The following is a 55531-nucleotide window of genomic DNA, read 5'->3' as shown; positions in this document are numbered from 1 at the left end:
TCGTGGCCTCCGCCGCCGATGCCCGGTTCCGGGGCGGGTACGTCGGGGTCGGGGTCCGCTCCGTCCGGGCGCGCTTCATCCCGGGAGGGAGGGCTTGACCGGTGTGGAGGACGGTGGAGGGACCACCCTGGCCGACATCCACCGCGTGGTCGAGGTCGGGCTGACCGCGGTGAACGGAAGGTTGGACGTGGTCATCGAGCGCCTGGAACAGCAGGACAAGCGCGCCGACGCCCACGAGACCCAGTTGGCCACCCTGGACTCCCGGCTGGACGCGGTCGAGCGGGCGGCCGTGACCCGTGAGGACATGGACGCGCGCGGCCGACGCACCGTCAGCGTCGTGGCGGTGGTCGTGTCCGGTATCGGGATCGTGGTCGGTGCGCTGGTCACGATCGCCGTCACGCTCGCCGCCTGAGCGGCGCCCATCCCGTTGTGCCCCGCCTGGTGGCGGGGCTTCGTCATGCAAGGAGGGTCTCTTGGTCTCGATCCGTTCGCGCTCCTCATGGGGCGCGCGTTCCCCCCGGTCCCGCTCGACCACGAGCTGGTCGTCGAGGAGGGAGGTGACGCTGCACTACTCCTACGGTCCCGAGTCGCAGACCCCGCGCCAGATTCAGGCACACCACATGGACGGCAACGGGTGGTCGGACGTGGGCTACAACTTCCTCGTCGACTCCGAGGGGGTCGCCTACGAGGGGCGCGGCTGGACCGTCGTGGGAGCCCACGCCGCGCCGCGCAACACCCAGGGGATCGGCGTCTGCTACATCGGCCGCGACGGTATGACCGACGCGGCCAAGCGCACCGTGATCGCCCTGTACGACGAGGCGTGCGAGCGGGCCGGGCGCGCCCTGGCGCGGCGCGGCCACCGCGACATCAACTCGACGAGCTGCCCCGGCTCCGGCAACTACTCCTGGTGGAAGTCCAGCAACTTCCGCGACGTCGCCGGAAACGGCGCGCACGAGCCGCCGAAGCCCGGGACCTCCGCGCCGAGGTACCCGCTCAAGGCCGGCCACTGGTTCGGCCCGGAGAGCGCGGACGCCCGCAACCACTCCGGGTACTGGTCGGCCGACCGTCCCCACATCCGCAGGATTCGGGACCGCCTCCGCGAGCGCGGCTGGTCCGTCGCCACCGGGGACCGCTACGACACCGAGCTCGCCGGGGTCGTCCGCGCCTTCCAGGCGGAGAAGGGCCTGGCCGCCGACGGCCTCGTCGGCTCCGCGACCTGGCCGGTCCTGTGGACCGCGCCCATCACCTGATCCGGGGAGAGACCCATGCACGAAGCACCCGCCCCCTCGCCCACACCCGTGCGCGACGCCCGCACGCGGGCGCTGCGCACACTCCTCCAGGGCGTGGCCGTCACCGTGCTCGTGGGCGCGGCGACCGCCGTCGCCCAACTCGCCACCGACGGCAGCGTCCTGTCCCTGGCCACGGTCGTCACCGCGGCCGGGACCGGCGCGGGCATGGCGCTCGCCGCCTACGTCCAGCGGCGCCTTGAGGGTCTCGGCCAGTAGGCCCCGCCCCCGCGAACGCCCCCGCTCCTCCCACACGGGAGGGGCGGGGGTTTCGTCATGTCCGCTTGCCCTTGGATATCTGGTCGATCCGGGCGGGGCTGAGTCCGAGTTCGGCGGCGAGCGCGCGCTCGTCACCACCCGGCCGCCGTCAGGGGCCGCGGCGAGAAGGAGGGAGCGGTCGGCGTCCCACCCCTCCGAGCAGGAGGGGCGGGACGCTCTCCGGTCAGTTCACGTGGGCGTCGTGCCACCACCCGGCCCCGGCGCCGAGTCCGTCGAGCTCGACCTGGACACCGGCGGCGAGCCGGTCGCGGGTCGACTCGCCGTCGGCCAGGGCGTGCTCGGCTCGGTAGGCGGCGCGCTCTGTGTCGGTCATGCGAATCCGTACCCAGAACCGGTACTCGTGCGTCGTCTCCTGCATAGATATCCCCCCGTAGGGTCACGGTATCGGTGGGTAGTGACATATATGGCGAAAGCAGGCAATCTACTGTGATCTGGTGTCCTTTGTCCGGTTTTCCGGGTCGGGTGCCGAACCTGGTGCCCTCGACGCCTGGAACGGGGTCTGTGCGGGGTCGCCGGGTCTCTGGTTCGATGGTCCCGGTGCTCATCGGTCCCGTCATGGACCGCGACCTCGACCTGGAGGCGGGTCCCGTCCTCCGGCATCGCGCACCCGTGCTCCGCTGTGGCGTTTCGGCCGCCCATCGCCGTGGACGTGAAGCCGTCGCCGATGCGGGCCGTGAGGGCGGCGGAGTCTGGGGACGGGCCTGTGTGCGGGTTGCTCCGGCCTCGTGTGCGGGGAGGGTCGGAGCTGGGGGCCACGGGGGACTGCCGGGTGGGAGGCGGGGATGCGCGGCCGGGGGGAGCGTAGCCGGTGGCCGGTGGGGCTCGTGAGGGTTCGGCCGTTCCCGCACCCAGGTGGTGCAGCCGATCCGAGAAAGCACTACCTGCAATCCGAGAAAGCACTACCTGTTGCACGACGGTCGTGGTGGCATCCCTCTGACCTCGGCACATGCTCGTCGTACGACGGTTTTCGGCCCGACGACAGAGCGTAGTGCCCTCTTCGGCCACCGTGTCGCCGGGACGCTCCCGCTCGACACGGCGTGGTGGGAAGAGGCAGTCCTCGCGCTCCGCCCGGGAGCCGGCCGGGGGCGCTGCCCGGAACCGTGCCCGCGGCCGTGCGCCCGGGGGCGTGCCCCCGGGCGCACGAACCGCTCTCCCGAACCGGGACCCGGTTCAGGAAACAGGCATTAGCGGTTGTAGTTCGCGATGCACTGGTTGAGCAGGTTCAGGTCCAGGTTGATCAGACCGAGGAAGCTCTGCTGGCTGGTGCAGGCCTCGTACGCCTCGATGTCCGAGCCCTTCTCGCCCGCCAGGGCGGCCCCGGTGCCCATGCCGAGGAGTCCGGCGGCGAACAGAGCGGTCATGGTGATCTTGGCAGCGGTGCGCATTGCTTCCCTTTCGAGAGCGAATATTCGAAGAGGTCGGCCGACCCACCAGGACTGATAACCGTTTGATCACGTTCGGAAACGCAGAGTAGTCAACCAGGTTCTCCGAGGTGGGGTCGCGGGGGGTCTCCGCGGTCGCGATCTTGTCAGTGTCATGGCAGATCAAGGCACCTTTTTCGTAAGTGATTACGAGAGGTGTCAGGTAACTGAAAATCTTGACAGGAGAACCGGGTCGAACCGCCGTGCGAATCTCAACCCCTCCGGTGGTCCTCCGGCGGGGACGGGGCGGGCGAGCCGTCGCGCGTCCGTCCGCCGCGCTCGCGGGCGGAGGTGCGGGTGGAGCCGGCGCTGGCGACGATCACGCACCCCACCGCGAACCACTGCCAGGGCGAGAGCAGTTCGCCCAGCAGGACGAGCCCCACCACCGCGGCCGCGGCGGGCTGCAGGCTCATCAGTACGCCGAACACCCGGGGCGGCATCCGGCGCAGCGCGTTCAGTTCCAGGGTGTAGGGGACGATCGAGGAGAGCACGCCCACCACCAGGCCGAACAGCAGCAGCCGCCAGTCCAGCAGGGCGGCGCCCCCCTCCGCGATCCCGGCCGGGGCCATGATCACCACGCCGACCACGCTGGCGAACGCCAGGCCGGAGGCGCCGCTGAAACGCTGTCCCGTCGCCGCGCTGAGCAGGATGTACCCCGCCCACGCCACCGCCGCGAGCACCGCGAACAGGATGCCCAGCGGGTCCATGGAGCCCGACTCCAGGCCAAGCGCCACCACGCCCAGCCCGGCCAGCCCGGCCCACAGGAGGTCGATCCTGCGCCGTGAGCCCAGAATCGCGATGGCCAGCGGTCCGAGGTACTCGATCGTCACCGCGATCCCCAGCGGGATGCGCGCGAACGCCTGGTAGATGAGGAAGTTCATCATCGCCAACGCGACGCCGTAGCCGACCACCACCAGCCAGTCGGTCCGGCTTCGGGCCCGGAGCGCGGGACGGACCAGCAGGACCAGGAGCACCGCCGAGGTGAGCAGCCGCAGCCACACGACGGCGGCCGGGGGAAGCTCCTCGAACAGGTTCTTGGCCACGCCCGCGCCGGTTTGCACGGAGACGATGCTGACCATCACCAGCCAGACCGGCGGTATCGCCTCCGCCGCGGTCCGCAGGGAGAAGGGTTCCTTGGGGGTGGCCGGGGTGCTCATGGGTATTCATCCTACGTTTTCGGTTCTCCGCTCGGCCTCCCCGCCCTCGTCCCGGCGGCCCTCCGGTCCCGCGTTCCCCGCACGCGCGCGCGACCTCCGGGGTTCCGCATGCGCCCCGGCGGCCGGGACCACGGGCGGGACGGCGGGCGGGCGGTGGATCACGGCGGTCAGGACCAGCAGCCAGGCCACCACCACGACCAGGGGCTGGAGCAGGGTCATGACCAGGCCGAACACCGTCCTCTCCGCCTGGTCGGTGAGGATCTGCAACCCGATCCACAGGAACGGCAGCGCCGCCGCCACGAGGTTCGTCACCAGGGCGGCCCACACCAGCCCCCGGCGGGCGGGCGGGCGCCACACCAGCAGTGCGCCGCCCGCCACGAGCAGCATGAGCGGCGGTCCGAGGTACCGGACCACGATGAACCAGGGGACTCCGATGGCTTCCATGGCGGGACCCTATCGAGGCCCGCCCGGGGGCGAACGTGCGCGAAGTACGTCAAGTGGTGTCAAATAGTGCGGGGTCGTGGCCGACACGGCCCTCACCCGTCGCCCGCTGGAGTGTCCTCACATGTCCCGACGCCGAGCCCGCAGCGCCCCCCGTGTCCAGGAACGGCACGTGCCGACCTGGCCGGTCTTCGCCGGAGCGCTGGCGCTCGTCCTCGTCGCCGTCATCGGCGGCTACACGGGCGGCCTCCTCGCCGCCGGCTCCGGAGAACCGGAGGAACCGGCGATGGACGTGGTCTCCGGCATCCTCGTCGAGCCCTCCGGCGCGCCGGAGGAGACCGGGGAGCCCGAGGAGGAAGAGGAGTACGTCCACCCCGCCGGGATGGACCCCGCGCTCTCCTACGTCCTCCAGAACGTGCACGGCGACCGCGTCGCCGACGTCGCGGGCGCCTCCACCGACAACGGCGCCCCCGTCCACCTGTGGGACCGCCACGACGCGGAGAACCAGCAGTGGAGGTTCGTCCCGCTCGACGAACAGGGCTTCTACGAGATCGAGGGCGTCGGCAGCGGCAAGGTCCTGGAGGTCGCGGCCGACCCCGCGCAGCCCGCCGCCACGCTGCTCACCCGGACCGGGGCGCCCAACCAGCACTGGTCGGTGGTCGAGGTCGGCAGCGGCGTCGTCCGGCTGGTCAACCGGGCCACGGGCCGCGCCCTCGAAGGGCAGGGCGGCGCGCCCGACAACGGCACGGCGATCGTCCAGGCGCCCGACGGCTCCCACGCCCACCAGCAGTGGCGCCTGCTCCCCATGGGCTGATCCGCGACGGGCCCCCGAGGCCCGGACGGCCCCGCGGCGACGCCCCGGTCCGGTGTCAGCCGACGAGGAGCGACCGGGCGGTCTTCCAGCACTCGTCGTCGGAGGCGCAGAGCAGGCCCACGGCGTCGTCGCCCGGACGGTACTCGCCGCCGTCCGGGCGCAGGCACACGCCTCCGGCCTCGGTCAGCATCAGGGAGCCGGGGGCGTGGTCCCAGGGCAGGGTCCTGTGGAACAGCAGGAAGTCCTGCCCGCCCTCGAACAGGAGCGGGTAGTCCACGCCGACGCAGTGCGAGCCCGGTCCCATGGACGCGAAGCGTGTGGCGGCCTCCTCCACGCGCCGCTTCGCGGCGGGGGCGAGGAACCGCGTCGCGGCCGAGCCGTGCAGGCGGGCCGGATCGGCCGGTGCGGGCTCCCGGCGCACCCTCACGCCGTCGCGCCAGGTGCCGGACCCGCGCTCCGCGACGTAGACCCGGTCCTCGGTGGGGCGCAGGATCCACGCTGCGACGGTCTCGCCGTGGCGCACCAGGGCGGCCATCACCGCGAAGCGCGTGTCGCCCCGGACGAAGTTGCGGGTTCCGTCGACCGGGTCGACCAGCCACGCCACGGGCTCCCCGTACAGGGCGCGGAGCAGGCCGGGGTCGTCCGAGGCGGCCTCCTCGCCCACGACCGGCGCCGCGACGACGTCGCGCAGGCGGGCGCCGATCAGCTCCTCGGCCTCGCGGTCGGCGACCGTGACGAGCTCGCCCGGGGCCTTCTCGGTGACCTCGCCCTCGGACAGGGACCGGAAGCGGGGGAGGACTGCCGCCTCCGCCGCCTCGCGGAGGATCTCGGTGACCGCGTCGACGTCGAGCATGCGCCCCATCCTAGGAGCGGCGGGCGCGGGCGCGGGGACCGCCCCCTCCCGGGAGGCCCGCGGGCGTCACTCCCAGCGGAAGAGGCGGCTGGCGAGCAGTCCGCAGACGAGGGCCCACACGGCCAGGACCGCGAACGCGCCCCAGCCCGGCAGGGACCCGTCCGCGAGGACGGTCCGCAGGCCCGAGCTGAGGGCGGTGACCGGCAGGAGCGAGGCGGCCTGCTCCAGCGGCGCGGGGAAGCTGCTGGTCGGGAACAGCACCCCGCCCAGTCCGAGCATCAGCACGTACACCAGGTTGGCCCCGGCCAGGGTCGCCTCCGCCCGCAGGGTGCCGGCCATGAGCAGGCCGAGCGAGCTGAACGCGGCGGTCGCCAGCAGCACCAGGGCGACCGCCGACAGCACGCCCGCCGGGTCGGGGTCGGGGGACCAGCCCAGGGCCAGCGCCACCGTGCACAGCAGCGCGATCTGGATGGCCTGCACGCCCAGGACGGCCAGCGTCTTGGCGGCCAGGAGGCCGAACCGGGACAGCGGCGTCGCCCCCAGGCGCTTCAGCACCCCGTAGCGCCGCTCGAAGCCGGTGCCGATGGCCAGGCCGGTGAACGACGTCGACATCACCGCCAGCGCCAGGACGCCCGGCGTGAGGGCGTCCACGCGGGGGCCCGGGCCCACGTCCAGGACCGAGGTGAGGCTGAAGCCCACCAGCAGGAGGACGGGGATGACCATGGTCAGCAGGAACTGCTCGCCGTGGCGGAGCATCACCCGCAGTTCCATGCGGGCCTGCGAGGCGACCATCCGCCACATCGGCGCGGCCCCGGGCGCAGGGGTGAACAGCGAGGCGCCGCCGCCCTGTGAGGGGGCGGTCGGGGCGGCGTCGGCGGCCCGCGTGGTGGTGCTGGAGGTGTGCTCGGTCATTGGTCGCGCAGTTCCCGGCCCGTGAGTTCGAGGAAGACGTCTTCGAGGGTACGCCGTCGCACGCGCAGGTCCTCGGCGAGGACGCCGGCCGACGCGCACCATGCGGTGACCGTGGCCAGGAACTCCGGACCGAGCGCGGCGGCGTCGTCGGTGGTGACCACGTACTCGTGGCGGCCGTCCGCGGTGGCGCCGTCGGCGACCCTGCTGCCCTCGGGCAGGGCGGCCAGGAGCGCGGAGGAGTCCACGGGCGTGCTGGAGAAGCACACCTCGCGGCGCCCCTCGGTGAGCGCGGCCGGCGCGCCCTCGGCGACCACGGCGCCGCGGTCGATGATGACCACGTGGTCGGCCAGCCGTTCGGCCTCCTCCATGTGGTGGGTGCTCAGGATGACCGCCACGCCCGCCTCGCGCAGGGCCGACACCAGGTCCCAGGTGGCCATGCGCGCCTGCGGGTCCAGGCCCGCCGTCGGCTCGTCCAGGAACACCAGTTCGGGCCGTCCGACCACGGCGCAGGCCAGGGAGAGGCGCTGCTGCTGGCCGCCGGACAGGCGGCGGAAGGGGGTGGCGGCCACGGAGTTCAGGCCCAGCCGCTCCATGAGGACGGCGGGGGCGATCGGGCTGGCGTGGAAGGAGGCCATCAGGTTCAGCCACTCCGCCGCGCGGGCGCCGGTGGGGACCCCGCCGGACTGGGGCATCACCCCGACGCGGGGCTTGAGGGCGGTGGCGTCGGCCACGGGGTCCAGGCCCAGGACCCGGACCCGCCCGCCGTCGGCGCGGCGGAAGCCCTCGCAGATCTCGATGGTGCTCGTCTTGCCCGCCCCGTTGGGGCCGAGCAGGGCCGTCACCGCCCCCCGGCGCGCGCTGAACGTGAGGCCGGAGACTGCGGTGGTGGCGCCGTAGCGCTTGACCAGGTCGACGACCTCGACCGCGGCTGTGTCCATGGGGCCTGAGTTTACGTGCGGCCGGGCGGGGCCCTTCACCGCCCCGCTCGGGGAGGAGCCGCCGAAAACTCGGGAGGTCCACATCCTGGTCGTGCGGTATCAACATGCGGGCAATCCGGGCCGTCCCGGCCCCTCGCGCGGTGGCGACCTCGGGTTTCGGGCGCATGAACCCGCTGTTAGGCAAGCCTGACCTTCGTGATGAAGGGCATGGAGCGGCGTTTGCCTCAACGGACTTATTTAGGCCACACTGATGTTGTCAAAACCACGAGCTGCGTACGACGAGGGAGGGGAGCGCCGTGCCCGAGGCGACCAGTGTGCCCCGTGCCCTGGCCGGACCCGACCGCGGGGCCGAGACCGGCACCCGCGCCCGCGTCGCGCGGCTCATCCTGGAGAAGGGCCCGATCACCGCATCCTCCCTGGGGGAGCGGCTCGGACTCACTCCGGCGGCGATCCGCCGCCACCTCGACAACCTGACCGGTGAGGGCATGGTCGAGGCCCGCGACGCCCGGCCCCACGGCGGACAGCGCCGCAGGGGCAGGCCCGCCAAGGTCTTCGCCATCACCGAGGCCGGGCGGGACGCCTTCGTCCACGCCTACGACGACCTCGCCACCAGCGCGCTCCGCTTCCTGGCGGAGACCGCCGGGGACGGGGCCGTCGGCGAGTTCGCCCGCAGTCAGGTCGCCGATCTGGAGAGGCGCTACAGGCCCCTGCTGGACGCTGTCCCCCCGGAACAGCGCGTCCGGCTCCTGGCCGAGGCACTCTCCAACGACGGTTACGCCGCCACCGCGGGCCGGGCGCCCGCACCCGGCGGCGGTGACCAGCTGTGCCAACACCACTGTCCGGTCGCCCACGTGGCCGCGGAGTTCCCGCAGCTCTGCGAAGCCGAGGTCGAGGCCTTCTCACGACTTCTGGGCACCCCGGTGCGCAGGTTGGCCACCATCGCCCACGGCGACGGTGTGTGCACCACGCACGTCACCCCTCGGGGCGACGTGGCGGGCGGGGACAGCCAAACCCCCGCGTCAGAGGCCATCCGCCAGGGGGCGGGCGGCTCAGTTCACCACAAGGACACCTGAGTCCTGGAGGAGTCCGCGCATGACGTCTATCGCGCATCCCGAGCTCGAAGGGATCGGAAACTATGAGTTCGGCTGGTCCGACTCCGACAAGGCGGGGGCTACCGCCCGCCGCGGCCTGAACGAGGAGGTCGTCCGCGACATCTCCTCGAAGAAGGACGAGTCGGAGTGGATGACCAAGCTCCGGCTCAAGTCCCTCAAGCTCTTCGACAAGAAGCCCATGCCCAACTGGGGCGCGGACCTGTCCAAGATCGACTTCGACAACATCAAGTACTTCGTGCGGTCCACGGAGAAGCAGGCCACCTCCTGGGAGGAACTGCCCGAGGACATCAAGAACACCTACGACCGGCTCGGCATCCCCGAGGCGGAGAAGCAGCGCCTGGTCTCCGGTGTCGCCGCGCAGTACGAGTCCGAGGTCGTCTACCACCAGATCCGCGAGGACCTGGAGGAGCAGGGTGTCATCTTCCTCGACACCGACACCGCCCTCAAGGAGCACCCGGAGATCTTCGAGGAGTACTTCGGCTCGGTGATCCCGCCCGGCGACAACAAGTTCGCCGCGCTCAACACCGCGGTGTGGAGCGGCGGGTCGTTCATCTACGTGCCCAAGAACGTGCACGTCGAGATCCCGCTGCAGGCCTACTTCCGGATCAACACCGAGAACATGGGCCAGTTCGAGCGGACGCTGATCATCGTCGACGAGGGCGCCTACGTCCACTACGTCGAGGGCTGCACCGCGCCGATCTACAAGTCGGACTCGCTGCACTCCGCGGTCGTCGAGATCATCGTCAAGAAGAACGCCCGCTGCCGGTACACGACCATCCAGAACTGGTCGAACAACGTCTTCAACCTGGTCACCAAGCGCGCCATCGCCGAAGAGGGCGCGACCATGGAGTGGATCGACGGCAACATCGGCTCCCAGGTGACCATGAAGTACCCGGCCGTGTACCTCATGGGCGAGCACGCCAAGGGCGAGACCCTGTCCATCGCCTTCGCGGGCGAGGGCCAGCACCAGGACACCGGTTCCAAGATGGTGCACTGCGCTCCCAACACCTCGTCCACCATCATCTCGAAGTCGGTGGCACGCGGCGGGGGCCGCGCCTCCTACCGGGGCCTGGTGCAGGTGCAGGAGGGCGCGCACAACGCGAAGTCCTCGGTCAAGTGCGACGCGCTGCTGATCGACACCGTCAGCCGCTCGGACACCTACCCCTACAACGACCTGCGCGAGGACGACGCCGAGCTCGCGCACGAGGCGACCGTCTCCAAGGTCAGCGAGGACCAGCTCTTCTACCTGATGAGCCGGGGCATGAACGAGGACGAGGCCATGGCCATGATCGTGCGCGGGTTCGTCGAGCCCATCGCGCGCGAGCTGCCCATGGAGTACGCGCTGGAACTGAACCGGCTGATCGAGCTTCAGATGGAAGGAGCGGTTGGTTAAGTTGACCGGCCCCAGCATCGAACCCAAGGCCCACAGCCACGGCCTCGGGGACATCCCGTTCTCCAAGTTGGCGACCCACGGGTCGTTCGACGTGAACGACTTCCCCGTCCCCAACGGCCGCGAGGAGGAGTGGCGCTTCACGCCCGTCCGCCGCCTCAAGGGCCTGCACGACGGCACCGCCGTCGCCGGCGGCGCCGACAAGCTCGACATCGACGCCCCCGAGGGCGTCACCGTCGAGACCGTCGGCCGCGGCGACGCCAGGCTCGGCACCGCGGGCTTCCCGGCCGACCGCGTGATCGCCCAGGCCTACACCTCCTTCGAGGAGGCCACGATCGTCACGGTCGCCAAGGGCAAGGCCCTGGAGCAGCCGGTCGTCATCAACCGGGAGGCCCAGGGCGGCACCCGCTTCGACCAGTACGTCATCGACGTCGAACCGCTGGCCGAGGCGATCGTCGTCCTCAACCAGACCGGTACGGGCATCCGTGCGGGCAGCGTGGACATCCACGTCGCCGAGGGCGCGCGCCTGACCCTGATCAGCGTGCAGGACTGGGACCGCGACGCCGTCGACGTGTCCCAGCACAACGCGCAGGTCGCCAAGGACGCCACGTTCAAGTCGATCGTGGTCACCCTCGGCGGCGACCTGGTCCGGCTCTCCCCGAAGGTGGCCTACAAGGGGCGCGGCGCCAACGCCGAGCTCCACGGCCTGTACTTCACCGGCGACGGCCAGCACCACGAGCACCGCTCGCTCATCGACCACAACATGTCCAACACCCGGTCCCGGGTGGAGTACAAGGGTGCGCTGAGCGGCAAGGGCGCGCACGGCGTGTGGATCGGTGACGTGATCATCGGCGAGGGCACGACCGGCACCGACTCGTACGAGCACAACCGCAACCTCCAGCTCACCGACGAGACCCGCGTCGACTCGGTGCCCAACCTGGAGATCTTCACCGGCGAGGTGGAGGGCGCCGGCCACGCCGCCGCCAGCGGCCGCCTCGACGACATCCACCTGTTCTACCTCCGCTCGCGGGGCATCCCGGAGGACGAGGCCCGCCGCCTGGTCATCCGCGGCTACTTCCTCGAGCTGATCAACCGCATCCCGGTCGGTGAGCTGCGCGAGGGGATCATGGACAAGGTCGAGCGCAAGCTGGCCGAGCATGAGTGAGGGCACTCGCTGGGTGAAGGTCGCCGAGCTCGCCGAGATCCCCGAGGAGGGGGTCCTCGGCGTCGAGACCGACGACGAGACACCCATCGCGCTGGTCCGCTCCGAGGGTGAGGTGTTCGCCGTGCGGGACGTGTGCTCGCACGCCGAGGTCCGCCTCTCCGAGGGCGAGGTCGAGGACGGCACCATCGAGTGCTGGCTGCACGGCTCCTGCTTCGACCTGCGTTCGGGGGCGCCGATCAACCCGCCCGCGACCCAGCCGGTTTCCACCTATGACGTGAAGATCGACGGCGACGACGTACTCGTGTCGTTGGACGAGAAGAATTCCTGAGGCTTTGACATGACGAAGTTCGAAATCCGCGGTCTGCGTGCCGACGTTCTCATCGGTGAGAACGAGAGGCAGGAGATCCTCAAGGGCGTCGACCTGACCATCAACTCCGGTGAGACCCACGCCATCATGGGCCCCAACGGATCCGGCAAGTCCACCCTGGCCTACGCGATCGCCGGCCACCCGCGCTACGAGATCACCGAGGGCGAGGTGCTCATCGACGGGGAGAACATCCTCGACATGAGCGTGGACGAGCGCGCCCGCGCCGGCGTGTTCCTGGCCATGCAGTACCCGGTCGAGGTGCCCGGCGTCTCCATGTCCAACTTCCTGCGCAGCTCCGTCACGGCGGTGCGCGGCGAGGCCCCCAAGCTCCGGCAGTTCTCCAAGGAGCTCCAGGGCGCGATGAAGGACCTGTCCATCGACTCGGCCTTCGCCGCCCGCGGCGTCAACGAGGGCTTCTCCGGCGGCGAGAAGAAGCGCCACGAGATCCTCCAGCTGGAGCTGCTCAAGCCCAAGGTCGCGATCCTGGACGAGACCGACTCCGGCCTGGACGTCGACGCGCTCAAGGTCGTCTCCGAGGGAGTCAACCGCGCCAAGGCCAACGGTGAGATGGGCGTCATGCTCATCACGCACTACACCCGCATCCTCAACTACGTGAAGCCGGACTTCGTCCACGTCTTCGCCCAGGGCCGCATCGCCGAGTCCGGCGGGCCCGAGCTGGCCGACGTGCTGGAGGCCGACGGCTACGAGCGCTTCGTGAAGGTGGGCGCGTAACCCATGACGACAGTCCGCGAGTTCGGTCGGGCCGACGCCGGTCCGCTTGACGTCGCGGCGCTCCGGGAGGACTTCCCGATCCTCTCCCGGACCGTCCGCGACGGGCGTCCGCTGGTGTACCTCGACTCCGGGGCCACCTCGCAGAAGCCCCGCCAGGTGCTCGACGCCGAACGTGAGTTCTACGAACGCCACAACGCGGCGGTGCACCGTGGTGCGCACCAGCTCGCGGAGGAGGCGACCGACGCCTACGAGTCGGCCCGGGAGACCATCGCCCGCTTCATCGGCGGCGACGCCGGCGAGGTGGTGTTCACCAAGAACGCCACCGAGGCGATCAACCTGGTGGCGTACGCCATGGGCAACGCCGCCACCGCCGACGAGGGACTGCGCGGCTTCCAGGTGGGTCCCGGTGACGAGATCGTCGTCACCGAGATGGAGCACCACGCCAACCTGGTGCCGTGGCAGGAGCTCTGTCGGCGCACCGGCGCGACGCTGCGGTGGTTCCCGGTGACCGGGGAGGGCCGCCTCGACCTGTCCGGCATCGGCGAACTGGTCAACGAGCGCACCCGCGTGGTCGCGTTCACGCACCAGTCCAACGTGCTGGGCACCGTCAACCCGGTGGCGCCCGTCGTCGCCCGCGCCCGCGAGGTCGGCGCCCTGACGGTCCTGGACGCCTGCCAGTCGGTTCCGCACATGCCGGTGGACGTCACCGAGCTGGGCGTCGACTTCCTGGCGTTCTCCGGGCACAAGATGCTCGGACCCAACGGCATCGGCGTCCTGTGGGGCCGCCGGGAGCTGCTGGAGGCGATGCCGCCGTTCATCACCGGCGGATCGATGATCGGCGTCGTCCACATGGAGTACTCCACGTGGGCGGAGCCGCCGCAGCGGTTCGAGGCCGGCGTGCCGATGGCCCCCCAGGCCGTCGCCCTCGCCGCGGCCTGCGACTACCTGTCGAAGGTGGGCATGGACCGGGTCGCCGCGCACGAGCACGAACTCACCGAGTACGCGCTCGAGCGGGTGGGCGCGCTGGAGGGCGTGCGGATCATCGGTCCCACCGAGGCGGTCGACCGCGGCGGCGCGGTGTCGTTCGTCGTGGACGACATCCACCCGCACGACCTGGGCCAGGTGCTCGACGACCGGGGCGTGGAGGTCCGTGTGGGCCACCACTGCGCCTGGCCGCTGCACCGCACACTGGGGGTCCAGGCGACCACGCGCGCGTCCTTCTACCTCTACAACACGCTGGAGGACGTGGACGCGCTGGTGGGGGCCATCAGGGACGCCCAGGGGTTCTTCGGAACCCGGCCCTAGAACGAGGAACAGCCTGACCATGCAGCTGGACGCGATGTACCAGGAGATCATCCTGGACCACTATCGGAACCCGCACCACAAGGGGCTGCGGGATCCGCACGACGCGGAGGCCCACCACATCAACCCCACCTGTGGGGACGAGGTGACGCTCCGCGTGGCGCTGACCCCGGCCGAGGGCTCGGCCGGGCTCGACGAGAAGGCCGTCGTCAGCGACGTCTCCTACGAGGGGATGGGCTGCTCGATCAGCCAGGCCAGCACCTCGGTGCTGACCGACCTGCTGATCGGACGGACGGTCGCCGAGGGCATGACCACCCTGGACGCCTTCACGGAGCTGATGCAGTCCCGGGGCAAGGGTGAGCCCGACGAGGACGTCCTGGAGGACGCCGTGGCGTTCGCCGGGGTGTCCAAGTACCCCGCGCGCGTCAAGTGCGCCCTGTTGGGCTGGATGGCGTGGAAGGACGCGGTGTCGCAGTCCATGGAGAAGGAAGGCGTCTGATGAGCGAGAACGAGACGACAACGGCCGAGGCTGCCGAGGCCCCCGAGACCGCGCCCCTCTCCCCGGAGGCGGAGGCGCTGGCCGAGGAGATCGGCGAGGCGCTCAAGGACGTGATCGACCCCGAGCTGGGCGTGAACGTCGTCGACCTGGGCCTGCTGTACGGGGTGAGCGCCGACGACCAGGTCATCACCCTGGACATGACGCTGACCAGCGCGGCGTGCCCCCTGACGGACGTGATCGAGGACCAGGCCAACAGCGCCCTCGACGAGTTCGAGCGCGAGGTCAAGATCAACTGGGTCTGGATGCCGCCGTGGGGTCCGGACAAGATCACCGACGACGGGCGGGACCAGCTGCGCATGCTGGGCTTCAACGTCTGAGGCATCACGGATGACCGCGCGGCGGGCCGGGACCACGGGTCCCGGCCCGCCGCGTTCGTGTGTCGGGGACCGGTTCCCGCCGCGGCCGCCCTCCCCCGGGGGAGCCGAGGCGGCGAGGCCGCTCCTCAGGGGCCGCAGCGGTGGGGGAGGCCCGCCATGCCGTGGACCTCCGCCGCGACGTCGTGGGGGGTGTCCGCGGGCCTGCTGAAGGGGAGCCGGGCGTCGACGTCGCCCTCGGGGCCCTCGAAGCGGAGCGTGATCCCGTACCGGTCCACGCCCAGCGGCCGCGGTCGCCCGGGCGGCAGGGGTTCGGGGGAGCGCACGGCGATCGCGTGCAGGATGTCGGGGTGGTCCTCCTCCAGGTGGCGCAGCCACTCGCCCTCCCGGCGCCCGAAGGGGTCGGTGCGCGCGCGGACGAACTCGTCCGTGCGCAGGAGGTGGCAGCCGTCGGTGTCGGAGTGGACCACCAGGTAGGGCTCCAGGGCCACCATCGTCCGTCCGTGGCCGATGTCGAGCAGCCGTTCGTCGGGATCGTCGCGCAGGACGCGGAGGGCGCGCAGACGGGCCGTCGGGTGGTCCAGCCGGGTGAGGGTGCCGCTGATCCACAGGAGGGAGCGTGTGCGGTCGCGCAGGGGCACAGGGGCCGTGTCGGTGAACTCGACCGTGGCGGCTGTGGTGTGGCGGCCGATCCGCTCCAGGAGGAGGTGGCGGTCGGGGACCAGCAGGCTCACGGAACCGTTGGGGTGGATGTGGCAGGCGGGTTCGTCGAGGTGCACGGCGTGGTCCCGGGTCGTCACGGTCACGGGGTTGGGACGGCCCAGGACCGACCGCGCGCGTTCGGCGGGCGGGGGAGCCAGGTGCTGGTACGTGGACAGGGGAACCACCTCGATTCTCACTTAGGTGAGGCTAACCTACATGGTTCGCCCCCTGGTGGGACACCCCCGGGCGCGCCTTTTCGCGGAGAGGCGGGCGCACGACGGAAGCCGCCCCGGGACGGCGGTCCCGGGGCGGCGAGGGTCGAAGGGGCTGCAGGAGCCCCCGGAAGGGGTCAGTGCGCGGCGAACAGCCCCGAGCGCAGCTCCCCGGCGATGTCGTTGTCACCGCGCAGGTTCAGCAGGTCGATGAGCGACTGCGGGTCGGCGAGCGCGTCGTCGTCGTGGTCGGTGATACGGCGCGACAGGATCTTGAGGGCCTCGTCGGTGGAGGCGGGCGCCGTGTACCCGCTCAGGTGCAGCGCCCGGGCCGCGGGCGTGTACCCGCTCAGGTCCGTGGCGGGCAGCTTGCGCGCGTCCAGGCGGTCGCCCGCCACGGTGATGAACATGCGGTCGCCGGGCTGGGCGGCCTGGCGGCGCAGCAGCGGCCGCAGCGAGTCGAACGCGGGCTGGTCCCTCCAGACGAGGACCAGCAGGTCCGCGCCGGGGGCGGTCAGGCACAGCAGACGGCCCGGCTGGAGCCCCAGGTGCGTGGCGTAGCCGTTGGGGACGGCCACGGGGGCGCCGTTGAGGTGGTCGGCGGTGATGTCGATGCGGTGCCACCAGCGCCCGTCCGGGGCGCGGAAGCACCGGGCGGCCATCGCCGGGTCGCTCGCGCCGGGGCGCGCCGCGGGGGCGTGCGAGGCGAGGACCGGCTGGAGGGCGGGGCCCGGGCCCCCGTGCGGGTGCCCGAGGAGTACGGGCCGGTGGGGTTCGAGGCCTGTGGGGACGAACACCGCGCCCGCCTGGTCGTGGACGGTCCTCTGCCGGTGCTCCGGAAGAGCGGCGACGGGCTCGGGCTGCGCCGGGGCCCCGGGCCCCTCGACGCGCCGCCGGATCGGCAGCCCGTTCTCGGTGGTGGCGCCCGAGTCCTCCGGGGCGATGTGCCCCGGGTGGCTGGTGGGAGCCTCCATCGGGACCGAGGCGTCGACGAACACGTGCCCGTCCTTCAGGCTCACCCCGGGGGTGCTCAGCAGCCAGGCCCGGAGCTCCTGCTGGCGGATGCCGATACGGCCGAGCCGCAGGCCGGCCTCGGTCATGTCGGGGGCGTCGCCCAGGAGCTCGCGGGTCTGCCAGCGCAGGCGGTTGGGGTCGTCGGCGATGAGCCAGCCGTTGTGCATGCGGCGGTCGGTGAACAGGGTGATGATGACCCGCCACAGGGGCGTGTTGAGGGTGGGCACGTCCACCGGGTGGTCGGGGTGCGCGTTGATCAGCCGGTCGATGGTGGTCGCGGACCCCAGCTGGTCGGACAGCTCGCGCATGTGCTTGGTGACCGCCGCGCCCTCGGGCGAGTTGAGCCAGCGCAGCAGGCGCTCCTCCACCTTGCGCTGGGCGCCGCGGATCTCGGTGACGTCCACCGCGATCTGCTCGGAGAGCACGCGGATGCTGATGGGGTCGGTGGCGAAGAGGCGCTCGGCGGCGACCGTCCGCTCCAGGTCGGGCCAGGAGCGGAACATCTCCTCGACCAGGTCCACCAGGGGGTGCTGGCCCAGGGCGGGGGCCGGGGGGCGCTCCTCGACGTGGTCGGGCCGCATGGCCTTGGGCGGGCCGAAGCTGGGCCGGCGCAGCGTGCGGCCGGGGCCCACCAGCGAACTGCGGAACTGGGAGCGCAGGTCGCCCGGGGCGCCCTCGCGCCCGGCGTCGGCGGCCTCGGCGCCCGGCGCGGGACCGGGGAGCATCGCGGCGGAGCTCACCATGCCGGTGGGCGCGGCGCCGCCGTGCCCGTTGACGGGCGCCTCCTCCGTGAAGGGGGCTTCGGCCCCCTCGCGCTCCTCGCGCTGGGCCCGCAGGGCGCGCAGGGTCCGGATGGCGCGGGTGGCGGGTGTCTGCGGCGGCGTCGAGCCGTGGCCGGCGGACTCCGAGGCGTCGGCCGCGCCGTCGGCGCCCGTGGCCGCGCTCAGGTACTCCAGGGCGCTGCGCACGTGGTCCGGCACCGTGTCGGGGATCCAGTGCGCGATGGTGCGCACGGCCTCCAGCATCAGGGCCGGCGAGGGGGTCGGGCCGCCGGGCAGCTCGCAGCAGGGCTGGAGCGCACGCCAGGCGACGGTGCTCACGACGTCGAGGACCCCGCATCCGGAGAGCGGCCACTCGCCGATCTCCTGGGGCGCGGTGGAGATGAGGCGGTCCCAGTCGCCCGCGGCGGCGGTGACGGCGCCGCGTACCGGCTCGGACAGGTCCGCGCAGCTCACCTGCTGGGTCCGCAGGCTCGGCAGGAACTCGGAGAGGGGCACGTGCCCCCACTGCTCGACCGCGAGGCGCGCGATGCCGTGGGCCAGCCACGGGGGGCCCGCGATGTCCAGGACGCGCGCGACCGGGAGCGAGTGCCACCAGCCGTCGATCAGCCGGTCATGGTGGAGAAGGGGTGCCACGTCCGGCGACCTCGACCACCGCAGGGCGGGAGCGAGGTCGACGAGGCAGATCGGAGAGACGGCGTTCATCCGCTGGGGACCTCGACCTCCTGGTGTCTGCACGTGAATTGGGGAGGAACCGCACGGGCCTTCGGTTCGATGCACCACAGTACGCGCCCTTCACCCGGACGGGGGCCGGACCGCGAACCGGTCCGGTGCTTCGCGGGTGGGCACGGCGAGCCGGGGGACAGGGGTGCCGTGAGCACTTCCCCGAGATCGTACGTGCCCCGGAGCCGCATGGGTACCCCCAGGTCGGCCCGGTCCGCGGCGACCCCGCCGTGACCGCGCCGTGTGATGACCGTGACAAGGGGGATCGGCGTCCGCGGAACCCGATACCGTGTGAGCTAGCTCATAGGGGGCATGCGGCTCATATCGAACCGAGCAGTCGTTGTTATTCACTGTGCCGTCATATGCGCGCCCTCTCCGCGAAACAGGGGCGCGCGGCCGCCCGGGGAGAGGGGACCACCCGGAGCGGGCCGGCGGGCCCCCGGGTCAGGCGTTCCGACGCCGGTCGTGGGTATGCTGGTCGGGCACTGTCCTCGCCCGAACGACCTTCGGCCGGGTGGCCGCGCTCCGCGGCCGACCAGGGGTCGACGGTGTTCGGACCCGGGTCGGCGGTACACCGCGGCCCGTACCAGGATTCCGTTCCCGCGCACCCTCGGCGCTTCGTAGGCGTGGGACGGTCGAGCCGGATGATTGGTTGACGTGACAGACCTTGAGACGAATCCCCCAGCGGCCGCTCGCGCGAGCAGACCGGACGTCATCCGGTCGTTCGTGGCGATCGGCGACAGCATCACCGAGGGGATGGAAGACGACAGCGGCCCCAACGGCGAGTACCGCGGATTCGCGGACCGTCTCGCGGAGCACCTCGGCACGATCTCCCCGGACTTCCGGTACGCCAACCTGGGTGTGCGTGGCCGGCGCATGCGCCACATCTTCGGCGAGCAGCTCGACCAGACGCTGGACTGGAAGCCCGACCTGGTGACCGTCCTCGCGGGCGGCAACGACGTCCTGCGCCCCGGCGGCGACCTCGACCAGCTGGCCGAGCACTTCGAGTGGGGCATCCGCCGCCTGCGCGACGCCGGGATCCGCGTGGTGATCCTGTCCGGGCACGACACCGGCTGGATCCCCGTGCTGCGCTACTACCGCGGCCGCATCGCGGTCTTCAGCATGCACATGCGCGCCGTCGCCGAGCGCACCGGCACCGAGATCGTCGACCTGTGGGCGCTCAACGCCCTCACCGACTCCCGCGCCTGGAGCGACGACCGCCTGCACCTCAACGGGGCCGGCCACCAGATCGTCGCCGCCCGCATCGCCGACCTCCTCGGCTTCCCCATGGGGCCGCGCGAGTCCTGGACCGACCCGTGGAGCACACCGCCCCAGCAGCTGCCCCGCATCCTGCGCCGCCGGGAGAACCGCCGCTGGGCCCGCCAGTACGGGGTGCCGTGGCTGCGGCGCCGCCTCATGGGCCGCTCCTCCGGGGACGGCCGCCTGCCCAAGCGACCGGAGCTGGAGTACCTGCACGACGAGGCCACCCGCGCCCGGATCGCCCTGGCGATGGAGGAGGCCGGGGTCCTGGAGTCGGACTACGACGCGTACGCCGCGGGCGACGGCGCCGCTCCCACCAGCAGCCCCTCGGGCACCAAGGGCCCGGACCCCGTGGACTGAGCCGCCGCGAGGCCCCGGCGGGCCCCGCACCCGGGTGGTGCGGGGCCCGCCGTTCCTTCCGGCCGGGGTCCCGGCCCGCGGCCGGGAGCGGGCCCGCCCGTTTCCGCCGGTCCGGCGCCCGGGCGCGCTGCGGGTACGGAGCGGCGGGGGCGCACCCCGGGCGCCCGCGTCAGCTCCGTGAGAGGGACTGGATGAGGTCGCTGATGTGTACCACGCCCAGGCACTGCCCGTAGGAGTTGGTCGCGACCAGGTCGTCGTAGACACGGTCGGTGTCCTGGCCCGCCACGCGCAGCGCCGCCAGGGCGGTCATCCACGCGGGGATCGTGCGCGGCGACTCCGCCAGCCGCAGCGCCGGGCGCTTGGCGTGCAGCGCGTGCCCGTACCGGCCCGTCACCGACAGCAGGAACCGGGTGCGGTCGATCACCCCGACGGGCCGCTCCCGGTGGTCGATGAGGATGACGCTGTTCAGCGCCGGGTCGCCCGTGAACGCCTCCAGCACCTGCTCGGTGGTGGTGTCGGAGTCGAAGCCCACCGGGGGGAGCATGAACTCGGTGACCCGCGGCCCCGCGTCCTCCTCCCGCCCCTGGGACGCCGTCGGCTCGGGCACGGGGGTCACGCGCTCCCCGGGCCGCCACGTCCTGTCGGCGAAGAACTCCCCCGTCCCCACCCGTATCCCGCACGCGCGCAACCGCAGCACGTCCTCGGCCGTCCCCACGCCGGAGGCCATCGCGTACACGCCGCTGCCCCGGCCGATCCGGGCGAGGCCCTCGACGACCGTCGCGTGCCTCTGGTCGGTCGCCACCCCCGAGACGATCTCCGGGTCGATCCGCATCAGGAAGGGGGCGGCCTCGACCACGAGGTCGGGCCGCACCATCGACGTGCCGAAGCCGCACCGGAACCCCGCCGCCCTCAGGCGCGACACCCCCGGCGAGACCACCGACCGCGGCAGGTCGGCCAGGTCCGTGCCGAGCAGGAAGGTGATGTCGCGCGGGCGCCGGCCCGCGCGCCGCATACGGCTCTCCACCAGGGCCACGAACCCCTCCCCGGCGGTCAGGATCCTCGCGGGCAGGGGGAGGACGAGCGGCAGCAGGCTCTCGGTCCCGGCCGCCTCCGCGACGAGGTCCAGCACCCAGTCGGCCACGGCCGTCCCCTCGTGGACGCCCATCTCCGCGTTCGGAGGGCCCCCGGGGACGGCGGGGTGCGGTGCGGGCGGTGCGGCGACGACCTCCACCGCGACGACCGCGCCCGAGTCCAGGTCCACGACGGGCCGGTAGCCGGGGGAGCGGGACGGGCGGGGCGCGCCGGGGGGACCGGCGACGCCGGGGGAACGCCGGGGGCCCGCACCTGGTCCCGACGGGTGCGCCTCTGACGTGTGGTGGGGATGCAGGGCAGACACATACTCATGGTGACCCCGATCAGGGCGCACATGAAGACCTGTTCGCGGCTGTTCAGCTCAGCTTCACGACCTGTTCGGCGCGGCGCGCGCACGGTCGCGGAGGCGCGACCGACCGTGGCCGCTAAAAGCCCCTGACCTGGTTCGGGTCCGCGGACCGGAGCGGGGACGACGTGTCCCGGACAGCGCTCGGCCGGCGCCGCGCGTGTGCGCGGCGCCGGCCGGGTCGGGCGCGGGGGTCAGGCGCGGCGGAACACCAGGGCGATGTTGTGGCCGCCGAACCCGAAGGACTCGTTGACGGCCGCGACGTCGCCGCCGGGCATGTCCCGGGGCTTGTCGCGGACGATGTCCACGACCACGTCCGGGTCGAGCTCCTCGATGTTGATGGTCGGCGGGATACGGCCGTCGTGCAGTGCCAGGATGGTCGCGATCGACTCCACCGCGCCCGCGCCGCCCAGCAGGTGGCCGGTCATGGACTTGGTGGAGGTCACCGAGACCCGGTCGGCGGCGGAGTCGCCCAGGGCCGAGCGGATCGCGCGGGTCTCGCCGACGTCTCCGGCGGGCGTGGACGTGGCGTGGGCGTTGACGTGCACGACGTCGTCGGGCACGAGGCCGGCGTCGTCCAGGGCCTGGGTGATGGCGCGGGCCTGGCCGGCGCCCTCGGGGTCGGGCTGGACGATGTCGTAGGCGTCGTTGGTGTAGCCGACGCCGGAGGCGTGCGCGTAGACGCGGGCGCCCCGGCGGGCGGCGTGCTCGGCGGACTCCAGCACCAGGATGCCCGCGCCCTCGCCCATGACGAAGCCGTCACGGTTCTTGTCCCAGGGGCGGGAGGCCGTCTGGGGGTCGTCGTTGCGCGTGGACAGGGCCCGCATGGACGCGAACGAGGCGATGTTCAGCGGGTGGATCGCGGCCTCGGTGCCGCCGGCGATGACGATGTCGGCGCGGCCGGAGCGGATCATGTCCACACCGTTGGCGATGGCCTCGGCACTGGAGGCGCAGGCGCTCACCGGCACGTGGGACCCGGCCCGCGCGGTGTACTCCAGGCTGATCGCGGCGGCGGGGCTGTTGGGCATGAGCATGGGCACGGTGAACGGGGAGACCCGCTTCCAGCCCTTCTCACGGAAGATGTCGTACTGCTCGAGGATGGTGAGGATGCCGCCGATGCCGCTGGAGACGACGACGCCGAGGCGGATCGGGTCGACCTCGGGCGACCCGGCGTCCTCCCAGGCCTCCTTCGCGGCGATCAGCGCGAACTGCTGGGTGCGGTCCAGGCGCCGCATGCGCGGCCTGGGCAGCTTCTCGGAGGGTTCCTGCGCGATCTGCCCGGCGAAGTGCACCGGGAGCTTCTCGTGCCACTCCTCAGGAAGGGTGGAGATTCCGGAGCGGCCGTCGAGGAGCGCGGACCATGTGGTCGCGACGTCACCCCCGAGGGGGGTGGTGGCGCCGAGGCCGGTGACGACGACATCGGTCTTTGACATGATCCGTTCGCCCTTCTCGTGGGACTTTCCCGGCCGCGGGGCCGGGAGGCGTTGGCGGATGTACCTGGGGAGACCACGGGTGGTGGCCTGTGGGGGCGCCGGGGTCAGGGGTGGGACCCGGCGCCCCGAGCACGCTACTTCTGGATGAAGTTGATGACGTCCTGGACCGTCTTGAGGTCCTTGAGCTGGTCGTCCGGGATCTCCACGCCGAACTTGTCCTGGGCGGCGATGGCGATCTCCACCATGGACAGCGAGTCGATGTCGAGGTCGTCCACGAAGCTCTTCTCCGGGGTGACCTCGGCGGGCTCGGTGCCGACGATCTCCTCGACGATCTCGCCGAGGCCGGTCAGGATCTCCTGCTCGCTGTGAGCCGCCATGTCGTTATCTCCTTGGTTGGTGTATCGGTGTCGGTTCATGGACACCGCGCGTGCCGGGGTTCTGCGAACCCGGATCGCGCGGTGGTGCCGCGGGCTCGGGCGGTGTTCAGGGGATGCGGATCACCTGTGCGGCGTACACCAGCCCCGCGCCGAAGCCCAGGGTGAGGACGATGCTCCCCGACGGCAGCTCCCCGCGCCCGATCATGCGCGAGAGCGCGAGAGGGATGGACGCGGAGGAGGTGTTGCCAGCGGTGACGATATCGCGCGCCACGAGTGCCTGGGGAGCGCCCAGCTTCTTGGCGATGGACTCCACGATCCGCAGATTGGCCTGGTGCGGGACGAACGCGGTCAGCTCCGAGGGCTCCACACCGGCCCTTTCCAGGGCCTCCAGGGCGACCTGGTAGAGCTCGGTGGTCGTCCAGCGGAAGACCGCCTGGCCCTCCTGGTAGAGGTACTTGCCGTCGCGCAGGTGGATCTTGTCGGCGCGCTCGCCGGAGGAGCCCCAGACCACGGGGCCCACGCCCTGCTCCTCGGACGCCGAGACGATCGCCGCGCCCGCGCCGTCGGCGAAGATCACACAGGTGGAGCGGTCCTCCCAGTCGACCCAGTCGCTGAGCTTCTCGGAGCCGATCACCAGGACGTTGCGGGAGCTGCCCCCGCGGACCATGTCCGCGGCGACGCCCAGCGCGTAGCAGAAGCCCGCGCAGGCCGCGTTGAGGTCGAAGGCGCCCGGGGCGGTGATGCCCAGCTTCGCGGCGACGGTGGCCGCGGTGTTGGGGATCTGGTCCTGCACGGTGCAGGTCGCCACGATGACGAGGTCGATGTCCTCGGGGGAGAGCCCGCTGGCGGCGAGGGCCTTGCCGCCGGCCGCCACGGCCATGCTCGCCACGGTGTCCTCGGGACCGGCGATGCGCCGCTCCCTGATGCCCACGCGGCTCTGGATCCACTCGTCGGTCGTGTCGACGCGGGACTCGAGGTCGGCGTTGGTGAGGACCTGGGACGGCTGGTACTCGCCGAGGGCGACGACGGACGCGCCTCCGGGGGAGTTCGGGGAGCTGAACATGGTTAGCCTTCCTGGTCGGTGCCCGAGGGGGAGAGAACCCCCGCGTGCTCCTTGATGAGGGCACCGGCGCGGTCGAGGTCGTCGGGGGTCTTCACCGCGAGGAGCTCCACACCGCGCAGCGCGCGCTTGGCCAGACCGGTCAGCGTGCCCGCGGGGGTGAGCTCGATCAGGGCGGTCACCCCGAGGTCGGCCAGGGTCCGGGTGCAGGAGTCCCAGCGCACCGGCGAGGAGATCTGCGAGACGAGGCGTTCGAGGTACTCCGCGCCGCTGTCCACGACGGCGCCGTCGGCGTTGGACAGGAGGCGGACCGTGGGGTCGGACGGCGACAGGGCGGCGGCCGTCGCGCGGACCCGCTCCACCGCCGGGGCCATGTGCTCGGTGTGGAAGGCGCCCGCGACGGCCAGGGGCCGGAGCCGGGCCCGCGCGGGCGGGTTCCCGGCGAGGGCCGCGAGCTGCTCCGTGGTCCCGGCGGCCACGATCTGGCCGGAGCCGTTGTCGTTGGCCGGGGTCAGGCCCGCGGCGGCCAGGGCCGCGAGGACCTCGTCGCGGTCCCCGCCGAGCACGGCGGTCATCCCCGTCCCGGTGCGGGCGGCGGCGTCGGCCATGCCCCGGCCGCGCTCGGCGACCAGCGCCATGGCGTCCTTGGGGGAGAGCACGCCGGCGATCGCGGCGGCGGTGAACTCACCGACGCTGTGGCCCGCGACGGCGTCCACGAGGGAGGCCTCCGCGGGCAGCGCGGGCGAGGGGGCGGAGAGCGGGGAGAGCATGGCGGAGGCCGCGACGAGGCCGGCGCCGACCAGCAGGGGCTGGGCGACGGCGGTGTCGCGGATCTCCTCCGCGTCCGCTGTGGTGCCGTAGCGGGCCAGGTCGAGTCCGGACACCTCGGACCACGCGGCGAACTGCTCGGCGACGCCGGGGAGTTCGAGCCACGGGGAGAGGAAACCGGGAACCTGGGCGCCTTGGCCGGGAGCAACGATTACGAGCACGACATCAACCTTGCCCTGTAGGAGATCACCAGTCGGATGGGGAGGAACACGAACTTCGGCCGGGGCGTTTGTAGGTACTCCACAAAAGGAGGCCTGACATGGACCCGCCCGGCCGAAACCAGTGTGGGGGATCACCCCCGACGGTACGCGCTGTTCCGCACCGACCACGGAGCGGGTGCGCGGAGGGGACGGAAGCGCCCCGGCGCGGGGCGGCCCTCCGGTCGGGTCCCCCGGGGGTGCGAACCTAGAGGTGTGAACACCGAACCCCACCCGCCCCGGGACGACGAGGGCAGCACCGGTCCGGCGGACGCCGCCGCCGTCGACGGCGACACCGATCCGGTCGCGGAGGAACAGGAGCGCGTGCGCGCCGAGACCGTGCGCCGCCTGGAGCGCTCCATGGGAGCCCTCGGAACGGCCGCCGTCTCCCGCATGGAGCAGCGGCTCGGATGGTTCCGCCGCATGTCCGCCCAGGACCGCTCCTGGATCGGGCTCGTCGCCCAGTCCGGCGTGGCCGCCTTCGTGGACTGGTTCCGCAACCCCGTCCGGGGACGTCCCGCCATCACCGTCGAGGTCTTCGGCACCGCTCCGCGCGAGCTCACCCGCTCGGTCTCCCTCCAGCAGACCGTCGACATGATCCGCGTGGTCATCGACGTGGTCGAGGGACAGGTCGACGAGCTGGCCGCCCCCGGCGGCGCCCAGCAGCTGCGCGAGGCGGTGCTCCGGTACACCAGGGAGGTGGCCTTCAGCTCCGCGAAGGTGTACGCGCGCGCCGCCGAGGCACGCGGGGCGTGGGACGCCCGCCTGGAGGCCCTGATCGTCGACGCGCTCCTGCACGGCGACCACGAGGACGGCCTCCAGACCTGGGGGTCGGCGCTGAGCTGGTCGCACACCCCCGTGATCGCGGTGGCCGGGGAGACCGGCGGGGAGGACCCCGGCAAGATCCTGGACGACCTGCGTGCGGCCGCGCGCCGCTTCGGGCACGACGTGCTGGCGGGCGCCCAGGGGAGGCGCGTCGTGGTGGTGGTCGGCGTGGGCGACCGCTACCCGGAGGAGGACCTCCCGGCGGCCGCGGCCGAACCCCTGGCCGGGCTCTTCGGACCCGGCCCCGTGGTGGTCGGGCCCGCCGTCGCGGACCTGCGCGCGGCGGGGGCGTCGGCGCGCGCGGCGGTCAGCGGACTGCGCGCCGCAGTGGCCTGGCCGGACGCGCCGCGCCCCGTGCTCGCCGACGACCTCCTGCCCGAGCGGGCCCTCCAGGGGGACACCGAGGCCCGCGGCCAGCTGGTGGAGGAGGTCTACGTCCCCCTCCTGGGGGCCGGTTCGCCGCTGCTGGACACCCTGTCGGTCTACCTGGAGCACGCCTCCTCGCTGGAGGCCACCGCGCGGATGCTCTTCGTCCACCCCAACACCGTCCGCTACCGGCTCAGCAGGATCGCCGAGCTCACCGGCCGCACCCCCTCCGACGGCCGAGGGTCGTTCGTCCTGCGGGTGGCGGTCGCCCTGGGGCGGCTGGCGCAGACGCACGAGGGGTGAGGCGCGGCGCGGAGTGGCCGACACCACACCGGGGAGGTTGTCCGGAACCAGCCACGGAGGTGACCGGAAGGCCTGGGGGACGTAATCTGATCGTTGCCTGTCATATCTACCGACTTATGGAAGTTTCACCTGGGTCGGGTATGTCTGTGACTGCCCGTGTGCGCCCGGGGACTACATGAAAAGGGATAGCTTTGTGATGGGCAGGCTGCTGGCGGGACCCATGAGGTTAAGGACACCCTCGGGCGATGGTCCCCGCACCGCTCCGTCGCGACGTTCTTGGGGGGTCAACGCTGTGGTCGAGCGACCGAGGAAAAGGTCCCGGTTCTTCCGTTCGGTGATCGATTTCGTTCTCCAGCCCACGCAGGAGGGCGAGCTGCGCAGGCGGGTGCTGTTCTGGCTCCCCGCGCCACTGCCGGTCCTGGGCGTGGTGTACCTCATGGTCGGCGGTGCGCTCTCCGCCGCGGGGTGGACGATACTGCTGGCCGCGAGCGTCGGCGTGGGCACACTGCTGCTGGCGCTCATCGTCCAGCCCACGCCCCTGCCCGAGGGGCTGGTTCCACAGGTCTCCGCGCGCCGCTCGCTGCACCGCTTCCGCCAGTTCACCGGTCTGCGGATCGCCCTGGCGCTGGTGCCCGTCGCGATCGGCGCCGCCGCGTCCGTCGTGGGCGGGGGCATGTACCCGCTGCTGGCCTCGCTCCTGCTGGCCTGGCCCCAGCTCCTGCTGGCCATGCCGACCTTCTTCACGATCACCAGGGCACGCAGGGCCATGGAGGCGTGGGGCACCACCGCCTACCTGTGGCACGCCCTGTCGCGCCCGGCCAAGGTGACCTGGCCGATCGTCACCCCGCTGGTCAACTCCTGGAAGGCGGCGCGGGTCGAGCGCTCCCGGGAGTCGATGCGCCAGAAGCTGGAGGAGAGGGCCTGGAAGAAGGCCGTGCGCGAGGAGAGCTCCGGGGCGCCCGACGGCGCCGCGCCCGCCGCCTCCGCCGACGAGCGCACCCGGCCGATCCGTCCGCTGGACACCCCGTCCGACGAGCGCACCGACGTCCTCCCGCACCTGGGCTCCCCCCCGCACGGGAGCGAGGAGCCCACGGACGTCCTCCCCCACCTGGAGGCGCAGCGCACCGGGCGGGAGAAGCCGACCGACGTCCTTCCCCACCTCCCGTCCGGGCAGGAGGTGGAGCCGACGCGTCAGCTCCCGCACCTGGGCGGCGCCGGAACGGGTGAGGAGGGCTCCGAGCCGGGGCCGGGCAGCGGCGCCGCGGCCGACGGCGACCCCGACCCCGACGCCCCCGCGGGACCGCGCTCCAGCGTGCACCGGGCCGCCCGGCAGTTCTTCGAACAGGGCGGCGGGGCCCTCGGGATCGCGGTCCGCCGCTCCCGCCGCGCCGCCCCCTCCACCCGCCGCCCGCACTCGAACAAGCCCTGACACCCGCCGGGGGCGCGGGCACGGAGCCCGCGCCCCCGGCGCCGTGCGGGACGACGCCCCGGGCGGCCCCGCCCGGGAAGGGGCGGCCTCAGACCCTCATACGCCGGTGCACGCCGGGCAGCGCGTCGATGCCCCCCTCGGAGGCGTGGTACCAGAGGGCCTCGGCGTGACGGCCCTCGAAGACCACCTCGCCGATGGTGTTGCCCGCGTAGGTCTTGCCGTCCAGCTTCCAGGACAGGTCGATCCCCGGGACCCGGGCCAGCCGCGTCAGCACCCTGCCGACCACGTGGACGGCGCGGCTCGCCGTCAGGCGCACGATCCGGCGGGTCCCGGCGGAGAGCTGGTTGCACAGGGGCGAGGACACGAGCTGGGTGACCCTGGTCCCGCCCTCGGCGACATGCCGGTGGCGGACGGGGGCCGCGTAGGAGAAGTGCACGTCGCCGCTCAGGAACAGCACGGTCGCGGGGGCGGGACCCCGCTCGCCCCGGGCCGCCGCGCCGACGGCGTCGCCCAGGCGGCGCATCGAGTACTGGAAGGCTCCCCAGTGCTCCAGGTCCATCGCCTGCCGCAGCCGCTCGCCGAGGGGGCGCGGCCACTCGCCCCAGGCGCCGGCGCACACCGCCTCGTTCCATGCCTCCAGGTGGTGCACCGCGGAGGGCAGCACGACCGGGACGGTCGAGGCGACCACCACGTGGTCGGGGCCCCCGGCCAGGTTCTCGTCCAGCCACTCGTGCCCCTCCGCGCCGAGGATCGACCGCGACCCCTCGTGGACGGCGTCCTCCCCGAGCGCGCGGGAGCATCGGGTGTCCGCCATCAGCACCCGTACGGAGCCCACGTCGTAGCGGTGGCTCCACCGGTAGGAGGACGGTTCGTCGTGCGCCAGCAGGGCGAACCCGTCGACCGCGTCGGCGGCGTCCCCGCGCGCGTCGCGGACGCGGGCCCAGAGCGGGTCCTTGGACCGGGCTTCCGCGGACAGGTTGCCCAGGTGCTGGTAGACCCAGTAGGCCCCCAGCCCGCTGGTGATCCGCCTGCGCCACCACGGGCGGCCGTCCATGGCGCCGCGCCACGCCTCCGAGGTGTTCCAGTCGTCGCGGATGTCGTGGTCGTCGAAGATCATCAGCGTCGGCACGGTGGACAGCAGCCACCGCACGGGGGGATCGGTCCACGCCTGCCGGTACAGCTCGGCGTACTCGCCGTAGTGGACGACCTCGTCCCCCGGGGCCCCGTCGGGAACGTCCGGCCCGCGCACCGACGCCAGGAAGGAGCGCATCGGCTCCTCCAGCTCGTCGGCGTACACCTGGTCGCCGATGAGGAGGAGGACGAGGTTGCCGTCGACCTCCTCGCGGGCCAGTCGCCGGGCGGTGGCGCGGAGCATGTCCGGGCCGTACCGCACGACCCCCTCGGGGGTGTCGCCCGTCGGCCTGCGGCACGAGCCGTACAGCAGCCGCGTGGGCCCCTCCGGGGCCGTCGTGCGCAGGACGCTGGGCGGAAAGGGGCTGTCCGGCTCGGGCCACACCCGGTCCTCGCCCAGGAAGACCTCGTAGGGCAGGGCCGCGCCCTCCGGGAGCCCGGTGATTTCGCACACGGCGTAGTGGTGCCCGTGCACGGTGAAGGTCTCCGAGGCGGCCGTCACGGCTCCGTCGACCCGGATCCGCACGGTGCAGGGGGTGTCGGTCTCCACCCACACCGTCGCCGTGGTCGGTCCCGCGTGACGCAGCAGTGGGCCCAAACGTAAAGAAGCAGTCACCGTTTGCCCTCCTTTGGACCAGGTTCGCACATGTGGCGGACGAGTATGACGTGCGCCGACCTGCGCAGTTGAGCACGGGTGCCACCGGGATGGTTGCACGAGGGCCGCACCTGCGCGAAGGTGGCGCTATGCGGACACAGATCCTTGAGCTGCACACCGGTGGATCGGAGAGCATCACCGACATCACGCGGGAGTGCGGTGACTTCGTCGCCGAGACCGGAGGCGACGGACTGCTCAACGTGTTCGTCCCGCACGCGACGGCGGGCGTGGCGATCATCGAACTCGGTGCGGGGTCCGACGACGACCTCCTCGCCTCCCTGGACGACCTGCTGCCGGCCGACGACCGGTGGCGGCACAAGCACGGCTCCCGGGGCCACGGGAGATCACACGTGATGCCCGCGTTCATCGCGCCCCAGACCACCGTTCCGGTGCTCTCGGGCCGCCTCGAACTGGGAACATGGCAGTCGATCGCCGTTGTCGACCTGAACGTGGACAACCCGGACCGCCTGGTCCGGCTGTCCTACCTCTCGTCCTCATGATTCCCGCCGCGGGTGACCGGGACCGGGACGGGGTTTGGGAGCGCGTTGACGGAACATGCCACTAGCGTGTGAACTAGGCCATCAGCGATGGTTACGGACCCACGTGACGGGCCGCGAATTGGCCCGGCATCGTTGTGACAACTGCCCAGTGCAGGCAAGATTGAGAAAAACCATCTGTGGAGGAGAACTTTCGTGAGCGCGACCGCGGGCCAGGCACAGAGCGAACGTGGCTTGGCTGACCGACTCGGATTCAAGCCGGGTCAGGTGGTGCAGGAATTCGGCTTCGACGACGACGTCGACGAGGGCCTGCGCGCATCCATCACCGAACTCACCGGTGAGGAGCTGGTCGACGAGGACTTCGACGGAGACGTCGACGCGGCACTGCTGTGGTGGCGGTCCGACGAGGAGGAGGACCTCACCGACGCGCTGATGGACACGGTGACCACCATCGCCGACGGCGGGACCATCCTGGTGCTGACCCCGAAGGCGGGACGTGAGCTCCACGTGTCCCCGAACGACGTCGCGGAGGCCGCTTCGACGTCGGGCCTGTCCCAGACGAGCGCGGTCAGCATCGGCGCCGACTGGTCGGGTACGCGCCTGGTCGTTCCCAAGCGGTGACGTCCACCACCCGTACCGGGTGAGGCATCCGGTGCCGCGCGTCCCAGAGGCGGGCGCGCGGCGCTGAGGGGCGTCCGTCAGCAGACGGCCGCCGTCCCCGGCCCGAGCGCCGCCGAACACGAACTCGACCATGAGCGATCCCATCACCGCGGGCGCGGTCGCGCCCGACTTCACCCTCCAGGACCAGTACGGGCGCGACACGGCCCTGGCCGACCTGCGCGGCCGGCCCGTGCTCGTGGTCTTCTACCCGCTGGCGTTCTCCGGCGTGTGCTCGGGGGAGCTCGCCGACCTGAGCCAACGCCACTCCGAGTTCGAGGAGCTGGGAGCCGAGGTCCTGGCGGTGTCGGTGGACTCGGTGTTCGCCCTGCGCACCTGGTCCGACCGCGAGGGGTTCCCGTTCGCGCTGCTGTCGGACTTCTGGCCGCACGGCGGCGTCGCCGAGGCCTACGGGGTCCTCGACCCCCGGCGCGGGGTCGCCCGGCGGGGCACCTTCCTGGTCGGCGCCGACGGCGTCGTCCGCTGGTCGACGGTCTCCCCGGCCTCCCGGCCGCGCGACACCGGCGAGTACCTGGCGCGGTTGCGGGAGCACGCCGGAGCCTGAGGCGCGGCGGCCACCGCGAACCGGTATGATCTCGTGCGACGCACGGGCGCGTAGCTCAGTTGGTTAGAGCAATTGCCTTACAAGCAATAGGTCAGGGGTTCGAGTCCCTTCGCGCCCACGGACTCAGGACGACCCTGCTCGGGGGCCTTCGGCCGCCTCGCCGGGTCGTCCTTCGTGTCTCCCGGGGAGGAGCCCCCCGAACCCCCCGAGGTACCCCCCTCTGGTCGGGGTCGCGCTGATCGGTGAGGTGGGCGGGACACTCTCTCACAACGCGGGGCTTCGCCCCGGGGGTTGTAGTTGGGTTGCCCAGGGTCCACTCCACTCGGGAACGACCCTGCCTGGTCCCGTGTGAACGGGACGCCCTCACGGCTAAGGCCGTGAGGGCGTCGTGCGACGTCTAACGAGTGTTGGCCTCGCGCACCCGGCGGAGTGCCAGGAGCCGGTCCCGGTGGCGACGCCCGCGGTTGCCGGCCCTGTTGTAGGCCTGCCACGAGGCGGTACAGGCGCGCTTGTGGCACCCGGCGCAGCATCCGTGCCTGAAGAGCATGACGTCGGGGTGCTCCCAGCGGCAACGCGTCCCCGGTTCCTCGCGGGTCGGGGCGGGAGGCAGGTCGCAGTCGCCACGGGTGTGGTCGTGGACCGCTACCGGACCGTGTTCGCGCTGGCGCACCCACAGCGGTTTGGTCTTGTCCGTACGGGACATCTCGTTCCTTTCGGAACCCGCCGCCCGTGCTCCCGGAACCTCCGGGCGGGCGGCTGGGGCGAGAGACCCATCACCGACACCTCCTCGAACCGTCTTCGGCCGTACGCCCGCCATCCTACGGACCCGGCACTTCGCCGCCGTGCCCCGGGTCGCGGTCGCCCGGCCGGGGCCGTTCGCGAGAACCCGTCCGATCCCTCCGGGCGTGAGCCCCCCACCCCCGCCGGTACGCCCGCCGACCGCGGCGGGAGCCTGCGGACGCCCCGCCGGGCCCTCATCGGGGAGCTACAACCGGTTGCACCAATAGAGGTACTCGGTCCCGATTTTCGATGTGAAATTCCCATAAACCCGCAGCACAACAGGCATGTGGAGAACGAGGGATGCTCCCCCTTCTTGCAAACGTTTGCATCAACACCTCTTGACATGGAAAGCGCTTTCTCTACTCTCGAGTGAAGCAGGTCACATGCTTGTGCTCCAGAAGAAGGGTGAGCAGTGAGACGATCAATCACGCGTGGGCTCGTGTCGACGCTGGCCGCCGCGGCCGTGGTGGCGGGCGGTCTGGCCCTGCCGATGGCCTCGGCATCGGCCCAGACCGGCAGCGCCACGGGTTACGCGACGCAGAACGGCGGGACCACCGGAGGCGCGGGCGGCCAGACGGTACGGGCCACGACCGGGACCCAGATCCACGAGGCCCTGTGCAACCGGCCCAGTACCAGCACCCCGATCGTCATCGAGGTGCAGGGAACCATCAACCACGGCAACACCTCGAAGGTGTCGGGGACCGGTTGCGAGACCGCCGACGACGTGATCGAGCTCAAGAAGATCAGCAACGTCACCATCGTCGGCACCGGCAGCGGGGCCGTGTTCGACCAGCTGGGCATCCACATCCGGGAGTCCAGCAACATCATCATCCAGAACGTGACCGTCCGGAACGTCAAGAAGTCCGGCTCGCCCACGTCCAACGGCGGTGACGCCATCGGGATGGAGAGCGGAGTCCGCAACGTCTGGGTCGACCACGTCACCCTGGAGGCGTCGGGCGGGGAGTCGGAGGGCTACGACGGCCTCTTCGACATGAAGAACAACACCCAGTACGTCACCCTCTCCTACAGCATCCTGCGCAACTCCGGCCGCGGCGGCCTGGTCGGGTCCAGCGAGAGCGACCGCTCGAACGGGTACGTCACGTACCACCACAACCGGTTCGAGAACCTCGACTCGCGCGCGCCCCTGCTCCGCGGCGGCGTCGGGCACATGTACAGCAACCACTACGCGGACATCCACGAGTCCGGCATCAACTCCCGGGCCGGGGCCAGGGCGAAGGTGGAGAACAACTACTTCGAGGACTCCAAGGACGTCCTGGGCACCTTCTACACCGATGAGAGGGGGACCTGGGAGGTCGGCGGCAACATCTTCGACAACGTGACCTGGTCCAGCCCGGGCGACTCGAACTACCCCGCCGGGCCCAACCCGCAGTCCACCACGTCGGTGAGCATCCCGTACTCCTACGACCTCGACGACGCCGGCTGCGTGCCGACCGTGCTGAACCAGACCGCGGGCGCGGGCCAGGGCAACCGGGTCTCGGACGGCAACTGCGAGGCGGAGGAGCCGACCGACCCGGACCCGACGGACCCGGACCCGACCGACCCCGACCCGACGGACCCCGACCCCGACCCGACCGACCCGCCCGAGGGGACCAACCTCAGCATCGGGGCCGGAGCCGACGGCTCGGGCAAGGCCAGCGGGACCGGCTACGGGAACGTCGTCGACGGCGACATGGGCACCTACTGGTCGCCGAGCGGCTCGACCGGCCGCGTCTCGGTCAAGTGGGGCTCCGGCACCACGGTGTCCTCGGTCAACATCCGCGAGGCGGCCGGGGCCGAGGGCAACATCGGTTCCTGGCGGCTCGTGAACCACGACACCGGCGCCGTCCTGGCCACCGGGAGCGGAGCGGGCGTCATCACCTTCTCCCCGACGACGCTCAGGAAGATCAACTTCGAGATCACCGGCTCGAACGGCACGCCGCGCGTCGCCGAGTTCGAGACCTACGGCGGCTAGCCGCCGGGCGGCGGAGGACACCCGCCGCCCCGCGGTGACGGTCGGCGGCAGAGGGGCCGACCCGTGACCGGTCCGGCCGAGAGCACCCGAACCGGCCGGACCCCGGCCGACCCGTCCGGACGAACCGGGCGGGTCGGCCGTTCCGCGTGTCGGCGCCGGGCCGGCCCCGCCCGGTGGCGGTTCGCGCGGTCAGCGCGCCGCGTCGAGGCGCGAGCGCTGGTCCGCGGTCAGCTCCAGGTCGACGGCGGCCAGACTCTCCTCCAGCTGGGCGACGGACGACGCGCCGACCAGGGGGATGATCGGCAGTTCGCCGCCCATCTGCCAGGCGAGCACCACCTGGTTCACCGTCGCGCCCGCCTCGCGCGCCACCGCGCGCAGGACCTCCAGGCGGGCCCGGGTGCCGGGGTGGTCGTAGTCGCGCGGCAGCGGCTTGTCGTCCCGGGTGTAGGCGCCGCCGAGCAGGGGCGAGTACGCGACCAGGACCAGGCCGGGCTCAGCGCGCAGGTAGCCGAGCAGGTCGGGGCCCGCCGCGGCGATGCTGCCGTCCTGGGACAGGGCGTCGGGGATGTCCGTGCGAGGGCGCAGGTGGCTGTGCTGGTACTGGAGCACCTCGTAGCCGGGCAGCCCGGAGGCCGCCGCCAGGGCGCGGGCGCGCTCGACCCGCCACGCCGCGTGGTTGCTGACCCCCAGCAGACCCACCGAGCCCTCGGACACGAGCTCGGCGAACGCCCCGACGGTCTCGGCCACGGGCACGGTGCGGTCCTCGATGTGCGCGTAGAGCAGGTCGAGGGTGTCCATGCCGAGCCGCTCCCTGCTGCGCTCGGCCGACTCCCGGATGATCTTGGCGGACAGCCCCTCGGGGTTGTCGGTGAAGCTCGTCCCCGGGGAGAGCGGGCGCGCCCCGAGCTTGGTGGCGACGACGACCTCCGAGCCGATGCCCCGGCTCCTCCGCCAGCGGCCGAGCAGTTCCTCGCTCTGCCCGCCCTGGCCGCCGTCCGTCCAGAAGGCGTAGTTGCCGGAGGTGTCGACGAACGTGCCGCCGGCCTCGACGTAGCGGTCCAGGACGGCGAACGACGTCCTCTCGTCGGTCACCGAGCCCATGAGCATCGCGCCCAGGGCGAGCACGCTCACCTCGCGCCGGGTCCGCGGGTCACTGCCGATGGTGCGGTACCGCATGGTGGTCCCCTCGGGTCCGGGCCCGCCTGTCGACCGGGCCTCTGTAGGGAAGTCTGGGTCCTGGAGTGCGCTCCAGGTCAAGTCCCGGCGAGGCCCTCCCGTGGCCGGGACCGGCCTCCGTGCGGCAGCCGGGACGCCCGCGCAGGTCGGGGGCGCCCGGTGTGGCGGACCGGAGCCGACCGGACCACGGGTCGACCGACGTTGCTTAACGAGTGTTAAGAAAGGGTCGGAAGCCCCCTGCCCGGCAAGGGGGCGCGCCTGTAGAAAGGCGTGTGAGCAGACGACGGAAAGAGTCCCCCTCCCCGGCACGAGCCGCCTCCGCGGCGGCCTCCCGCACATGGTCCCCCCTCCTCTCCCTGGCCCTCGGCGCGTTCGCCATCGGCTGCACCGAGTTCGTGGTCGTGGGCCTGCTGCCCCAGATCTCCGTGGACCTCGGGGTGCCCGAGGGCGCGGTCGGCCAGCTCGTCACGCTCAACGCGGTCGCCGTCGCGCTGGGCGCCCCCCTCCTCGGCGCCGCCATGGCCCGGTACGCCGGCCGACCGGTGCTCGTGGCCTCCCTCCTGGTGTTCGGCGCCGCGCACGCGGTGGCGGCGGCCGCACCCACCTTCGCGGTCCTGCTGGCCACCCGCCTCGTGACCGGGGCCTGCTTCGGCCTCTACCTCGCGGTGGGGTTCGGCGCCGCCGCGCGCCTGGCCGCGCCCGGCGCCCGTGCGCGGGCCCTGGCCGTCTTCCAGGGCGGGATCACCACGGCCACGGCGCTGGGGAGTCCGCTCGGCATGCTGCTGGAGCGCGGCTCCGACGGTACCGAGGGCTGGCGGCTCCCGTTCCTGGCCATCGCGGTCCTCTCCGGGCTCGCCGCACTGGCCGTGCTCCTCGCCGTGCCCGGGCTTGCTCCCCTGCGAGACCAGTCGCTCCGGGAGCGGTTCGCCGTCCTGGCGAGGAAGCCGGTGGCGCTGGGCATCACCGCGGTCGCCGTGTTCTGGGCGGGGACGTTCTGCGCCTTCACCTACCTGCTGCCCCTGCTGCGCGAGGAGGCCGGGCTGGAGGGCCTGTCGGTGGTCGGCGTGCTGCTGCTCGCCGGGGTGCTCGGCGTCGCGGGCAACGCGGTCGGCGGGCGCGGCGCCGACCGGGCCCCGGGCGCCACCCTGGTGGCGGCCGTCGCCGCAGCCCTGGCCGGGCTCGTCCTGCTCTTCGCCACCGCCTCGTTCGCGGTCGCCGCGGTCGCCGTGGTCGGGCTCTGGCAGCTCGCCGCGTGGAGCTTCGTGCCCGCGGTCCAGGCGAGGATCTACGAACTGGGCGGTGACGCGGGCGACGCGGCGGTGTCGTTCTCCGTCGCCGCCTTCAACGCGGGCATCGTCCTCGGGGCCGGACTGGGCGGGATCGCCCTGGAGACCGCGGGGCTGGCCGGGGTCGGACTGTCCGCGTCGGTCCTCACGGGGCTCGCGCTGGTCCTCACCGTCCTCCTCGTCCGGTTCCGCCCGGGGGAGGGACCGCACGCGTAGGGAACCCGGCGGACCCGCGCCGGCCCCGGGGTGCCGGCCCCGGGGCCGGCGCAGGTCCCGGCCGGCTCAGCCCAGGACGACGGGGAGGCGGGACCTGCCGCTGGCCACGATGGAGGGGGACTCGGGCACGTCCTCCCCCTCGGCCGGGCGGATCCGCGGGAAGCGGGTGAACAGGGCCTCCAGGGCCGTGGTCCCCTCCAGCCGGGCCAGCCCCGCGCCCAGGCAGAAGTGCGGTCCGTGCGAGAAGGCCAGGTGGCCGCGCTGCTCGCGGCGGAGGTCGAAGACGTGCGCGTCGTCGCCGTGCTGTCCCGGGTCCCGGCCCGCGGCGCCGAAGCCCATCAGCAGGGCCTCGCCCTTGGGCACGCGCACCCCGGCCAGGGTGACGTCCTCGGCCGTGTACCTCAGGGGCAGGTACTGGATGCTGGCGTCCCAGCGCAGGGTCTCCTCGACCGCGTCGGCCCAGGAGGCCTCGCCGGAGCGCACCAGCGCCAGCTGCTCCGGGTGGGTGAGGAGGGCGTGCACGGAGTTGGTGATGAGGTTCATCGTGGTCTCGTAGCCCGCACCGATCATGAGGATCAGCGTCCACACCAGTTCGCTCTGCGAGAGCTTCTCGTCCCCCTCGGCGCGGGCCTCCAGCAGCGCGCTGGTGAGGTCGTCGCCGGGGGCCCCGGCCTTCTCCTCGGCCAGTTCGGTGAGGAAGGCCAGCATGTCCGCGTTGGTCCGGGCGGCCTGCTCCGGGGTGACGGTCGCGTCGAAGACCCAGTGCATCAGCCCGTGCAGGGTGTCGCGGTGCTCGGGGGCGACCCCGAACAGCTCCGAGATCACCGTCATGGGCAGGGGCAGCGCCAGCGCGGCCCTCAGGTCCACCGGGCCGGGGCCGGAGGCCTCGGCGGCGTCGAGGAGGTCGGCGGTGATCTCGGCGACGCGCGGCCGCAGGACCTCCACGCGGCGGGGGGTGAACGCCTGCGAGACCAGCGTGCGCAGGCGGCGGTGGCGGTCGCCGTCCGCGGTGAGCATGTTGTCCGGGGCGACCCAGGAGATCAGCGGCCAGTCCATGGGGATCTCGCCGCGGGCCCAGGGGCCCCAGTGGCGCGCCTCCTTGCGCACGCCGGGGTGGGCCAGCGCCTCCATGACGACGTCGTGTCCGGTCAGCGCCCGAACAACCACGCCACCAGGGATCTCAACCTCGACGACGGGGCCTCGCCCGCGGAGTCCGGCTGTCTGGCGGTGGAGGTCGTAGGGGTGGAGGACGGGGATGTCTGCTGCCATGGGGGAGTGGTGCCCTTCGGGGTGTCGGGGGTGAAGGCGACGGGGAGGCGGGCCAGGGCCCGCGCGAACGGGGAGGGGCGCCACTGGGCCTCGTCCTCCGTCGTCCGCAGATCGGGGAACCGCCTGGTCAGGGTCTCCACCCCGACCTGGGCGATGGCGTAGGCGAACCCCTGGGCGGGGCAGCGGTGCGGGCCCACGCCGAAGGCGAGGTGGGCGCGGTTGCCCTGCTCGATGTCGGGTCCGCTCCCGGACAGTCCGGCGTGCGCGGCGGAGTATCCGAGCAGGACCGGTTCGCCCGCCCGGACCACCGTGTCCGCGCCGACCCGCACGTCGGTCACCGGGTAGAGGACGGGGTAGTTGTTGATGGGGGGCTCGCGCCAGAGCACCTGGTCGATCGCCTCGCCGATCCCCACCCGGGCGCCGCGGACGGCCTGGCCGACCTCGGCGTCGACCAGGATGGTGCGCGTGGTCCCGGTGATGAGGTTGGCGGTCGGCTCCGCCCCGGCCCCGATGGTGACGACGAGCTGGTGGAGGAGCTCGTCGTCGGTGAGGCCGGCCCGGTGCTCGAGCAGCCAGGAGGTGATGTCCTCGCCGGGCTCGGCGTGCTTGGCCGAGATGGCGTCGGACAGCGCGCGCTCGTACTCGCCGTTGGCCCTGGCCGCGTCCACGCCGTCCCACAGGTCGCTGAGGGAGGTCAGGACCCGCCGGCCGATGTCGGGCGAGAAGCCGAAGAGGTCGGACATGACCAGCAGCGGCAGCAGGCGGGCGTACTCGGAGACGAGTTCGGCGCTGCCCCGCGCGCAGAAGGCGTCGATGAGGGTGTCGGCGTGCAGGCGGGTGATGTCGCCGACCCGGCTCTCGGGGACGCGCCCCAGGGAGTCGGTGATCGAGCGCTTGAGGCGGGCGTGCTCGTCCCCGTCGGCGAAGAGCAGGTTGGGCCGGTGGGCCATCATCGCCGCGACCGGTGCGTCGTCGGGGACGCGCCCCTCCCGCCAGTCGAGCCAGAGCCGCGAGTCGCGGACGAAGGTACGGGTGTCCCTGCACCAGGCGGTGATCATCGCGTAGTCCGCGACGACCCAGGCGCGGACGCCGGGGGAGATCTCGACGGGGAAGACCGGTCCGTGTTCCTCGGTCATGCGTCGGTTGACCTTGTGCGGGTCCGCGTGGAAGTCAGGGGAGTGGAGTTCGGCGTAGGGGCAGCGGGAAGCCACAGGTGTCCTGTCCTCTGGGGTGGGGAGGCCGCAGAGTCTAGTAGGACACAGCGAACTCCGGCCACATTGGATCACACGCGAAATCCCCGTACCGCAGGGGGTTCCGGTTCCGGACGGTACCGGTCCCCGCGTCCGGGTCCTCCGGCGGAGCGTCGGCGCGTCCCCCCGCGCGGGAGCGGCCCGGACGGGAGGGGCTTTCCCCAGGGTGGAGGGAGCGCCCCGCCCGGGTGCGCCCGGGTGCGACCGGTCGGACCGCCCCGGCCGCGGGCCCGTCGCCGCGCGGGGGCGGGCCCGCCCGGAGTCGTGTCCGCTTCCTCCGTGGCCCCGGCCGCCATGGTGATCTTCCCCACCGGCCGGGGGTGCGGCGAGCGCCGTCCGGGACGCGCGGTGCGGCCGCGGCGGGCGGGCCCCGGAGCCCCCGGCCCCCGCCCGCCGCCGGGCGGCCGACCGGGGGCTCCGGACCGTCGGCGCAGGAGCGTCGGATCGCGCGGAAGTCATGGGATGACAGGGCCTATGGATCCCCGCAGTGTCGGGTGAGGGGCGGGTCGGCGGCGTCCGGAAGGGGGCGGCCGGAGCCGTGCGGGGCCCGCGCCCCGCGCCGTCCGCGGCGGCGCCCGAGCGGTCCCGGCCCGGGTCCCGGCGGGCGGGCCCCGGAGCCCCCGGCGAGGGCCTCACCTGCGACTGTGACCCGGGACTCCTGCTAAGACTGGGTCCGTACCCACCACCGCGTGGGTCGGAACTGTTGAGAGGTGGTTCATGCATCTACTTCCATCGGACACCGAGAAGCTGTTGCTCGCCGTCGCCGGGATGATCGCCCGCGACCGGCGCGAGCGGGGCGTCAAGCTCAACCATCCCGAGTCGGTCGCCCTGCTGTCCTGCTGGGTGATCGAGCGGGCCCGCGAGGGGGCCCGCGTCGCCGACCTCATGAACGACGGGCGCAACGTGCTGCGCCGGGACGAGGTCATGGACGGTGTGGCGGAGATGATCCCCAACGTCCAGGTCGAGGCCACCTTCCCCGACGGCCGCAAGCTCGTCACGATCACGGAGCCGATCCAGTGATCCCCGGCGAGATCCGCACCCGTCCCACCCCCCTGGTCCTCAACGAGGGCCGCGAACGCCTCTCCCTCGTGGTGGTCAACACGGGGGACCGCCCCATCCAGGTGGGCTCCCACCTCCACTTCCCCGACGCCAACCCGGCCCTGCGGTTCGACCGCGAGGCGGCCCGCGGCTTCCGGCTGGACATCCCCGCCGGCACCTCCGTGCGACTGGAACCGGGGGTGAGCCGCACCGTGGAGCTCGTGGCCCTCGGCGGCCGCCGCCACGTGCCCGGCCTCCAGATCCGCGACCTGGTCCGGGAACCCGGCGCCGAGGAGCGCGTTCCGCGACCGGTGGTCCCCTTCGGCACCCCGGGCGTGGACGTGCCCGAACCCGCGCGCGCCTCCGGCGCCGCCATGCGGGTCGGCGACGCGGACGCCCGCGACGGCGACCCCGCCGAGGTGGTCCCCACCCACACACCCCGCCCCGACACCGCGGGACCGGACACCGACGCCGAGCAGGACGTGGCCCCTGCCGACACCGAGGAGCGCGACCAGTGAGCCGCATCGACCGCCGCGAGTACGCCCAGCTGTACGGTCCCACCGTCGGCGACCAGATCCGCCTGGCCGACACCGACCTGTGGATCGAGGTCGAGGAGGACCGCACGGCGGGAGGCGACGAGGCCGTCTTCGGCGGCGGCAAGACCATCCGCGAGTCGATGGGCCAGGGGCTGACCACGCGCGCCCAGGGGGCGCTGGACGTGGTCGTCACCAACGTCGTGGTCATGGACCACTGGGGCATCGTGCGCGGCGACGTGGGCATCCGCGACGGGCGCATCGTGGCCGTCGGCAAGGCGGGCAACCCGGACGTGATGGACGGGGTGCACCCGGATCTGCTGATCGGTCCGGGCACCGACGTGATCGCGGGAGAGGGCAAGATCCTCACCGCGGGCGCCGTGGACACCCACGTGCACTTCCTCAGCGAGATCGAGATGCACGAGGCGCTCGCCACCGGCACCACCACCGTGATCGGCGGCGGGACCGGGCCCACCGAGGGGTCGAAGGCCACCACGGTGACCGCCGGCGCGCACTCGCTGCGGACGATGCACCGGGCCCTGGACCGGTTCCCGCTCAACGTCATGCTGTTCGGCAAGGGCAGCACCGTCTCCGCCGAGGCCCTCGCAGAGGACGCCCTGGCCGGGGCGGGCGGGTACAAGGTGCACGAGGACTGGGGTGCCACCCCGGCTGCGATCGACGCCGCGCTGCGGGCGGCCGACGAGTTCGGCCTCCAGGTGGCGCTGCACGCCGACTCGCTCAACGAGACCGGGTACGTCCAGCACACGCTGGAGGCCATCGCCGGGCGCGGCATCCACGTGTTCCACGCCGAGGGCGCGGGCGGCGGCCACGCACCCGACATCATCGTCACCGCCGGTGAGGCGAACGTGCTGCCGGCCTCCACCAACCCGACCCTGCCGTTCACGGTGAACACGGTCGACGAGCACCTGGACATGCTGCTCGTCGTGCACCACCTGAACCCCCGGGTCCCGGAGGACCTGGCCTTCGCCGAGTCCCGCATCCGGGCCTCCACGATGGCCGCCGAGGACATCCTCCAGGACATGGGCGCCCTCTCGATCACCTCCACCGACGCCCAGGCGATGGGGCGGATCGGGGAGCTGGTCTGCCGCACCTGGCAGGTGGCGCACGTGATGAAGAACCAGTTCGGGCCGCTGTCCTCGGACCTGCCGGCCGACAACGCCCGCGCCCGCAGGTACGTGGCCAAGTACACGATCTGCCCGGCGGTGGCGCACGGGATCGACCACGTGGTCGGATCCGTGGAGCCCGGCAAGATGGCCGACCTCGTGCTCTGGGACCCGGCGTTCTTCGGGATCCGCCCGTCCGCGGTGATCAAGTCCGGTGCGATCGTCGCCGCGCCGCTGGGCGACCCCAACGGGGCCGTGCCCGCGCCGCAGCCGGTGCTGCTGCGCCCCGCGCTGGCGGCCCGGGCGTCCTCGGCCGCCGACCTGGCGGTGACCTTCGTGTCCCCGCTGGCGATCGAGGACGGCCTGGCCGACAGGCTGGGGCTGCGCCGGGAGCTGGTGGCGGTCCGCCCCACCCGCGGCGTCACCAAGGCGGACATGCCCAACAACACCGCACTGCCCGACATCGACGTGGACCCCGAGACGTTCGCGATCAGCATCGACGGCGAGTTCGTGCGCCCCCGGCCCGTGGACGAGGTACCGCTCGCGCAGCGGTACACGATGTTCTAGGCGGCCGGGTGACTTCGGGACTGGGCTCCCTGCTGCTGGCCGACGCCCGCCTCCCCGTGGGCGGGCACACCTACTCGGCCGGACTGGAGCCCGCACTGATCGCCGGAATGCCCGCGGAGCTGATCCCGGCGTACATGACCGCGCGGCTGCGCACGGTGGGCCTGGTGGAGGCGGCCGCCTCGGTGCTGGCGCACCGGGCGGTCGGCGGGGACGGCGGGGCCCCCGTCGACCCGCGGGCGCTGGAGGCCGTGCACGAGGAGCTGCTGGCCCGCTCGCCGAGCGACCCCCTGAGGGAGGTCTCGGGGATGCTCGGGCGCGGCCTCGTGCGCCTGGCCGCCCGGCTCCGGCCGGACCACCCTGCCGTCGCCGCGCTGCGCGCCCTGGGCCGCGCGCCGCAGCGGCCGGTCGCGCTCGGGGTGGTCGCCGCCGTCATCGGGGCGGGGGAGGCCGAGACCGCCCGGGTGAGTCTGTACGACGACGCCCAGACGGTGGCCTCCGCCGCACTCAAACTCGCCCCCGTGGACCCGGTGGACGCCGCCGGGTGGGTTCTCTCGACGGGGGATGTGATGACCTCGGTGGTCGCCGAGGCGCTCGCGGTGCGTGACGCCGCCGACCTGCCCGCGCCCACCGCACCCCAGATCGAGGGATGGTCCCTCGAACACCGGAACAAGACCAGGAGGATCTTCATTGCCTGACACGACTCGACGAACCCCGTCCACGGAGCCCGCCGCCGGCGCCCGCGCCGCCGACGCGTCCCCCGCACCCCGGCGCGCGATGCGCCTGGGCGTGGCCGGACCCGTCGGCACCGGCAAGAGCACCCTGATCGCGTCCCTGTGCCGCGAACTCGCCGCCGAGCTGAGCATGGCGGTGGTCACCAACGACATCTACACCGACGAGGACGCCAGGCTGCTGAGGGCCGCCGGCGTCCTGCCCGTGGAGCGGATCCACGCCGTGGAGACCGGGGCGTGCCCCCACACCGCGATCCGCGACGACGTCACGCCCAACCTGATCGCCGTCGAGGACCTGGAGGCGGAGTTCGCCCCCCTGGACCTGGTCGTCGTGGAGAGCGGCGGGGACAACCTGACCGCCACGTTCAGCCCCGCGCTGGCCGACGCGCAGATCTTCTGCCTCGACGTGGCCGGGGGCGGGGACGTGGCCCGCAAGGGCGGGCCGGGGATCGAACGCGCCGACCTGCTCGTCGTCAACAAGACCGACCTCGCCCCGCACGTGGGGGTCGACGCCGCTCAGATGGTGGCCGACGCCACCCGTGCCAGGGACGGGCTGCCCGTGCTGGCACTGAGCCAGCACGACAGGGCCTCGCTCGGAGCGCTGGCCGGATGGGTGCGCCAGGTCCTGGCCGACCACCGGTCCGGCGTCCACGTGCCGCGGGACCCGGGGCCGATGGCCCCGCACACGCACGCCGACGGCACCACCCACGCCCACGGGGGCGCGGGGGACGTCCACGAGCACGCGTGAGCGGGCGCCCGTGAGTGGGACGGTACCGGCCAGGGTGACCGCGGAACGGGTCGGCGGACGGGTGCGCCTGAGCGACCTGTCCGGCGGCACGTACCTGAGCCCTCGGCCCCTGGGCGTGCGCGGCGCCGCCGCGCGGGTGGCGCTCGTCGGCGCCTACGCGCTGCTGCTGGCCGGGGACGACCTGCGTATGGAGGTCACGGTGGGCCCCGGGGTGTGGCTGGAGCTGGTGGAGCCGTCCGGGATCGTCGCCTACGACGCCCGCGGCGGCGCCGCGAGCTGGCAGGCGGACGTCCGGGTCGCCGACGGCGGGTGCCTGGTGTGGCGGGGAGCGCCGTTCGTGGTGACGGCGGGTGCGGACGTCACCCGCCGCACCCGGATCGAGCTGTCCGGCGGCGCCCGGGCCCTGGTGCACGAGACCCTGGTGCTGGGCCGCAGCTACGAGACCGGCGGAGGCCCCCTGCGGTCGACGACGAGGGTCGCGGCCGACGGCCGCCCCCTGCTGGTGGAGGACCTGGACCTGCGCGACCCGGTCCTGGCCGGGGCCCCGGGGGTCCTGGGCGGGAACCGGGTGCTGACCACCGCGTTCCTGCTCGGGGCCCGGCCCGGGCAGGCGGTGGGGGTCCAGGAGACGCTGCTCCACGGGCCGGGGGCCCTGGCGCGCTCGGTGGCCGCCCACGCCCACGAGGCGGAGGCCGCCGTCGCCGGCTCCTGGGAGCGCTGGAGGGCCGGGTTCGCCGATCCGGCGGGCTACGAGGACGCCGTCTGACACGGCGAGGGGCCGGACGGGGAGTCGCTCCCCGTCCGGCCCCTCGCCGCCCGGCCGCGCCGGCTCCCCTCTTCCGCCGCCGTACCCCTGCGGGCCTCCGGTCCCGCCCGGGCCCGTGGCGGGCGGAGCCTACGGGGAGGCGCCCCGGCCGGCCGGGTGGCCGGTGTGCGGGGCCCCCAGCCTCGACAGGTCCACCACGTCGTGGGCCCAGGCGGCCAGCAGCGCGTGGTCGTGGCTGATCGCGAGGATCCCCACACCGTCCTCGGCGAGCGAGGTCAGCAGGTGCGCGACGGTGGCGGTGGAGGCGGCGTCGAGCATGGCGGTCGGCTCGTCGCAGACCAGGTAGCGGGGCGCGGCGGCCAGCGCCCTGGCCACGCACGCCCGCTGGAGCTGTCCGGCGGACACCTGGTCGGGGCGGCGGTCGAGCAGGTCCCCGGTCAGGCCCACCCGCCGGGCCAGCTCCGCCACGCGGCGGGCCTCGTCGGCCTTCCGCCCGGCCCCCCGGGCCCCGGGGCCGGTTCCCCGCGCCCGTGCGGTGAGCGGCTGGGCGATGATCCCGCGCAGCCGCATCCGGGGGTCGGTGGCCGCCCGCGGGGACTGGTGCAGCAGCCCCAGGTCCCCGCTCATCCTGCCCCGGCGTGCGGCCACCGGCCGACCGTCGGCCAGCACCGTTCCGGAGTCGGGGGAGCGCAGCCCCGTCAGGATCCGGGCGAGGGAGGACTTCCCGCTCCCCGAGGGCCCGGTCAGCCCCAGGACGCGGCCCGGTTCGACGGTGAGGTCCACCCCGTCGAGGACCGTCTGCGGCCCGTAGCGGCAGGTGACGCCCTCAGCGACCAGCGACATCTGTTCCTCCCCATCGTTCGGCGAACGACCCCTCCCCGGGCGGGTCGGTCAGTTCGGGCGGCAGGCCCGGCAGCGGCCGCAGGCCCCGGCCGGGGAGAGCCGCCAGGAGCGCCCCGGTGTAGGGGTGCTCCGGGGCGGTCAGCACGCGCTCCGCCGGTCCGTGCTCGACGATCCGCCCGGCGTACATCACCGCCACCGCGTCGGCGGCGCCCGCGGTGTCGAGGGCCTGGAGGTCGTGGGTGATGACGAGCACCGCGGTACCCCGGTCGGCCGCGCCGCGCAGCAGGCGCAGGACCTGCCCGGCGAGGTCCGGGTCGAGTCCCGCGGTGGGTTCGTCGGCCACGAGCACCGCCGGGTCCCCGGCGAGCGCGGCGGCCAGCACCGCTCTCGCGGCCATCCCGCCGGAGAGCTCGTGGGGGTACTTGTCCGCCGCGGCCCCCTCCAGCCCCACGCGCGCCAGCAGTTCCGGCACCGGCGTCGGGGCGCCGAGCGAGGCCGCGACCTCCGCGAGCTGCGGGCCGAGCCTGCGGACCGGTGTGAACGTCGCGGCCCCGGCCTGTCCGGCGAGGCCGACCACCCTTCCGCGCAGGCCCCGCCAGGCACGCTCGTCGGCGGCGGGGACCTCCCGGCCGGCGATCCGCACGCTGCCCGCCGACCGGGTTCCCGGCGGAAGGAGTCCGCACAGGGCCGAGGCGAGCGTGGACTTCCCGCACCCGGACTCCCCGACCAGCGCGGTCAACCGCCCAGCGTGCAGGTCGAGGTCGACGCCGGTGGCGGCGTGCACCAGCCGGCCGTCGTCCGTCGGGAGCCGCAGCGTCAGTCCGCGCACGCGCACCGCGGGCTCGGGGGACTCCGCGGCGGGCACGTCCCGCGCGATCGCGCCGGGCGCCGCCGTCCCGGGCACGGCGGCGGTACCGCGCCGGACCCCCGGCCCCCGCGCCCGGCGGGGGCCCGGACCCAGGACGCCGCTCGACCCGGCCGTGGCGAGCGTGGTGGCCACGAGCACCCCGGCCGGGGCGGCCAGGGTCCACCAGGCCCCGGTGAACACGTCACCCCGGGCCACTTCGAGCAGCGCGCCCAGGCTGGCCTCGTCCGGCGGGAGCCCGAGACCGAGGAAGCTGAGGGTGGACTCGTGCCAGACGGCGTGCGGAAGGAGCATCACCAGGCCCACTACGGCCTGTGGCAGCGCCGCCGGAAGCAGGTGGCGGAGCAGGACCGCGCGTCGGGTGGAGCCCCACAGGTAGGCCGCCTCCACGTACTCGGCCGAGCGCACGGAGAGCATCTCCGCGCGTACGATGCGCGCGATCTGCGGCCAGTGGGTGAGGGATATCGAGGCGATGACCGCCCACGGCGACCCCGGGTACAGGGCCACGACCACCACGCCGAGCAGCAGGTGCGGCAGGGCGTTGACGCCGTCGGTGACGCGCATGAGCAGCATGTCGACCCGTCCGCCCGCGGACGCCGCGGCGGCCCCCACGGCGACACCGAGGACGGTGGCGGTGACGGCGCAGGCCAGGGCGATCGCCAGGGAGACACGCAACCCCTCGGCGGCCCGGACGAACAGGTCGTGCCCGGAGTGGTCGGTCCCGAACCAGTGGGCCGGGCCGGGCCCCCGGAGGGCCTGGGAGAAGCCCGCGGTCTGGGGCCCCGCCCACCACGGGACGGCGACGGCGTAGACCACCAGCGCGGCCAGTGCCGCCACGGGCAGGACCCGCCCGGACACCGCCCGCCCGATCCGCGCGGGACGTGTCGCCGGTTCAGGCATCGGTCCCCACCCTCGGGTCCAGGAGCAGGTAGGCGGCGTCGGCGAGGAGGGATCCGACCAGCACGACGGCGGTGGTGGCCACGGTGAGCGCGGCCAGCAGCGGGAAGTCGAGCGCCTGCGCCGAGCCCACCACGGCTCCCGCGAGCCCGGGCCAGGCGAAGACCTCCTCGACCAGCACCGCCCCCACCACCAGCTCGGGGAGCCGGGCTCCCACGATGGTGGCCAGGGGTGCGAGGGAGACAGGGAGGACGTGCGCGGCGACCACCCGCGCCGGGGTCAGCCCGCGTGCCCGTGCGGCCCGCACGGCTTCGGAACCCGTGGCCCGCGCCACGGCGGTGCGCACCGCCAGCAGGGCCCAGGGCAGCTGTGTGAGGGCCAGGGTCACCGCCGGGAGCACCAGGTGGCGCGCCACCCCGGCGGCGGTGTGGGGCTCGCCCGGCTCGGCCGCGCCGGCCACGGGGGCCCAGCGCAGGAGCACCGCGAACACGGTGACCGAGCCCAGGGCGAGCACGAACGGGGGCACCGCCTGCACCAGGACGCCCGTGCGGGTGACCGCGCGGTCCAGGGCGCCGCCCGGGGCGAGCCCCGCCGCCGTGCCCAGCAGCAGCGCGGCGAGGACGGCCCCCGCCAGTGCCGTGCCGGACAGCAGGAGCGTCCACGGAAGGCGTTCGGCGAACACCTCGGACACCGGCATGGCGTACACGCGGGACCAGCCGAGGTCCCCGCGGAGCAGGTCGCCGACCCAGGCCCACCAGGCCTGCCACCACGGGGCGTCGAACCCCAGGGCGCCGCTCAGCGACTCCCGCTGTTCGGCGGAGACCTGCTGGTAGCGCGCGCCCAGGTGGGCGGCGAGCGGGTCGAAGGGGGACCGGTCCGCGAGGAGGAACACCAGGCCGCTCAGCCCCGCCAGCATCGGAACGCCGACGACGGCGCGGTGCAGGGCCAGGCCGCCCAGGGCGCGGCGGCGGTCCCGCCACAGGGTGCGACGCGGGCGGGCGGCGCCGCGGGCGGTGGGTCCGGCGGTCACCGCCGCCATCCGGCGAGGTTCCACCACGGGCCCCAGGAGACGCCGTGGGCATGGGGTTCGAGCACCAGCGGTCCGCTGTCCCAGTCGTTCCCGGCGGAGACGTAGGTGTGGTCCGCGAAGGCGAGGAACACGTAGGTGGGGTGCTCGACGTAGGCCCTCTGCACCTCGCGGTAGAGCTCGGCGCGCTCGGCGGCGTCCGGGCTGCGCCGGGCGTCCTCCAGGGCCTCGTCCACCCCCGGGACGGCGAGGTCGCCGGGGTTCTCGAACGTGGGCGTGCCCTCCTCGCGCGTGTGCAGGGTGGCGTACACCTGGGTGTCCAGGTCGTAGGGCTTGTCCCCGCCGCCCAGCAGGATCGCGGCGTCGGCGGTGTGCGAACCCATGTCGTCCCAGGTGCCGCCGCGGACGTCGACCTCGATCCCCAGGGGCAGCATCTCGGCGGCGAACGCCGTGGCCAGGTCGCGGCGCAGGCTGTCGGAGGCGAGGTAGTACAGGGTGAACGCGGCCCGGTCGCCGTCGCGCTCGCGGATGCCGTCCGGCCCCTCTCGCCAGCCGGCCCCGTCCAGCAGGCGGGCGGCCTCGTCGGGGTCGTGGTCGAAGACGGCCTCGGGCTCGTGGGCCTCGCCGTAGACCTCGGCCACCGGGGTGTGGGCGGGGCGGCCGTGGCCGGCGAGGACGTGCTCGATGATCCCGTCGCGGTCCACGGCCAGGTTCATGGCGAGCCGGGCGGCCCCGTCGGAGGCGAAGGCGTTCTCCGCCGGGAGGGACAGCCCCCGCCAGTCCGCGGTGCGCACCGACAGGACGTCGACGCCGTCGGCGCCGGCGAAGGTCGCGGCCGTGGTCGGGGGCAGCACGGTGCCGTCGACGCCCCCCGCGCGCATCCGCTGGGCGCGGGTGTTGTCGTCGGGGAGGTACAGGGTGACCAGTTCGGTGACCTGCGGCGCGGTGCCGTGGTAGTGCGGGTTGGCCTCGAACACGGCCTGTTCGGCGTCGAGTTCGGCCAGGACGTAGGGTCCCGTTCCGACGGGGCGGCGGTTGCGCTCGGAGTCCGCGGCCGGTCCGGGGGTGATCTCCTCCTCGGGCGTGATGCCCAGCGACATCCGCGCGGGGAAGGCGTAGTAGGGGTGGTGCAGGGTGAAGCGCACGCTGTGGTCGCCGGTCGCGGTGACCGACTCGATCATCGAGTAGGAGGCGGCGATCTCGGAGGCCGTGGCGGGGTCGAGCACGGCGGAGTAGGTCGCCACGACGTCGTCCGCGTCGAGGGCGGACCCGTCGGAGAAGACGACGTCGGTGCGCAGCTCCACGTCCCAGACCGTGGAGTCCCCGTTGGGTTCGGGAGGGGCGGCGGCGAGGGCCGGTACGAGGTCGGGCAGCCGGTCGTCCCCGGTGGACTCGGGCCGCAGCAGGCCCTCGAAGACCGGGGAGACGCCGAGTTCGCCGTATCCGTCGACGGGGTCGTAGCCGCCCAGGGGCTGGGCGTCGGCGAGGACGATGCGGGTGGGGGAGCCGGACGGTCCGGCCGCCGGCGGTCCCGCGCAGGAGGTGAGCGCGAGCGCGGCGACGAGTGCGGTGCCGGTGAGGAGGGTGCGTGTGGGGACGGGTCGTGTCATTCAGAGCTTCCTGTGGGGCGGTTCTCACGAACGACGGCCAATACCTGACCATCTGATCAGATGATAAGGTCCCGATTTCGCGCGCGGCGCCCGGACCGGGCGCACCGGACCGCCCCGGGATCCTCCTTCCCCTGTCACCACGGCGATGCGGGGCCGGAACGCGGACGTGGAGACGATCGTCACCAGTGCCCCGGCTCTGCGATGATGGCCCCGATGACTTCTTCCGGTGATCGGCTCGACCCGAACTCCCAGCTCGACATCGGCGCCTGGGCGGACCGGTTCCGCCTGCTCGGCGACCCGACCCGCCTGCGGCTGCTGACCGCGATGCACCAGGCCGGCCCCGGGACGGCCTCGGTGGGGGAGCTCGCCGCCGCGGCCGGGATCAGCGACGCCACCGCCTCCCAGGCGCTGCGGACCCTGAGGCTCCAGGGCTGGGTGCGCGACGAGCGGGAGGGGCGCACGGTGCGCTACACGCTCACCGACCGCACCGTGCACGATCTGCTCCACCTCATCGGCGCCGGGCACGGAGCCGCTCCGGGGGAGGGGGAGGGCGGTGCGCCCGGCCCCGGGCCCGCGGACGGCGCACCCGGGGAGCGCTCCCGGGCGACGTAGCGCCCCGGCCCCCGGCGCGGACCCGGACCCTCCGGCGGGGCGCCGCCGCAGGGCCTACCAGCCGGTCGCCGCGGTGAGGCGCTCGTCCAGCGCCGGTGCGAGGGTGCGCATGAACGTCGCGCCGATGTGGCTGCCGTCCCAGTACACGAGCACGTTGCCGACGACCGGACGGCACACCGCGGGTTCGCAGATCAGGTCGTTGAGGTCGAGCACGGTCACGTTGTCCGGGAGCCGCACCCCCTCCAGGGGCGAGGTCGCGGCCATCGACGTCCCCGGCTCCACCGAGCACTCCTCCGGCGTGGACGAGGCGAGGCACTCGGGGACGTCGAAGCCGAACCGGGGGGTGTCCCGCACGGCGACCACCTCCACGCCCATCTCCTCCAGCTCCCTCCACCGCTCCACGTAGCCGTCCACGACCTGCTCCTCCCCGAACCCGGCGGAGGCGTCCAGGCTGGTCGTGGTGCCGGTGGTGAACACCGCGTCGGGCTCCAGCGCGGCGAGTTCGGCCATCACGCCGCGGTTCCACTCCGCGCAGGAGGTGTAGGGGGCTCCCTTGTAGGTCTGCGGGGCGTCGGTGAACAGGCACGAGCCCTTGACGATGTTGACCAGCCGCCAGTCGTGGTCGAGCGCCACCCGCTCCAGCGCCGGGAACCAGTGCGCGGCGTGGGAGCCGCCGACCAGCGCCACCGTGCGCTCCGGGGACTCCGAGCCGTAGACGCAGGTGATGACCTCGGCGTCCGCGATGGTCTGGTTGCAGCCGTCCCCGTAGGTGGCGGGCACGTCCTCGGAGGCCGACGCGGGGCTCGGGTAGACCGGGAGGTCCGAGGCCCGGCCGGCGCCTCCCCCGTCCGCCAGCACCGCCGCGCCGGGGTAGCTGCGGCCGTCCGCCAACAGCTCCTCCCACCGGCGCTGGTCGGCGTCCAGCCGGGCCGACCAGGCCCCGGCCGCGAGCAGTACCGGGAGCAGGCAGGCCAGGCCCACCGCCGCTCCGCGCAGAGCCGGCCCCCGCAGGGCGGCCCGCGCGGCCCCGCCCCGGCGGGGGGCCGCCGCGGAGCCGGGGGCGCCCGGCCGCCTTCCGAGCGCGGCCAGCCGGTCGGCGACCGGGGTGGTCGCCGCGGCCAGCACCAGCGACGCGGCCAGCACCGCCGCCCCGCCCACCGGGCTCGCCAGGGTGCGGTCGGTGGCGGCCAGGTAGAACACCAGCAGCGGCCAGTGCCACAGGTACAGCGCGTACGACACCGAACCGAGGTAGCGCACGGGGCGGAGGGTCAGCAGCCGGTCGGCGCCCGGCCCGGCGCCGGTCGCGCCCGCCGCCACGACCGCCGCGGCGGCCAGCGTCGGCCACAGGGCAGCGAGGCCGGGGAAGACCGTGGACACCTGGAGCAGGACGCCGCACAGGACCAGCGCCGCCAGCCCGGCCCACCCCAGCACGACCCGCACCGCCAGGGGCAGGCGCAGGTGGGGGAGCGCCAGGGCGAGGAGGCCGCCGAGGGCGAACTCCCACAGCCGCGCCCCGGTGTCGAAGTAGGCCCAGGGCTGGTCGGCGCGGGTGGCGTACACCGAGTAGGCCAGGGAGAGCGCGAACACGGAGGCCAGCGCGACGAGGGCGCCCGCGCGCGGACCGCGCCCGGCGCGTCCCGCCGCCCACACCGCCGCGGCGACGAGCAGCGGCCACAGCACGTAGAACTGCCCCTGGACGGACAGGGACCAGAAGTGCTGGAGGGGGCTGGTCCCGTCGCCCCGCGACAGGTAGTCCACCGAGTCCAGGGCCAGGGACCAGTTGAGGTGGTGGAACGCGGAGGCGAACGCCTCGCCCAGGACGTCCCGCCAGCGGGGCTCGGGCAGCAGGAACCGTGTGCACAGCAGCACGGCCGCGATGACCAGGGCCGCCGTGGGCAGCAGCCGGGCGGCCAGCCGTCCGAGGAAGGCCCCGAACCGGATCCCGCCGCGGTCGGCCGCCCGCAGCAGGGACCCCGTGACGAGGAACCCGCTGAGCATCAGGAAGACGTCGACGCCGCCGGAGACCCGGCCCAGCCAGATGTGGTAGACGGCGACCAGCAGCACGGCGACGGCCCGCAGCCCGTCGATCTCGGGGCGGTGGCCGCCGCCGTCGGCGCCGCCGGTGCGCGGGGCGGTCCCGGCCCCGGTCCCGGCGCGGGAGGCGAGTGGGGACACGGGAACGGTGCTCGCTTTCGCGGGAGGGGAGGGAGCGGTCCCGGCGGGCGCGGCCCGGCCGGTGGTCGGCCATGCTGCCCCGTTCCCGTGACCGTGCGGGGTACGCGGGCTGAATCCCGCGCCATGGTCCGCTGCACACTTCGCGTCGCCGCTCCCGCCGGGGCGCCCCACCGCCCCGTGGGAGGGCTCCGTGACCGGTCGGCCGCGCCCTCCCCCGGGGAGGCGCCGTCGAGGGCGAGGGGCCGCGCGGGCGCCGCCCCCGGTGCGTACGCCCCTCCTCGCTCGGATGTCCCTGACATGCGGGTGTCGTCGGTATCCGAGTGCCGGGGGCATCTCGACGTAGGATGGGGTGACGCCGAAGCGAGGAGAACGATGGCCCGGCTCAACAGGGCGGAACAGCAGGCCCGCAACCGCGCACGTGTACTGGCCGCCGCGAGGGACGAGTTCGCCGAACACGGGTTCCGCGACGCCAAGGTCGACCGCATCGCCGACCGCGCCGAACTCACCAGGGGGGCGGTCTACTCCAACTTCCCCGGCAAACGGGCCCTGTACTTCTCGGTCCTGGCCGAGACCGCCGAGCGTGCCTCGCCGACGCCCCGGACCGGGCCCGGGACCACGGCCGCCACGGCCCTGGGCGCGCTCGCCCGCGCCTGGGTCTCCCGGTTCCCCCTCTCCGACTCCGACGAGTCCCTGCGGACCGCGGCCGGGCTCACCCCCGAGATCCTGTCCGACGAGCCGACCCGGCGCGCGTTCGCCCAGCTGATGCGGCTGGACGCGGTCCTGCTCGGCCTGTCCCTGGAGGCCCTGGAACCGCCGGCGGAGCCCGGGGGACGCCGGGTGCGCGTCGCCGAGACCGTGCTCACGACCCTCTACGGCGCCGGGCAGACGGCCGCCGCCGCCCCCGGTTTCGTCGACCCGTTCAACGTCGTCCGCGCCTGTGAGCGGCTCGCCGGCCTGAACCCGGACGACGTCTGGCCGCTCCCCCACGTCGCGCACATCCCGCCCGCCACCCCCGTGGACGAGGGCTGGGCGCCTCCGGAGGGGTTCGACGCCGTCCGGCGCCGGACCGTCTCCCTCGCCGGCGACGGCGTGGTGGCCGTCCTGGGGCTGCACCGGCTCGGAGCCGTCGAGGAGGCGCTGCGCGCGGCCCCCGGCGACGCGGCGGTCACGGCCGTGGTGGTCACCGCCGATCCCGCAGAGCTGGCGCCCCTGGCCAGGCTCGCCGTCGCCGACCTGTGCGGGTGCCTGCGCCAGGCCTTCCCCGAGGAGGCCTGGCCCCGTCTGCGTGTGGTGTTCGACGACGCCGGCGCGATCGCCGCGGCGGCCGGGGTCGCCTCGGTGGAGGACACCACCGAGACCGCGGTCCGCGTGGTGGGCGGACGTGTGGTGGCACGCTCCGACGACCGCGGCGCCGGCCACGCCGCCGGCTCCTTCGCCCGTGCCCGCGGAGGCGACAGGTCCCGGAGGTGACCTGACGCCGTGGCGCGCCGGACCGGTGGCGGTCCGGCCTGGCGGAGGCGTGCCAGGGCCCGCCGTCCGGCCGTCCGCCGGGACGCGCGGGCGGCGCCCCAGGAGTCGACCTCAGTCGGCCCGCGGGTAAAGCCAATCCTGGTTGACCAAGGCGGGGTTGTGGAGGACGGGTACGGGGCGCGGCCGGGGGTACGCTCGGCAGCACCGGGGCGTACCCTCCCCGCCCTCCGCGGCGCGCCGCCGGTCGTGTCCCCGTCGCGCCGACCGCTGCGGGGGACCGGCCGGGGGACGGGGGCGCCCGCCGGTCGGGCCCTCCCCCTCGGGCGGCGGGCGCGGCTTTGCGACCTGTACCAGCAGGGGTTACCGTGAGAATCCGGATGCTGCGGTCATCTGGCTCAGGGGGGACTCCCCGCCGATCCACCCGGGCACGGCCCGCGTGAGGAGAACGTTTCTAGTGACACGCACCGGCGCCAGCGCACCCCTTCTCAAGTGCTCGTTCTGCGGCAAGGACCAGAGCCAGGTCCGCAGACTCATCGCGGGGCCCGGCCACATCTGCATCTGCGACGAGTGCGTCGGCCTGTGCAACGAGATCATGGAGGAGGAGGACACCGTCCTCCACGCCGACACCCCGTGGGACTCGTTGCCGAAGCCGCGGGAGATCTACGAGTTCCTGGACTCGTATGTGATCGGTCAGGACCAGGCGAAGAAGGCCTTGTCGGTGGCGGT

54 protein-coding genes and 1 tRNA gene (1 of these 55 cut by a window edge) are annotated in these 55531 nt (G+C 73.5%); 31 read left to right on the top strand and 24 right to left on the bottom strand.

What is annotated here, in order from left to right; all coding sequences use genetic code 11:
* The 4 genes from ACFQBR_RS31075 to ACFQBR_RS31060 form a co-directional block, all read left to right on the top strand.
* Positions 1–98, top strand: partial view of a glycerophosphodiester phosphodiesterase gene (locus tag ACFQBR_RS31075; protein WP_344182353.1) — the 3' end only. Its footprint begins 1240 nt before the window's first position; only the last 98 of its 1338 coding nucleotides appear in the window; its start codon lies off the left edge, out of view; it ends in the stop codon at positions 96–98.
* A gap of 5 nt (positions 99–103) precedes the next feature.
* The gene (locus tag ACFQBR_RS31070; protein WP_344182374.1) at positions 104–412 is read left to right on the top strand and encodes a hypothetical protein; all 309 of its coding nucleotides are present in this window, start codon (positions 104–106) and stop codon (positions 410–412) included.
* A gap of 61 nt (positions 413–473) precedes the next feature.
* A complete protein-coding gene (locus tag ACFQBR_RS31065; RefSeq protein ID WP_344182355.1) occupies positions 474–1250 on the top strand; it encodes a peptidoglycan-binding domain-containing protein in 777 nt (258 codons plus the stop codon).
* A 15-nt stretch (positions 1251–1265) separates the two neighbouring features.
* Positions 1266–1505: a hypothetical protein gene (locus ACFQBR_RS31060; protein WP_344182357.1), complete on the top strand. Its 240-nt coding sequence runs from the start codon at positions 1266–1268 to the stop codon at positions 1503–1505.
* Positions 1506–1728: 223 nt separating this feature from the next.
* Here ACFQBR_RS31060 and ACFQBR_RS31055 read toward each other — a convergent pair whose 3' ends face one another.
* From ACFQBR_RS31055 to ACFQBR_RS31040, 4 genes are all read right to left on the bottom strand, one after another.
* On the bottom strand, positions 1729–1878 hold the full coding sequence (locus ACFQBR_RS31055) for a hypothetical protein (RefSeq protein ID WP_344182359.1): 150 nt from the start codon (positions 1876–1878) through the stop codon (positions 1729–1731).
* 871 nt (positions 1879–2749) lie between these two features.
* The gene (locus tag ACFQBR_RS31050; RefSeq protein WP_267949033.1) at positions 2750–2950 is read right to left on the bottom strand and encodes a hypothetical protein; all 201 of its coding nucleotides are present in this window, start codon (positions 2948–2950) and stop codon (positions 2750–2752) included.
* 248 nt (positions 2951–3198) lie between these two features.
* Positions 3199–4143, bottom strand: a complete 945-nt coding sequence (locus ACFQBR_RS31045) for an EamA family transporter (RefSeq protein ID WP_344182361.1) — start codon at positions 4141–4143, stop codon at positions 3199–3201.
* A 6-nt stretch (positions 4144–4149) separates the two neighbouring features.
* Complete coding sequence (locus ACFQBR_RS31040) at positions 4150–4587, bottom strand: hypothetical protein (protein WP_344182363.1); 438 nt, start codon at positions 4585–4587, stop codon at positions 4150–4152.
* A gap of 121 nt (positions 4588–4708) precedes the next feature.
* Here ACFQBR_RS31040 and ACFQBR_RS31035 point away from each other — a divergent pair, with 121 nt between their 5' ends.
* Complete coding sequence (locus tag ACFQBR_RS31035; RefSeq protein ID WP_344182365.1) at positions 4709–5398, top strand: RICIN domain-containing protein; 690 nt, start codon at positions 4709–4711, stop codon at positions 5396–5398.
* 55 nt (positions 5399–5453) lie between these two features.
* Here ACFQBR_RS31035 and ACFQBR_RS31030 read toward each other — a convergent pair whose 3' ends face one another.
* The 3 genes from ACFQBR_RS31030 to ACFQBR_RS31020 all read right to left on the bottom strand — a co-directional run bounded on the left by ACFQBR_RS31030 (position 5454) and on the right by ACFQBR_RS31020 (position 8101).
* Complete coding sequence (locus ACFQBR_RS31030) at positions 5454–6251, bottom strand: inositol monophosphatase family protein (RefSeq protein ID WP_344182367.1); 798 nt, start codon at positions 6249–6251, stop codon at positions 5454–5456.
* Positions 6252–6317: 66 nt separating this feature from the next.
* Positions 6318–7163: an ABC transporter permease gene (locus ACFQBR_RS31025; protein ID WP_267949038.1), complete on the bottom strand. Its 846-nt coding sequence runs from the start codon at positions 7161–7163 to the stop codon at positions 6318–6320.
* On the bottom strand, positions 7160–8101 hold the full coding sequence (locus tag ACFQBR_RS31020) for an ABC transporter ATP-binding protein (RefSeq protein WP_344182369.1): 942 nt from the start codon (positions 8099–8101) through the stop codon (positions 7160–7162). Before ACFQBR_RS31020 ends, ACFQBR_RS31025 begins: the two co-directional genes overlap by 4 nt.
* Positions 8102–8397: 296 nt before the next feature.
* Here ACFQBR_RS31020 and ACFQBR_RS31015 point away from each other — a divergent pair, with 296 nt between their 5' ends.
* The 8 genes from ACFQBR_RS31015 to ACFQBR_RS30980 are packed head-to-tail and all read left to right on the top strand — an operon-like array spanning position 8398 to position 15045.
* Positions 8398–9174: a helix-turn-helix transcriptional regulator gene (locus ACFQBR_RS31015; protein WP_267949040.1), complete on the top strand. Its 777-nt coding sequence runs from the start codon at positions 8398–8400 to the stop codon at positions 9172–9174.
* 19 nt (positions 9175–9193) lie between these two features.
* Positions 9194–10606, top strand: a complete 1413-nt coding sequence (gene sufB / locus ACFQBR_RS31010) for a Fe-S cluster assembly protein SufB (protein ID WP_352985049.1) — start codon at positions 9194–9196, stop codon at positions 10604–10606.
* A 1-nt stretch (position 10607) separates the two neighbouring features.
* On the top strand, positions 10608–11768 hold the full coding sequence (sufD, locus tag ACFQBR_RS31005) for a Fe-S cluster assembly protein SufD (RefSeq protein WP_267949042.1): 1161 nt from the start codon (positions 10608–10610) through the stop codon (positions 11766–11768).
* Positions 11761–12096: a non-heme iron oxygenase ferredoxin subunit gene (locus ACFQBR_RS31000; RefSeq protein WP_267949043.1), complete on the top strand. Its 336-nt coding sequence runs from the start codon at positions 11761–11763 to the stop codon at positions 12094–12096. The genes sufD and ACFQBR_RS31000 overlap by 8 nt, the downstream gene beginning before the upstream one ends.
* A 9-nt stretch (positions 12097–12105) precedes the next feature.
* The gene (gene sufC / locus ACFQBR_RS30995; RefSeq protein ID WP_344183881.1) at positions 12106–12867 is read left to right on the top strand and encodes a Fe-S cluster assembly ATPase SufC; all 762 of its coding nucleotides are present in this window, start codon (positions 12106–12108) and stop codon (positions 12865–12867) included.
* A gap of 3 nt (positions 12868–12870) precedes the next feature.
* Positions 12871–14172: a cysteine desulfurase gene (locus tag ACFQBR_RS30990; protein WP_267949045.1), complete on the top strand. Its 1302-nt coding sequence runs from the start codon at positions 12871–12873 to the stop codon at positions 14170–14172.
* Positions 14173–14191: 19 nt separating this feature from the next.
* A complete protein-coding gene (gene sufU / locus ACFQBR_RS30985; protein WP_267949046.1) occupies positions 14192–14668 on the top strand; it encodes a Fe-S cluster assembly sulfur transfer protein SufU in 477 nt (158 codons plus the stop codon).
* The gene (locus ACFQBR_RS30980) at positions 14668–15045 is read left to right on the top strand and encodes a metal-sulfur cluster assembly factor (protein WP_267949047.1); all 378 of its coding nucleotides are present in this window, start codon (positions 14668–14670) and stop codon (positions 15043–15045) included. The genes sufU and ACFQBR_RS30980 overlap by 1 nt, the downstream gene beginning before the upstream one ends.
* Before the next feature lie 125 nt (positions 15046–15170).
* Here the strand turns inward: ACFQBR_RS30980 and ACFQBR_RS30975 are convergent, their stop codons facing one another.
* Together ACFQBR_RS30975 and ACFQBR_RS30970 are read right to left on the bottom strand one after the other, a co-directional pair.
* On the bottom strand, positions 15171–15941 hold the full coding sequence (locus tag ACFQBR_RS30975; protein ID WP_344183880.1) for a DUF2470 domain-containing protein: 771 nt from the start codon (positions 15939–15941) through the stop codon (positions 15171–15173).
* A 152-nt stretch (positions 15942–16093) separates the two neighbouring features.
* Positions 16094–18454 carry a hypothetical protein gene (locus ACFQBR_RS30970; RefSeq protein WP_344183879.1) on the bottom strand — a complete coding sequence of 787 codons (2361 nt, stop codon included), beginning with the start codon at positions 18452–18454 and terminating at the stop codon, positions 16094–16096.
* 744 nt (positions 18455–19198) lie between these two features.
* Between ACFQBR_RS30970 and ACFQBR_RS30965 the strand changes: the two genes are divergently transcribed.
* Positions 19199–20092, top strand: a complete 894-nt coding sequence (locus tag ACFQBR_RS30965) for an SGNH/GDSL hydrolase family protein (protein ID WP_267950322.1) — start codon at positions 19199–19201, stop codon at positions 20090–20092.
* A gap of 169 nt (positions 20093–20261) precedes the next feature.
* Here the strand turns inward: ACFQBR_RS30965 and ACFQBR_RS30960 are convergent, their stop codons facing one another.
* From ACFQBR_RS30960 to ACFQBR_RS30940, 5 genes are all read right to left on the bottom strand, one after another.
* The gene (locus ACFQBR_RS30960; protein WP_378554928.1) at positions 20262–21488 is read right to left on the bottom strand and encodes an EAL domain-containing protein; all 1227 of its coding nucleotides are present in this window, start codon (positions 21486–21488) and stop codon (positions 20262–20264) included.
* Between the two features lie 236 nt (positions 21489–21724).
* Positions 21725–22963, bottom strand: a complete 1239-nt coding sequence (gene fabF, locus ACFQBR_RS30955) for a beta-ketoacyl-ACP synthase II (RefSeq protein ID WP_267949051.1) — start codon at positions 22961–22963, stop codon at positions 21725–21727.
* Between the two features lie 134 nt (positions 22964–23097).
* A complete protein-coding gene (locus ACFQBR_RS30950) occupies positions 23098–23340 on the bottom strand; it encodes an acyl carrier protein (RefSeq protein WP_267949052.1) in 243 nt (80 codons plus the stop codon).
* A 106-nt stretch (positions 23341–23446) separates the two neighbouring features.
* The gene (locus ACFQBR_RS30945; protein ID WP_267949053.1) at positions 23447–24403 is read right to left on the bottom strand and encodes a beta-ketoacyl-ACP synthase III; all 957 of its coding nucleotides are present in this window, start codon (positions 24401–24403) and stop codon (positions 23447–23449) included.
* Between the two features lie 2 nt (positions 24404–24405).
* The gene (locus tag ACFQBR_RS30940; protein ID WP_267949054.1) at positions 24406–25389 is read right to left on the bottom strand and encodes an ACP S-malonyltransferase; all 984 of its coding nucleotides are present in this window, start codon (positions 25387–25389) and stop codon (positions 24406–24408) included.
* A gap of 252 nt (positions 25390–25641) precedes the next feature.
* Between ACFQBR_RS30940 and ACFQBR_RS30935 the strand changes: the two genes are divergently transcribed.
* Entirely contained in the window at positions 25642–26919 is a 1278-nt protein-coding gene (locus ACFQBR_RS30935) for a PucR family transcriptional regulator (RefSeq protein ID WP_344183877.1), read from the top strand.
* Between the two features lie 334 nt (positions 26920–27253).
* The gene (locus ACFQBR_RS30930) at positions 27254–28348 is read left to right on the top strand and encodes a hypothetical protein (RefSeq protein WP_344183876.1); all 1095 of its coding nucleotides are present in this window, start codon (positions 27254–27256) and stop codon (positions 28346–28348) included.
* 88 nt (positions 28349–28436) lie between these two features.
* Here ACFQBR_RS30930 and ACFQBR_RS30925 read toward each other — a convergent pair whose 3' ends face one another.
* Positions 28437–30095 (bottom strand): DUF7800 domain-containing protein, encoded by a 1659-nt coding sequence (locus tag ACFQBR_RS30925; RefSeq protein ID WP_344183875.1) that lies wholly within the window; start codon positions 30093–30095, stop codon positions 28437–28439.
* Between the two features lie 128 nt (positions 30096–30223).
* Here ACFQBR_RS30925 and ACFQBR_RS30920 point away from each other — a divergent pair, with 128 nt between their 5' ends.
* The 4 genes from ACFQBR_RS30920 (at position 30224) to ACFQBR_RS30905 (ending at position 31971) form a co-directional block, all read left to right on the top strand.
* A complete protein-coding gene (locus ACFQBR_RS30920; protein WP_267949058.1) occupies positions 30224–30634 on the top strand; it encodes a secondary thiamine-phosphate synthase enzyme YjbQ in 411 nt (136 codons plus the stop codon).
* 192 nt (positions 30635–30826) lie between these two features.
* Complete coding sequence (locus tag ACFQBR_RS30915) at positions 30827–31252, top strand: DUF3052 domain-containing protein (protein WP_267949059.1); 426 nt, start codon at positions 30827–30829, stop codon at positions 31250–31252.
* 130 nt (positions 31253–31382) lie between these two features.
* Positions 31383–31853, top strand: a complete 471-nt coding sequence (locus tag ACFQBR_RS30910) for a peroxiredoxin (protein ID WP_344183873.1) — start codon at positions 31383–31385, stop codon at positions 31851–31853.
* Between the two features lie 44 nt (positions 31854–31897).
* Positions 31898–31971: transfer RNA gene (locus tag ACFQBR_RS30905), tRNA-Val, on the top strand.
* A 279-nt stretch (positions 31972–32250) separates the two neighbouring features.
* Here ACFQBR_RS30905 and ACFQBR_RS30900 read toward each other — a convergent pair.
* Positions 32251–32556, bottom strand: a complete 306-nt coding sequence (locus ACFQBR_RS30900; protein ID WP_344183871.1) for a hypothetical protein — start codon at positions 32554–32556, stop codon at positions 32251–32253.
* Between the two features lie 489 nt (positions 32557–33045).
* Here ACFQBR_RS30900 and ACFQBR_RS30895 point away from each other — a divergent pair, with 489 nt between their 5' ends.
* Positions 33046–34605 (top strand): pectate lyase family protein, encoded by a 1560-nt coding sequence (locus ACFQBR_RS30895; RefSeq protein WP_417629314.1) that lies wholly within the window; start codon positions 33046–33048, stop codon positions 34603–34605.
* 189 nt (positions 34606–34794) lie between these two features.
* Here the strand turns inward: ACFQBR_RS30895 and ACFQBR_RS30890 are convergent, their stop codons facing one another.
* The gene (locus tag ACFQBR_RS30890) at positions 34795–35781 is read right to left on the bottom strand and encodes an aldo/keto reductase (RefSeq protein WP_344183869.1); all 987 of its coding nucleotides are present in this window, start codon (positions 35779–35781) and stop codon (positions 34795–34797) included.
* Between the two features lie 272 nt (positions 35782–36053).
* Here ACFQBR_RS30890 and ACFQBR_RS30885 point away from each other — a divergent pair, with 272 nt between their 5' ends.
* A complete protein-coding gene (locus ACFQBR_RS30885) occupies positions 36054–37283 on the top strand; it encodes an MFS transporter (RefSeq protein ID WP_344183867.1) in 1230 nt (409 codons plus the stop codon).
* A gap of 66 nt (positions 37284–37349) precedes the next feature.
* Here the strand turns inward: ACFQBR_RS30885 and ACFQBR_RS30880 are convergent, their stop codons facing one another.
* A complete protein-coding gene (locus ACFQBR_RS30880; protein ID WP_267949064.1) occupies positions 37350–38450 on the bottom strand; it encodes a cytochrome P450 family protein in 1101 nt (366 codons plus the stop codon).
* Positions 38432–39763 carry a cytochrome P450 family protein gene (locus ACFQBR_RS30875; RefSeq protein ID WP_352985064.1) on the bottom strand — a complete coding sequence of 444 codons (1332 nt, stop codon included), beginning with the start codon at positions 39761–39763 and terminating at the stop codon, positions 38432–38434. The genes ACFQBR_RS30880 and ACFQBR_RS30875 overlap by 19 nt, the downstream gene beginning before the upstream one ends.
* Positions 39764–40519: 756 nt before the next feature.
* Here ACFQBR_RS30875 and ACFQBR_RS30870 point away from each other — a divergent pair.
* From ACFQBR_RS30870 to ACFQBR_RS30845, 6 genes are all read left to right on the top strand, one after another.
* A complete protein-coding gene (locus tag ACFQBR_RS30870; RefSeq protein ID WP_267949066.1) occupies positions 40520–40822 on the top strand; it encodes an urease subunit gamma in 303 nt (100 codons plus the stop codon).
* Positions 40819–41358 (top strand): urease subunit beta, encoded by a 540-nt coding sequence (locus ACFQBR_RS33685; RefSeq protein ID WP_267949067.1) that lies wholly within the window; start codon positions 40819–40821, stop codon positions 41356–41358. The genes ACFQBR_RS30870 and ACFQBR_RS33685 overlap by 4 nt, the downstream gene beginning before the upstream one ends.
* The gene (locus ACFQBR_RS30860) at positions 41355–43064 is read left to right on the top strand and encodes an urease subunit alpha (RefSeq protein ID WP_267949068.1); all 1710 of its coding nucleotides are present in this window, start codon (positions 41355–41357) and stop codon (positions 43062–43064) included. The genes ACFQBR_RS33685 and ACFQBR_RS30860 overlap by 4 nt, the downstream gene beginning before the upstream one ends.
* Before the next feature lie 8 nt (positions 43065–43072).
* Complete coding sequence (locus tag ACFQBR_RS30855; RefSeq protein ID WP_267949069.1) at positions 43073–43759, top strand: urease accessory protein UreF; 687 nt, start codon at positions 43073–43075, stop codon at positions 43757–43759.
* Between the two features lie 79 nt (positions 43760–43838).
* Positions 43839–44540 (top strand): urease accessory protein UreG, encoded by a 702-nt coding sequence (gene ureG / locus ACFQBR_RS30850; RefSeq protein ID WP_267950324.1) that lies wholly within the window; start codon positions 43839–43841, stop codon positions 44538–44540.
* Between the two features lie 34 nt (positions 44541–44574).
* Positions 44575–45306 (top strand): urease accessory protein UreD, encoded by a 732-nt coding sequence (locus tag ACFQBR_RS30845; protein ID WP_267949070.1) that lies wholly within the window; start codon positions 44575–44577, stop codon positions 45304–45306.
* Positions 45307–45435: 129 nt separating this feature from the next.
* Here ACFQBR_RS30845 and ACFQBR_RS30840 read toward each other — a convergent pair whose 3' ends face one another.
* Genes ACFQBR_RS30840 through ACFQBR_RS30825 form a run of 4 tightly spaced genes read right to left on the bottom strand, consistent with a single transcriptional unit; the run spans position 45436 to position 50548 of the window.
* On the bottom strand, positions 45436–46149 hold the full coding sequence (locus ACFQBR_RS30840; RefSeq protein WP_344185285.1) for an ABC transporter ATP-binding protein: 714 nt from the start codon (positions 46147–46149) through the stop codon (positions 45436–45438).
* Entirely contained in the window at positions 46133–47914 is a 1782-nt protein-coding gene (locus tag ACFQBR_RS30835; protein WP_344185286.1) for a dipeptide/oligopeptide/nickel ABC transporter permease/ATP-binding protein, read from the bottom strand. The genes ACFQBR_RS30840 and ACFQBR_RS30835 overlap by 17 nt, the downstream gene beginning before the upstream one ends.
* Complete coding sequence (locus tag ACFQBR_RS30830) at positions 47907–48950, bottom strand: ABC transporter permease (protein ID WP_267949073.1); 1044 nt, start codon at positions 48948–48950, stop codon at positions 47907–47909. Before ACFQBR_RS30830 ends, ACFQBR_RS30835 begins: the two co-directional genes overlap by 8 nt.
* A complete protein-coding gene (locus ACFQBR_RS30825) occupies positions 48938–50548 on the bottom strand; it encodes an ABC transporter substrate-binding protein (RefSeq protein WP_344185287.1) in 1611 nt (536 codons plus the stop codon). The genes ACFQBR_RS30830 and ACFQBR_RS30825 overlap by 13 nt, the downstream gene beginning before the upstream one ends.
* Before the next feature lie 213 nt (positions 50549–50761).
* Between ACFQBR_RS30825 and ACFQBR_RS30820 the strand changes: the two genes are divergently transcribed.
* Positions 50762–51160, top strand: a complete 399-nt coding sequence (locus ACFQBR_RS30820) for an ArsR/SmtB family transcription factor (RefSeq protein ID WP_344185288.1) — start codon at positions 50762–50764, stop codon at positions 51158–51160.
* A gap of 54 nt (positions 51161–51214) precedes the next feature.
* Here the strand turns inward: ACFQBR_RS30820 and ACFQBR_RS30815 are convergent, their stop codons facing one another.
* Positions 51215–53335 (bottom strand): acyltransferase family protein, encoded by a 2121-nt coding sequence (locus ACFQBR_RS30815; RefSeq protein WP_378554927.1) that lies wholly within the window; start codon positions 53333–53335, stop codon positions 51215–51217.
* A gap of 372 nt (positions 53336–53707) precedes the next feature.
* Between ACFQBR_RS30815 and ACFQBR_RS30810 the strand changes: the two genes are divergently transcribed.
* Both ACFQBR_RS30810 and ACFQBR_RS30805 read left to right on the top strand, forming a co-directional pair.
* Complete coding sequence (locus ACFQBR_RS30810) at positions 53708–54805, top strand: TetR/AcrR family transcriptional regulator (protein ID WP_344183072.1); 1098 nt, start codon at positions 53708–53710, stop codon at positions 54803–54805.
* Positions 54806–55259: 454 nt separating this feature from the next.
* Positions 55260–55531 (top strand): ClpX C4-type zinc finger protein (locus tag ACFQBR_RS30805; RefSeq protein WP_378554926.1); only part of this gene is annotated, 272 nt, incomplete at its 3' end.

The sequence above is a fragment of the Nocardiopsis tropica genome, assembly GCF_042660575.1.
Taxonomy (GTDB): Bacteria; Actinomycetota; Actinomycetes; order Streptosporangiales; family Streptosporangiaceae; genus Nocardiopsis; species Nocardiopsis tropica.
This window is presented reverse-complemented; position numbering and strand designations above follow the sequence as displayed.

What these genes read in the sequence shown, in the direction of transcription:
- sufC (WP_344183881.1), top strand. Translation starts at nt 12,106, where the DNA reads ATGACGAAGTTCGAAATCCGCGGTCTGCGTGCCGACGTTCTCATCGGT.
- ACFQBR_RS30980 (WP_267949047.1), top strand. Translation starts at nt 14,668, where the DNA reads ATGAGCGAGAACGAGACGACAACGGCCGAGGCTGCCGAGGCCCCCGAG.
- ACFQBR_RS31060 (WP_344182357.1), top strand. Translation starts at nt 1,266, where the DNA reads ATGCACGAAGCACCCGCCCCCTCGCCCACACCCGTGCGCGACGCCCGC.
- ACFQBR_RS31000 (WP_267949043.1), top strand. Translation starts at nt 11,761, where the DNA reads ATGAGTGAGGGCACTCGCTGGGTGAAGGTCGCCGAGCTCGCCGAGATC.
- ACFQBR_RS30830 (WP_267949073.1), bottom strand. Translation starts at nt 48,950, where the DNA reads ATGGCGGCGGTGACCGCCGGACCCACCGCCCGCGGCGCCGCCCGCCCG.
- ACFQBR_RS31035 (WP_344182365.1), top strand. Translation starts at nt 4,709, where the DNA reads ATGTCCCGACGCCGAGCCCGCAGCGCCCCCCGTGTCCAGGAACGGCAC.
- sufU (WP_267949046.1), top strand. Translation starts at nt 14,192, where the DNA reads ATGCAGCTGGACGCGATGTACCAGGAGATCATCCTGGACCACTATCGG.
- ACFQBR_RS31045 (WP_344182361.1), bottom strand. Translation starts at nt 4,143, where the DNA reads ATGAGCACCCCGGCCACCCCCAAGGAACCCTTCTCCCTGCGGACCGCG.
- ACFQBR_RS30990 (WP_267949045.1), top strand. Translation starts at nt 12,871, where the DNA reads ATGACGACAGTCCGCGAGTTCGGTCGGGCCGACGCCGGTCCGCTTGAC.
- ACFQBR_RS30840 (WP_344185285.1), bottom strand. Translation starts at nt 46,149, where the DNA reads ATGTCGCTGGTCGCTGAGGGCGTCACCTGCCGCTACGGGCCGCAGACG.
- ACFQBR_RS30900 (WP_344183871.1), bottom strand. Translation starts at nt 32,556, where the DNA reads ATGTCCCGTACGGACAAGACCAAACCGCTGTGGGTGCGCCAGCGCGAA.
- ACFQBR_RS30810 (WP_344183072.1), top strand. Translation starts at nt 53,708, where the DNA reads ATGGCCCGGCTCAACAGGGCGGAACAGCAGGCCCGCAACCGCGCACGT.
- ACFQBR_RS30835 (WP_344185286.1), bottom strand. Translation starts at nt 47,914, where the DNA reads ATGCCTGAACCGGCGACACGTCCCGCGCGGATCGGGCGGGCGGTGTCC.
- fabF (WP_267949051.1), bottom strand. Translation starts at nt 22,963, where the DNA reads ATGTCAAAGACCGATGTCGTCGTCACCGGCCTCGGCGCCACCACCCCC.
- ACFQBR_RS30870 (WP_267949066.1), top strand. Translation starts at nt 40,520, where the DNA reads ATGCATCTACTTCCATCGGACACCGAGAAGCTGTTGCTCGCCGTCGCC.
- ACFQBR_RS31025 (WP_267949038.1), bottom strand. Translation starts at nt 7,163, where the DNA reads ATGACCGAGCACACCTCCAGCACCACCACGCGGGCCGCCGACGCCGCC.
- ACFQBR_RS31040 (WP_344182363.1), bottom strand. Translation starts at nt 4,587, where the DNA reads ATGGAAGCCATCGGAGTCCCCTGGTTCATCGTGGTCCGGTACCTCGGA.
- sufB (WP_352985049.1), top strand. Translation starts at nt 9,194, where the DNA reads ATGACGTCTATCGCGCATCCCGAGCTCGAAGGGATCGGAAACTATGAG.
- ACFQBR_RS30820 (WP_344185288.1), top strand. Translation starts at nt 50,762, where the DNA reads ATGACTTCTTCCGGTGATCGGCTCGACCCGAACTCCCAGCTCGACATC.
- ACFQBR_RS31050 (WP_267949033.1), bottom strand. Translation starts at nt 2,950, where the DNA reads ATGCGCACCGCTGCCAAGATCACCATGACCGCTCTGTTCGCCGCCGGA.
- ACFQBR_RS30920 (WP_267949058.1), top strand. Translation starts at nt 30,224, where the DNA reads ATGCGGACACAGATCCTTGAGCTGCACACCGGTGGATCGGAGAGCATC.
- ACFQBR_RS30890 (WP_344183869.1), bottom strand. Translation starts at nt 35,781, where the DNA reads ATGCGGTACCGCACCATCGGCAGTGACCCGCGGACCCGGCGCGAGGTG.
- ACFQBR_RS30910 (WP_344183873.1), top strand. Translation starts at nt 31,383, where the DNA reads ATGAGCGATCCCATCACCGCGGGCGCGGTCGCGCCCGACTTCACCCTC.
- ACFQBR_RS30950 (WP_267949052.1), bottom strand. Translation starts at nt 23,340, where the DNA reads ATGGCGGCTCACAGCGAGCAGGAGATCCTGACCGGCCTCGGCGAGATC.
- ureG (WP_267950324.1), top strand. Translation starts at nt 43,839, where the DNA reads ATGCGCCTGGGCGTGGCCGGACCCGTCGGCACCGGCAAGAGCACCCTG.
- ACFQBR_RS30970 (WP_344183879.1), bottom strand. Translation starts at nt 18,454, where the DNA reads ATGAACGCCGTCTCTCCGATCTGCCTCGTCGACCTCGCTCCCGCCCTG.
- ACFQBR_RS30945 (WP_267949053.1), bottom strand. Translation starts at nt 24,403, where the DNA reads ATGTTCAGCTCCCCGAACTCCCCCGGAGGCGCGTCCGTCGTCGCCCTC.
- ACFQBR_RS31055 (WP_344182359.1), bottom strand. Translation starts at nt 1,878, where the DNA reads ATGACCGACACAGAGCGCGCCGCCTACCGAGCCGAGCACGCCCTGGCC.
- ACFQBR_RS30825 (WP_344185287.1), bottom strand. Translation starts at nt 50,548, where the DNA reads ATGACACGACCCGTCCCCACACGCACCCTCCTCACCGGCACCGCACTC.
- ACFQBR_RS31020 (WP_344182369.1), bottom strand. Translation starts at nt 8,101, where the DNA reads ATGGACACAGCCGCGGTCGAGGTCGTCGACCTGGTCAAGCGCTACGGC.
- ACFQBR_RS31030 (WP_344182367.1), bottom strand. Translation starts at nt 6,251, where the DNA reads ATGCTCGACGTCGACGCGGTCACCGAGATCCTCCGCGAGGCGGCGGAG.